Here is a 57671-nt window from a genome sequence, read left to right as displayed (position 1 = left end):
ATTTCTCAGCACCGAGGTCTGCACCAAAACCAGCTTCAGTAACCGTATAATCAGCCAAGCGTAGGGCTGTGCTTGTCGCCAAAACAGAGTTACAACCGTGAGCGATATTGGCAAATGGACCACCATGTACAAAGGCAGGTGTACCGTAAATTGTCTGAACAAGGTTTGGTTTAATGGCATCCTTCAAGATCAGAGCCAAAGCACCTTCAACCTGCAAATCACCTACAGAAACAGGAGTACGGTCATAGCGGTATCCAATAACGATATTGGCCAAACGACGTTTCAAGTCCTCGATATCCGTTGCCAAGCAAAGAATAGCCATGATTTCAGAAGCAACTGTGATATCAAATCCATCCTCACGTGGAATACCATTTAGAGGACCACCAAGACCAACGGTTACATGGCGCAGCGCACGGTCGTTCAAGTCCACGACACGCTTCCAGAGAATACGACGTTGGTCAATTCCCAGCTCATTTCCTTGGTGCAAGTGGTTGTCAATCAAGGCAGAAAGGGCATTATTAGCAGTTGTAATGGCATGCATGTCTCCAGTAAAGTGGAGATTGATGTCCTCCATTGGCAACACTTGGGCATAACCACCACCGGCTGCACCACCCTTAATCCCCATTACTGGACCAAGTGACGGTTCGCGAATGGCAATCATGGTTTTCTTACCAATCTTGTTTAAGGAATCCGCAAGACCAATGGTAATAGTTGATTTTCCTTCACCTGCTGGTGTTGGGTTGATAGCTGTCACCAAAATCAACTTACCAACTGGATTGCTCTCAACTGCACGAATTTTATCAAAGGTGAGCTTAGCCTTGTACTTTCCATACAACTCCAAATCATCGTAAGAAATACCAAGTTTCTCCACAACATCAACGATTGGCTTCAACTCAATACTCTGTGCGATCTCAATATCTGTTTTCATTCAAAACTCCTCTAACCTCTTATATGATAATTCATTATAACACAAAAAAAGGTTTTTCACATACAAAAAGCTTAGTAAAGTTTATAAACATCAAGTTTTAAGGCCGATTTTAGTCATCTTTTTTACTTTTTATAAGTTTTTATAGCCAAAAACTATAATCTTTCTGGAAAATTAGATGAAAAAAACAAACGCTTTCTTTTGATTCTATTTTATTTTTTGGTACAATAGTCCTATGAAAATTTTAGTTACGTCAGGCGGTACCAGTGAAGCTATCGATAGCGTCCGCGCTATCACTAACCATTCTACAGGTCGCCTGGGGAAAATCATCACTGAAACTTTGCTTGCTGCAGGACATGAAGTTTGTTTGATAACGACAAAACGATCTCTGAAGCCAGAATCCCATCCCAACCTAAGTATTCGAGAAATTACCAATACCCACGAGCTTCTACTAGAAATGCAAGAACGTGTCAAGGATTATCAGGTCTTGATCCACTCAATGGCTGTGTCCGACTACACTCCTGTTTATATGACAGGGCTTGAGGAAGTTCAGGCTAGCTCCAATCTAGAAGAATTTTTAAGCAAGCAAAATCATCAAACTAAGATTTCTTCAACTGATGAGGTTCAGGTTTTATTCCTGAAAAAAACACCCAAAATCATCTCTCTAGTCAAGGAATGGAATCCTGCTATTCATCTGATTGGTTTCAAACTGCTAGTTGATGTTAACGAAGATCATCTGGTTGACATTGCTAGAAAAAGTCTTATCAAGAACCAAGCAGACTTAATCATTGCAAATGATCTGACTCAAATTTCAGCAAACCAACATCGTGCAATCTTTGTTGAGAAAGATCATCTTCAAACGGTTCATACTAAAGAAGAAATTGCAGAACTCCTCCTTGAAAAGATTCAATCCTATCATTCATAGAAAGGAAAGCTATGGCAAACATTCTCTTGGCTGTAACTGGGTCAATCGCCTCTTACAAGTCGGCAGATTTAGTCAGTTCTCTAAAAAAACAAGGCCATCAAGTCACTGTCTTAATGACTCAGGCTGCTACAGAGTTTATCCAACCTTTGACACTACAGGTCTTATCACAGAATCCTGTCCACTTGGATGTCATGAAGGAACCCTATCCTGATCAGGTCAATCATATCCAACTTGGTAAAGAAACGGATTTATTTATCGTGGCCCCTGCCACAGCTAACACCATTGCAAAACTAGCACATGGCTTTGCGGACAACATGGTGACTAGTACAGCGTTATCTTTACCCCAAAACATTCCTAAACTACTTGCTCCTGCTATGAATACAAAAATGTATGACCATCCGGCAACTCAAACAAACCTTAAAACTTTAGAAACATATGGTTACAAGCTTATCTCTCCAAAAGAATCCTTACTTGCTTGTGGAGACTACGGAAGGGGAGCTTTGGCAGACCTTGATATTATTTTAGAAAGAATAAAGGAAACTCTCAATGAAAAAACGATCTAATATTGCCCCAATTGCTATCTTTTTTGCGACCATGTTGGTCATTCACTTTCTAAGCTCTCTCTTATTTAATCTATTCCCATTCCCAATTAAACCAACTATCGTGCATGTTCCTGTTATTATTGCAAGTATTATTTACGGTCCACGCGTTGGGGTTACACTTGGATTTTTAATGGGACTACTTAGCTTGACGGTTAACACGATTACGATTCTACCGACAAGTTACCTCTTCTCCCCATTTGTACCAAACGGAAACATCTACTCAGCTATCATAGCTATCGTCCCACGTATTTTGATTGGTTTAACTCCTTATCTAGTTTATAAACTGATGAAAAATAAAACTGGTCTGATTCTAGCTGGTGCCCTTGGTTCCCTTACCAACACCGTCTTTGTCCTTGGTGGAATCTTCTTCCTTTTTGGAAATGTCTTCGATGGCAATATCCAAAAACTCCTAGCAACTGTTATCTCTACAAACTCAATCGCCGAATTGGTTATCTCAGCCATCTTGACTGTAATGATTGTCCCACGTCTCGAAACCTTGAAGAAATAAAAAAAACAACTCCACTTTCGTCCTGAAGGTGGAGTTTAGTAGTTAAAACATAAGAATTAAGTTCCCAGTATTCTTTCTTTACCACATTTAATCAAATATCCATTAAAAATCACTAATGCTTCTTGACTTAACTGATTATTTATTGTACCATACTTGTGTATATACAGATAAATGGAGGTTCTTATGGATATACGGAAAAAAACGCAGTTTATGACCATGACTGCACTGCTCACAGCAATCGCGATTTTGATTCCAATCATTATGCCTTTTAAAATCGTCATCCCACCAGCTTCTTACACTTTAGGAAGCCATATCGCCATCTTTATCGCCATGTTCCTATCACCTTTGATGGCTGCTTTTGTGATTATTGCTTCGAGTCTCGGTTTCCTGATGGCAGGCTACCCTATGGTTATCGTTCTGCGCGCCTTTTCTCACATCGTTTTTGGTATTTTGGGAGCATTTTACTTAAAAAAATTCCCTGAAACCTTGGATAAACCAAAGGCATCTTGGATTTTTAACTTTGTTTTGGGTGTTGTTCACGCTATCGCTGAAGTACTAGCTTGTATCATCTTTTATGCTACTTCAGGGACAAACGTTGAAAATATGTTTTATGTTCTCTTTGTCCTAGTTGGTTTTGGCACAATCGTTCATAGTATGGTAGACTATACATTAGCACTAGCTGTCTATAAAGTGCTTCGAAAACGTCGCTAAAAGGAAAAACTATGACAAAGGATCGCAAACAAGCTCTTCTCAAACTGTTAAAAGAGGCACCAAAAGCTCTCAATGGTCAAACCTTGGCTGAGCACTTTCATGTTACGCGCCAAGTCATTGTACAGGATATCGCTATTCTCCGAGCAGATGGGGCTCCTATCCTATCCACCAATCGTGGCTATATCTATAAAGAAAACAATGTCAGCCCCTACGTTCACAAACTCTTTAAAGTGAAACATGAACTGGAAGAAATCGGGCAGGAACTTCTAGCCATTGTAGATAATGGCGGACGCGTTCAAAATATCTTAATCGATCATCCCGTTTATGGCGAAATTGAAACCCATCTCAAACTCACCTGTCGCCGAGATGTCCAGCACTTTCTGGAACAAGTCGAGAATTCAGACTTTAGACCCCTTTCTGAATTGACAGACGGCATCCATTACCACCTTGTTGAAGCTGAGACACAACAAGACCTCCACTATATCGAGGAGGCCTTGGATCAGTTAGGTTATTTGGTAAAAGACTAGAAAATTTCTTTCTCCCAGCCGTCCTCTGTACGGTGACGATAGAAGAACTCAGACTTGTCAGGTGCTTCCATCATTTCCATCAAAGGCAACATATCATAGGCCAGATCCAAGTTTGGAATCTGGTCTTTTTGCACCCAAGATACTTCTCCTTCTTCTGAGGATTGGAGATTTCCACTAAACTCTGTCGCCTTATAGCAAACGACAATGTAGCGTCCACCTGTATCTAAGGGCCAATTTTTAATGCCGACCAGTTGGGGATTCTGAATGGTCAGGCCAGTTTCTTCGTATATTTCACGAATGACAGACTCGGCAAAGGCCTCGCCATTCTCAACATGACCTCCTGGAAAGGCATAGCCAGACCAGCGATTGTTTTCAGGAGAGCGGTATTGCATGACTACTCGCTTATTTTCTAAATCTTCGATTAGACAGATGTTGGTTAAAATGGTTGCTTGGGAACGGGACATAGGTTTGCTCGCTTTCTAAATTATTAAATTTTCAGACTTGGTACCAGAGCCATTAGCTTTTACTTTTTAAAATTATTTAGAATAGAATACCATCCGTTTTTCCTTTATAGGTTTTCCAAGGTCAAGCATCTTTTCTTGTCCATCAAAAGTAAAACCCATTTTTTGATAGAAAGCAATGGCACGCTTATTATCTTTCAATACCCATAAGAAAATTTCAGAAAAATGATCAAGAGCATTCAAAGCTGCTTTCACTAACTTTTGTGCGATACCTTTTCCATAATAGTCTTTTAAAATATATAAAGCCATAATTTCACCAGCTTGAATAGTCTCATCACGAAAGTTCCCATAACTGATAAAACCAACTACCTTCATGCCATCTATCGCAATCAATGTATTTTCTGGATACTTTTGACTAAAGAATCGACATCTTTCTAATGTTATTGTCTCCTGAAATTCTGCAGGCAAAAGGTCGTCATAAGCCTCTCTCCACGTTTGCCAGTGAACGAGGGATTTACCTTCTATCTCTTCAGGAGTTTTCATCTTTTTGATAGTAAGATTCATTTATTTTTCTCCTTTCTCTACCCCAACGCCTTCACTTCCTCAGCAACTTTTTGCAGATATTTTTGTCTTGTAGAATTTGTATTCACCTCACGCCCTAACTCACCCAAAATTGAAACTTTCTTTGTTTTAATACCGCAGTGATTTAGGACAGCATTCTTTAATACTGATATTCCATAACTGTCTGGGATATTGATAGGACCTGAAAATACTTTGTACCACCATGTTGGTGCCATTGATGTTGCGTAAATACTGGCCGTTTTTCCTTTTAGTAACTTTTTAAACTGCTGACTTCTTAAGTAGTTCCAAATAAAACTTCCTTTATTATTGGTAGAGTAAGCAATTCCTGGCGTGAAAACACGATCGATCCAACCCTTCAATAAACTAGGCATACTACTCCACCAAATTGGATAGACAAAAATGAAATGATCTGCCCACTGGATTAATTCCTGAGAGCGAAGTATGAAGCAGTCCTCTTCCATACGTTTTCGATAACCATAACGTAATACGGGATCAAAATCTATCTCATTTAGATTAATAGATTCAAGCTCATGATGATTTGAGTCAATATTTTCTACAATCGTTCGAAAAATTTCTTGACAGAAACTTCCCTTGTCAGGATGTCCATTGATGACTAAAATTTTCATTCGTTTTCTCCTATCTACCCCAACGCCTTCACTTCCAACATCATATCACGTATCTGAGCTGCCAGTTCAAAGTCAAGCACTTCGACGGCTTCTTGCATTTGTTTTTCTAGTTTCTTGACGAGTTCTTTACGCTCTTGTTTGTTGAGGCTGTTGATATCGACTTCCTTGTCCTCTTCTTTAGCAACTGCCTTGGTCACGGCAATCAAGTCACGAATTTCTTTCTTGATTGTCTGAGGTACAATGCCATGTTCTTCATTATAAGCCATCTGGATTTTCCGACGACGGGCCGTTTCATCTATGGCACGTTGCATAGACTGAGTCATGGTATCAGCGTACATGATAACATGTCCTTCGCTATTACGGGCAGCACGTCCAATGGTCTGGATGAGGCCACGTTCGTTACGAAGGAAGCCTTCCTTGTCAGCATCTAGAATAGCAACCAAACTTACTTCAGGTACGTCAATCCCTTCACGGAGCAGGTTGATTCCAACCAAAACATCAAAGACACCCAAGCGTAGGTCACGGATAATCTCCGTCCGCTCCAAGGTCTTGATGTCCGAGTGCATGTACTTGACTTTGATGCCCATTTCCTTGAAGTAGTCGGTCAAGTCTTCTGCCATTTTCTTAGTCAAGGTGGTAATAAAGGTTCGTTCGTTCTTTTCAACACGGGCATTGATTTCACCTAGGAGGTCATCAATCTGTCCCATAGTCGGACGAACTTCCACCTCTGGGTCTAGAAGCCCTGTCGGACGAATGATTTGCTCAATCACTGTCTCCGTCTGTTCATTTTCATAGTCACCTGGTGTCGCTGAAACGTAAACAATCTGATGGACATGGCTTTCAAACTCTTCACGACGGAGGGGACGATTGTCCAAGGCAGACGGCAAGCGGAAACCATAATTCACTAACATTTCCTTACGAGAACGGTCACCATTGTACATGCCCTTTATTTGCCCCATGGTCATGTGACTTTCATCAATCATAATCAAGAAATCATCTGGGAAGAAGTCAAGAAGCGTATAAGGAGGCTCTCCTTCGCTACGACCATCCATGTGGCGTGAGTAGTTTTCAACACCATTGGTATAGCCCATCTCACGTAACATCTCAATATCATACTCTGTTCGCTGTTTCAAACGCTGGGCTTCTAGCAGTTTGCCTTCCTTCTCAAAGACAGCTAACTGCTCTTCTAATTCTGCTTGAATTTTCGCAATCGCAACTTCCATGTGGTCATCATTGGTCACAAAGTGAGTGGCAGGGAAAATCGCCAAATGATCCACTTCTCCCAATACCTGACCTGTCAAAGCCTCAACTTCACGGATACGATCAATTTCATCCCCGAAAAACTCTACTCGAAAAGCGTGTTCATCTCGGGAAGCTGGGAAAATCTCCACCACATCCCCACGAACACGAAATCTTCCCCGTTGGAAATCAATATCGTTACGTTCAAACTGAATATCGACCAAGTCATTCAAAAGTTTATCACGAGAAATCTCAAGACCTGGACGCAGACTAACCACGCTATCAGCGTATTCCTTGGGCGAACCCAAACCATAGATACAAGAGACTGAAGCCACAACGATGACATCATTGCGCTCCAGAAGGGCTGAAGTCGCTGAGTGACGGAGCTTATCAATCTCGTCATTGACCGAGCTATCCTTCTCAATGTAGGTATCACTAGAAGGCACATAGGCCTCGGGTTGATAATAATCATAGTAGGATACGAAGTACTCAACAGCATTCTCAGGGAAAAATTCCTTAAACTCTCCGTAGAGCTGACCAGCTAGGGTTTTGTTATGGGCAATGACCAAAGTAGGTTTATTGACTTTGGAAATGACCTGACTCATGGTGTAGGTCTTCCCTGTACCCGTCGCCCCCATCAAAATCTGAGCCTTTTCTCCACCCTCGATATTGTCAACCAACTGCTCAATCGCTTGTGGTTGATCTCCTGAAGGTTGGTATTTTGATACTAGTTTAAATTTATTATCTGTAATTCGATTTATCATGATTGCCTCATCTGCTTTTTTCTATCCTTCTATTTTACCATAAATTTGCTTTTCAGACTCTTCTCCAAACTGATAAGAATGTGCAGTTCATGTTATATTTCCTTACATAAAATTCATAAAATTTGCCTTTTCACTTTTTTTCTGGTATAATGGAAAAATATTCGGAAAAGGAGACTAAAAATGAAGAAAAAAATACTAGCATGTTTGCTCATTTTATTTCCCATTTTCTCACTAGGTATGGCAAAAGCTGATACTGTTAAGATTGTGTCTGATACAGCTTACGCACCTTTTGAGTTTAAAGATTCAGATCAAACCTACAAAGGGATTGATGTTGATATTATCAATAAAGTCGCAGAAATCAAAGGATGGAACATCCAAATGTCTTATCCCGGCTTTGACGCAGCCGTAAATGCAGTACAGTCAGGTCAAGCAGATGCTATTATGGCAGGTATGACAAAAACAAAAGAACGTGAAAATGTCTTTACCATGTCTGATACCTATTATGATACAAAAGTTGTCATTGCTACGACAAAGGCAAATAAAATCACCAAATATGAGGAACTTAGCGGAAAAACAGTTGGAGTTAAGAACGGAACTGCCGCTCAACGTTTCCTAGAAAGTATCAAAGATAAATACGGTTTCTCTATTAAAACCTTTGATACAGGTGATTTGATGAATAACAGTCTAAGTGCTGGTGCTGTAAATGCCATCATGGATGACAAACCTGTTATTGAGTATGCGATTAACCAAGGACAAGATCTCAGCATCAATATGGATGGCGAGGCTGTTGGAAGCTTTGCTTTTGGTGTCAAGAAAGGGAGCAAGTATGAACACTTGGTTACCGAGTTTAACGAAGCCCTAGCCCAAATGAAGAAGGATGGTAGCTTGGAGCAAATCATCCAAAAATGGACAGCTTCTACAACTACGGCAAGCCCAACGACAACTACTGCTGCTGGACAAAAAGCTACTCCAGTGAAAAGCAAGTACATTATTGCTAGTGACTCATCTTTTGCCCCATTCGTCTTTCAAAATTCAAGCAATCAATACACCGGTATTGATATGGACCTCATCAAGGCCATTGCCAAAGACCAAGGTTTTGAAATTGAAATTACTAACCCAGGATTTGATGCAGCCATCAGTGCTGTTCAAGCAGGACAAGCAGATGGTATCATCGCTGGTATGTCTGTAACTGATGCCCGTAAGGAAACCTTTGACTTCTCAGAATCATACTACACAGCAAATACGATTCTCGGTGTGAAAGAATCAAGCACCATTACTTCTTATGAAGACCTCAAAGATAAAACTGTCGGTGTTAAAAACGGAACTGCTTCTCAGACGTTCCTTACTGAGAACCAAAGCAAATACGGCTATAAGATTAAAACCTTCGCAGATGGCGCATCAATGTATGACAGTCTGAATACTGGCTCTATTGATGCTGTGATGGATGATGAGCCAGTTCTCAAATATTCTATCAGCCAAGGACAAAAATTGAAAACTCCAATCCCTGGAACACCAATCGGTGAAACAGCCTTTGCCGTTAAAAAAGGTACAAATCCAGAATTGATCCAGATGTTTAATAATGGACTTGCGAACCTCAAAGCTAACGGAGAATTCCAAAAGATTCTTGACAAGTACCTAGCTAGCGAAACTTCAACTGACTCTACAAGTACGGTTGACGAAACAACTATTTGGGGCTTGCTTCAAAACAACTACAAACAACTTCTTAGTGGACTTGGAATCACTCTTGCCTTAGCACTTATTTCATTTGCAATCGCCATTGTCATTGGTATTATCTTTGGTATGTTTAGCGTTAGCCCATACAAATCTCTTCGTCTGATCTCTGAGATTTTCGTTGACGTTATCCGTGGTATTCCCTTGATGATTCTTGCAGCCTTCATTTTCTGGGGTATTCCAAACTTCATCGAGTCCATCACAGGCCATCAAAGTCCAATTAACGACTTTGTAGCTGGTACCATAGCCCTCTCACTCAATGCTGCTGCTTATATCGCTGAAATTGTTCGTGGTGGGATCCAAGCTGTTCCAGTTGGGCAAATGGAAGCCAGCCGCAGTCTTGGTATCTCTTATGGAAAGACCATGCGAAAGATTATCTTGCCACAAGCGACTAAATTGATGTTGCCAAACTTCGTCAACCAATTCGTTATCGCTCTTAAAGATACAACCATCGTATCTGCTATTGGTTTGGTGGAACTCTTCCAAACTGGTAAGATCATCATCGCCCGTAACTACCAAAGTTTCAAGATGTATACAATCCTTGCTATCTTCTATCTTGTAATTATCACACTTTTGACTAGACTAGCGAAACGCTTAGAAAAGAGGATTCGTTAATGGCAAAATTAAAAATTGATGTAAATGATTTGCATAAGTATTATGGAAAAAATGAAGTTTTAAAAGGCATTACGACTAAGTTCTATGAAGGAGATGTTGTTTGTATTATCGGTCCTTCGGGTTCTGGTAAATCCACTTTCCTCCGTAGCCTTAACCTTCTTGAAGAGGTAACGAGTGGTCACATCACTGTGAATGGTTATGATTTGACTGACAAATCAACCAATGTCGACCATGTTCGCGAGAACGTCGGAATGGTCTTCCAACATTTCAACCTCTTTCCTCACATGTCCGTCCTAGAAAATATCACTTTTGCTCCTATCGAACACAAACGGATGACCAAAGAAGAAGCTGAAAAATTGGGGATGGAGTTGCTTGAAAAAGTTGGACTAGCAGATAAAGCTAATGCCAATCCAGATAGCCTTTCAGGTGGTCAGAAACAGCGTGTAGCCATCGCTCGTGGACTTGCCATGAATCCTGATATCATGCTCTTTGACGAGCCAACTTCCGCTCTTGACCCTGAGATGGTCGGAGATGTACTGAATGTTATGAAGGAATTGGCGGAACAAGGCATGACCATGATTATCGTAACCCATGAGATGGGATTTGCTCGTCAGGTGGCCAACCGTGTTATCTTTACGGCTGATGGCGAATTCCTGGAAGATGGAACTCCAGATCAAATCTTCGATAACCCGCAACACCCTCGTCTAAAAGAGTTCTTGGATAAGGTCTTAAATGTATAAAACAAAACTGTAAGGTTCTCCTTACAGTTTTTTAATTGCGTATTGGATTTTTGATTTTTTTGAAAATTATGATAAAATATAGACTATGAAAATGAGAAAATCTCATCCCTAGTCCAACTAGGAAAAAATATAGAAATTAGGTAGCTAGATGTCATCAAAGGTTATTGTTACAATTTTCGGTGCGAGTGGAGATTTAGCTAAACGCAAACTCTACCCTTCCCTTTTCAGACTCTATAAATCAGGTAATTTGTCTGATCATTTTGCTGTTATCGGAACGGCTCGTAGACCTTGGAGTAAGGAATATTTTGAGTCTGTTGTAGTCGAATCCATTCTTGATTTGGCAGATAGCGTAGAAGAAGCTCAATCTTTTGCTAGTCATTTTTACTATCAAAGTCATGATGTCAATGATACCGAACACTACATCGAATTACGCAAACTTCAGGCTGAGTTAAACGAAAAATACCAAACCGAGCACAACAAGCTCTTCTTCCTCTCTATGGCTCCACAATTCTTTGGGACTATCGCCAAACACCTCAAGTCAGAGCAAATCGTAGACGGAAAAGGCTTTGAACGTTTGATTGTCGAGAAACCTTTCGGTACAGACTATGCTACTGCTAAACAACTCAATGAAGAACTTCTTGCTACCTTCGACGAGGAGCAAATTTACCGTATTGACCACTACCTAGGTAAAGAGATGATTCAGAGTATTTTTGCAGTCCGCTTTGCCAATATGATTTTTGAAAATGTTTGGAATCGCGATCATATTGATAATGTTCAGATTACATTTGCTGAGCGTCTAGGTGTTGAAGAACGTGGTGGCTACTATGATGAATCAGGTGCCCTTCGTGATATGGTGCAAAACCATACCCTCCAACTTCTGTCACTCCTAGCTATGGATAAACCTGCAAGCTTTACAAAAGATGATATTCGATCTGAAAAAATCAAGGTTTTTAAAAATCTCTATCAGCCTTCAGATGAAGAACTAAAAGAACACTTTATTCGAGGTCAATACCGTTCAGGTAAAATTGATGGAATGAAGTACATTTCTTATCGTAGCGAACCCAATGTCAACCCTGAATCTATGACAGAAACCTTTGCTTCAGGTGCCTTCTTTGTCAACAGTGACCGTTTCCGCGATGTACCTTTCTTCTTCCGTACAGGTAAACGCCTAACTGAAAAAGGAACTCACGTTAACATTGTCTTCAAACAAATGGATTCTATTTTTGGAGAACCTCTAGCACCTAATATTTTGACAATCTATATCCAACCAACAGAAGGATTCTCTCTCAGCCTCAATGGTAAGAAAGTGGGTGAAGAGTTTAGCCTTGCGCCAAATTCTCTTGACTATCGAACAGATGCGACTGCTACAGGTGCTTCACCAGATCCATATGAAAAACTCATCTACGATGTTTTGAATAACAACTCAACCAACTTTAGTCACTGGGAAGAGGTTAGTGCTTCTTGGGAGTTGATTGATCGCATTGAAAAACTTTGGGCTGAAAATGGTGCTCCACTCCATGACTACAAGGCTGGTAGCATGGGACCTCAAGCTAGCTTTGATTTGCTTGAAAAATACGGAGCTCAATGGACTTGGCAACCAGATATCGCCTATCGTAAGGATGGTCGTTTAGAATAATCAAAAACAATCCTGCAAGTATTCTTGCAGGATTTTCTTTTATATCAAACCTTCAAGAAGGCCCTTCATAAAGTTCTCAGAGTTAAACTCACCGATATCATCGATTTTTTCGCCAAAACCAATTAATTTAACAGGGATATTGAGTTCCTCACGGATAGCCAGAACAACACCACCACGAGCAGTTCCATCAATCTTGGTCAATACAATACCGGTAACTGGGGTAATTTTAGAAAATTCTTTAGCTTGCACCAAGGCATTCTGTCCAGTTGAGGCATCAAGGGCAAGGAAGGTTTCATGAGGTGCTTCAGGAACGACACGTTTGATAATACGACCAATCTTTTCCAACTCAGCCATAAGGTTGTCCTTGTTTTGCAAACGACCTGCTGTATCAATCATGAGAATATCAATCCCTTCGGCTACGGCGCGTTCCATACCATCAAAGACCACACTTGCTGGATCAGCCTTTTCTGGCCCTGTCACAACAGGAACATCCACACGACGACCCCATTCAGCTAGCTGTGCCACTGCACCCGCACGGAAGGTATCTGCCGCAACTAGCATGACTTTCTTGCCAGCTTGTTTGTAGCGATGAGCCAATTTCCCGATAGAAGTTGTTTTCCCAACACCATTGACTCCGACAAAGAGCATGACTGTCAAACCATCTTGGAAGTGGATACTTTCATCGTAGTTGCCATCCTTCTCATAGAGTTCAACCAATTTCTCGATAATGACACGACGAAGTGCGTCTGGCTTCTTAGCGTTTTCGAGTTTAGCTTCATAGCGTAGTTCTTCTGTTAAGTTGGAAGCGACTTGCACACCGACGTCACTCATGATGAGCAGTTCTTCCAATTCCTCGAAGAATTCTTCATCGACAGAACGGAAGTTGGCAAAGAAGGCATTCAAACGAGCACCAAATCCCGTACGCGTTTTCTTGAGACTGCGGTCATATTTTTCCTGAACGGTTTCTTCAACCTGAGGACTTTCTTCTTCTACAACTTCAGACGCTAGCTCTTCTTCTGTCTCTTGGTTCTCTTCTTCTAGAGCTTCTTCTGTCTCTTGGATTTGCTCCAATTCATCAGCTTCTAGCTCCGGCTCCTCTTGGTCTGTTTCCTCAACCAGTTCTGGTTCAATGACCTCATCTGTCGTGACCTGAGGAAGTTCTTCTCGAGCAAGAGTTTCTTCCACTTTGTCCGTTTCTGTCTCTTCTTGGCTTGTTTCCTCGACTGCCGTTTTGGTTTCTTCAACCTCTTCTGACAAATCAAGATTTTCCAGAGCTTCTTTTACAACATCTTCAATTTTCGGCTCTTCTTTTTTTCCGAATAGACGGTCAAATAATCCCATATTCTAGTTCTCCTTTAACACGTATTCTTCGATAGCCCAAGCAACGGCTTCCTCGTCGTTGGTCATCGGGGTAATCACATTTGCAACTGCCTTAACTGCTGGAACTGCATTTTGCATAGCAACTCCCAAACCAGCCCACTCAATCATGGAAAGGTCATTGGCCTCGTCCCCACAAGCCATGACTTGACTTTGATCGATTCCTAAGTGTTTAATTAATTTCGCTAAACCTGTTGCCTTGTGGACGTTTTTCGGTGACCATTCCAATAAGAGTTCACGCGATTTGAAGATTTCATATTGGTCAAACAATTCTGGAGAAATCTGTTGAATAGCTGCATCCAAAGGTTCTTGGGCAAAGGCAGTCACACATTTATTATACGTCATCTGACTAGATAGATCTTCAAAAGCGACAGGCACAAAAGTCAAGGCAGGGTTGAACTTGGCATAGAGACTTTCTTGATCCGACTGGATTTGATAGACTGTTCCTTCTGAAATGGCATCTAACGGTAATCCGAGTTTTTCAGTTTCCTCGTACAAGCGTGCCACATCGTCGATTGAAAAAACCGTTTTATCGAGAATCTCTCCTGTATTTTTCTGTACCAGACCACCATTAAAGGTGATGGTGTACTCATCCTCCTGACCGTCAGTCCCTAGCTCATGGAGAAAGAAATCCATAGCCTTCAGAGGACGCCCCGTTGTCAGTACGACCTTGATGCCACGGTCACGCGCAGCTTTGAGGACCGCCTTGGTACGATCTGTCAGCTTTTTATCCGTTGTCAGCAAAGTACCGTCCAAATCAAGTGCAATCAATTTAATATCTGCCATTATAAGCCCTCCATATAAGCCATCACTGACTGGTCCTTATGGTGGCCAATCACTGTCTCTGCTAATTCTAAAATCTCTGGTCGCGAATTTTCAGGAGCGATTGGGTGCCCGACGACCTGCATCATGTGAAGGTCATTGAGATTATCTCCAAACGCCATGACCTGATCCATGCTAAGCCCCAGTTTTTTGGCTAGCTCAACAATAGCCACACCCTTGTCAACGTAGTCCAAGACAATGTCGATAGATTCAAAACCAGTTGTCATGGCTTTCACACCAGGAACATTTTCGTTGACCCAGGCCTCACCAACTTCTATCGTATCTTCTGTGAAGTTCGTAGTGAATTTAAAAATCTCATCCGTAATATCTTCCAGACTCGTTACTTTTTGAATGTTTTCATTGTAGTGACGGCTAAACTTGAGATAGGTCTCATCGACTGTATCCAATACATAACAAGCTTTTTTCCCAGTCAAGAGCATTTTTCTTTCATCAAAATAGGGCGATTTCTTTAAAGCTTCAAAAGTGCTCAAGTAAAAGTCCCGAGACATAGTAGCCTCGTACATATCCTCACCATGAAACTCAACATAGCTCCCATTTTCAGCTATAAAAATCACTTCATCACGCACATCCGCAAACAACTTTTTCAGGGACAGAATACCACGACCTGAAGCCACTGCAAAATAAATCCCCTTTTCCTTGTAGGAAACAAGTACGTTTTTGAGGCGTTCCATATCAAACCGACCCTCTCCATCTAGAAAGGTTCCATCCATATCGGTTGCTACAAGTTTAATCATAAAATTCTTCATTCTCCAATTGATAAATCTATCTTCTATTATACCATAGATAAGTTTAAAAAGGTCCAGTACAGTAGGATAGCACTACTTTTTCGGAGAAACTTCAAAGGGCCTAAAAATTAGAATCGTAGAACTTTTTTCAGATAGTTTAAAAAGTTTGTATTCCCCTTCTCTTTTCTCTATAATGGAGAGAAAGGAGATGACTATGACAGAAATAAAACATGAAATTGATGCAAACTTTGCAGGCCGACTCAATATCCTGCGCGCGGGTGTTCTCGGTGCCAATGATGGAATTATTTCCATCGCTGGAGTCGTTATCGGGGTTGCCAGTGCGACAAGCAATATCTGGATTATCTTTTTATCTGGACTAGCCGCTATCCTCGCTGGTGCTTTTTCAATGGCCGGTGGTGAATATGTCTCTGTATCCACTCAGAAAGACACGGAAGAAGCCGCTGTTGCTAGAGAGCAATTACTCTTGGATAAAGACATCGAATCTGCAAAACAATCCCTCTATGCTGCCTACCTTCAAAATGGTGAGTGTGAAACGTCCGCCCAACTCTTGACCAATAAGGCCTTTTTAAAAAATCCACTCAAAGCCTTGGTAGAAGAAAAGTATGGAATTGAGTACGAAGAATTTACCAATCCTTGGCATGCTGCTATTTCTAGCTTTATCGCCTTTGTACTGGGAAGCCTTCCTCCTATGCTTTCAATCACCGTCTTTCCAAGCGATTATCGCATTCCTGCTACTGTTTTTATCGTGGCCCTTTCCCTTCTCGTCACTGGCTATACCAGTGCTAAACTAGGCAAGGCTCCTACGAAAACTGCTATGATCCGTAACCTCTGTATCGGACTTCTAACTATGGGAGTGACTTACCTATTTGGACAACTCTTCAGCATTTAAGATAAAAGAAATACCTCGATAAACATCGAGGTATCTTTTTTACATTTGCACAATCTTGCGATAGCTTCTTGAGGTAATCATAAAGATTAAAACATAGACTATGAGGAAGATAGCACAGATGGACAAAGTGACAGTCAACATCATGGTCGCATCTAGCACCCCAATGACTTTTAGGATGAGACTAAGCATATGATAGGCAAAGGCAAGGTGTAGGAAGGCAAATAGCAAAGGAAGGAAGAATACAGTTAGCACCTGTTTGTTGATAGTTTGCTTGATTTGCTTTTGATCGAGACCGACTTTTTGCAAAATGATGAAGCGTTCACGATCTTCATAGCCTTCAGAGATTTGTTTGTAGTAGATGACAAGAACCGTTCCCACCATAAAGATGATAGAGAGGAAGATACCGATGAAGAAGACTCCACCAAAGAGAGCACTCATCTGCGCACTGCTATCAGCCAGATTACTTCCGTAAACATAGCTTCCTTCTTTGCTTAATTCTCTATTAAAATCATCAAGGAATTTTGAATAGTCGTTGGCAAGTTTGAGTTGCTCTTCCTCACTAGCTGTTACATTCATACCACCGTAGTATTGATTAAAGATGGAAGAATTAGGATGCTGGTCAAGAAAGACTTGTAGGTCAGGAACAACCAGATAGTTATAGTCCGAAGTTAGAATATTGTACTGATTTGGGACATGTTCAAGAATAAAATCTTTTTTGATTTCTTCTTTGATCGTGTAGGTCTGGTTATTTAGAGTCAGTTCTTTCTGTCCTTGAAGTTCTTTGTTTTTAGTAAACAATCCAACTTCCTTTCCTGAAAGTGCGAGTTTTTGCCCCGTCATATTCTCATAGTCTTTTTGGTCAAAGACCATAAAAACAGTTTTCGGTTGAACACGGTTTTGACCTTTGTCAAAGATTGTTAATTTCGTACCTTCTTGATTTGCTACACCAAAGCTACTGTATGTAAGAACTTCTTTCTTTGTAACAGTCAATCCCTTATCACTAGCATACTGGTCTAGGAGTTTATTTATGTCTTCTTTTTCAATATTCTGTCCTGTAATTCCAAAATCATGTGGATTCATGACTTTCTTGAAAGTTTCAGAGCCTTTAAAGATACTCGTTGCAGCAGACATAGTCACCAAGACCATGGTTGAGAGAATAGCAATCGTCGCTAGACCAACAGCATTTTTCTTCATACGAAAAATGAGATTGGATACGGAAATCATGTTGTTAGGTTGGTAATAGTAACGCTTGTTTTTCTTCAAGATTTGTAGGAAAACTGTGATTCCTGCATTGAAGAGAAGATAAGTTCCCAAAATTACCAACAAGACTGCTACAAAGAAAATCAGAATAGCAGAAAGTGGATTTTCAACTGTAACTGCTAGGTAATAACCAGCTCCCAAACTGATTAGACCTAGTATGGTTTGAAGGCCTAAGAAACGTCCTTTTTTCTCACCACTGGCTTTTTCACGAGAGAGCTGAAGGGCATTCATGCGGGCTATGCGAAAGGCATTGATAAAAATCAAACCCAGGAAGATAGCCCCAAAAACAATGAGAACTAGGATAAAGACTATTGGTTGGAAGGTTGAAACGAGCTCCACCTTCATTTTCATCAACTTCAGAAGAAGGGCAAAGATTAGCTTATCAAAGAGAGCTCCTAGGCTGAGACCAGCTGTCAGCGTTAAGGAACCAAAAATAAGAAGCTCCTTAAAAACCATACTGATCAAATGACGCTTTTCAAGACCCAGCATACCATATATACCCAGCTCTTTGGAGCGGTTCTTCATGACGAAACTATTGGCATAAAGGACAATAATCCCTGAAGCGATGGTAACAACCACCATACCGAGAGCGAGGGTCATAGAGATAGTTTCTCCCCCTCGAATCTTGCCAATGTTAGGATTAAGTGACAATGAGTAAAAAAGATAGGTGATGGTCACTGCTAAGAGAACAGCAAGGGCAAAGGGATAGTAGAGTTTGCGGTTTTTAATCAAGTTAGATACCGCTAACTTATTGGTTAATCGGAACATACTAATTCACCTCGCTTGCCATAACAGTCAAAGTATCAGATATTTCTTGGAACATCTGACGCTCTGTCTTGTCTCCACGGTAGATTTGGTTGTAAAGAATGCCGTCCTTGATAAAGAGAACGCGCTTGGCCCTGCTGGCTGCTGCGGTTGAGTGAGTTACCATGAGAATGGTTTGCCCGCGCTCATTGATTTCATCAAAAACATCCAGAAGAGCTGCAGATGATTTAGAATCAAGGGCTCCTGTTGGCTCATCGGCAAGAAGAATTTCAGGTTCTGTGATGATGGCGCGCGCTACTGCTACCCGCTGTTTTTGACCACCAGAGATCTCGTAAGGATACTTCTCTTGCAATTGGTTGATGCCTAAATTTTCAGCTGTTACCACCAATTTCTTCATCATCTCTGTGATGGGTTTTCGTGATAACACTAACGGAAGCAAGATATTATCCTTAACAGACAAGGTATCTAGCAAGTTAAAGTCTTGGAAGACAAATCCCAACTTCTCACGACGGAAGCTGGAAGCCCGTGAGTTTTTAATAGTTGCTGTATCTACTCCGTTCAAGTAAACTTGACCACGAGTTGGTTTATCCAGCATAGCTAGGATGTTGAGCAGGGTTGATTTCCCAGAACCAGACTCACCCATGATGGCAACATAGTCACCCTTTTCTACGGTAAAGTGAATATCTTTGAGGGCTTCTACTTGGTTGCCCTGAAAACGTGTTTTATAGATTTTTTGAACGTGTTTTACATCTAAAAGTGTCATGATTTTCTCCTTCTTAATATCCCATCAATTGAAACTGTGCTTGCATCATAGCGCATCCCAGTTGAACACGCTCGATATCTTTTTGACTTGGTTTTCTTGTTTTCTTTTGTAAAATTCTTTTCATGGTTTTGCTCCTTTGTTCTTTATGAGTCTAGTTTATCGCAAAAAAAGACGGCCTGCCATAACCTAACCTTACAAAAGAGACTTTAATCTTACATTTTTGTAAGATAGAAAAAAATTTAGAAATTTCACTAAAAGTATTGTACCATAAATGGAAAACAAGAAGAAAACCCTTGCGGATGCAAGGGTTAAAAGTTAATCATCTTTTTGATCTCGTCTAGAAATGATGAATTTATAAATGAAGAGAAAATGAAAAAGAAACAAAGGAATTGCTAAAATACAACCTTCTTCTGAAAAATCTTGTTTCGTTAAGTGGTATAAGTAATTATTGGTTGATAGAAAACTAGTAATCAAAATAAATAGAATCCAGAACATGTCCGTCCATTTATAGTTTTTAAAGTATTTCCTAAGCATGCTAATACCTTCTTTTCTCTTGTAGTAATGTAGCAAAACTTTTTTTCCGTAGATTTACTCACCAAAATCAACCATCATTGTCTTCAATGGCTTGAGCTTTCTTACGTTTCTATTTTATCATTTAATAGTTATTGACTGATCTAACTTAAAAAAATAATTTCGGATAGAAATAAATTGTCTTATATAATTATAAATATACTCGTACTTATAAAAGACATCCAATCCAAGTATTATAAATATCCTACACAATTTATACCTATAACTCCTCTTCTTAGGAATATCGTATGAAGTTTCTCATACTCAAATTGTTCATATTCAAATCGCTCGTATTCAAACTTCTCAAATTCAAACGGTTCGTATTCAAACTTTTCATATTCAAAAACTTCAATTCCTACTTCTTTTAATACTTCTTCTGGCAACTCGTAATTTTGGTCTACTAAACTAAATAGAGTAAATCCTGAATCAACACAAAACGATAGTACTGGATTATATATTGAAGAGTAAATTACAGAACCAGCTACCGACCCCACAAAACTACCGATCATGTATCCTAGCACAGGTATTTCAATTAGAGATTGACTCACAGAACCCATAGATAAAGCACATGTTGTTACAAACATTTCTTTGATTAATTCATTAATCATCTCAGACCTGCTCATGTTTCCGGTAGTTACTTGATATGAATTTTTCATGGAATTCATCACTAATACAGTCACTGCACCAACTACCGACGGATCAATAGATTTCATCGCACTACCACATAATCCTGCCTTACAACTTGCTGTAATTGCTGCTGAAACTGTACCTCTTACAAATCCTTCGCCTGCACCTGTAATCGCTGCAAATCCTATCTTTTTAAATTGACCTTCTTCAATTTCTCCATTTTTAATTAGATAAGCTATGGCATTCAATATTTCAGGAGCAACTCTTAACGCCATTGATATTGTTGCTGCAGTTAAGCCAGCTTTGTACGCATGCCTTAAGATATTGGTATACTTTATTAATTCTTCGGTTGTTAAATGTAAGTCCTCAGGATTTACTCCACCCTCTTTAGACAATCTTGCAAGTTCACGTGCTTCCTGTTCCGACAAAGCAATCGATTCATTCCCCTTATTATCTTTAACTTTATCACTGAGTAATTTTAGAGTTTCTTCATAGCGATGAACTTGCTCCGGTCGCTTTACAGCTTCTTCTCTTATTTTTCGCTCTAAAAACATAGTCGTTTCTTTTAGCTGATCTGATGGAATTACTCTATACTGCCCTGTATAAACTGGATCACTCAAAATTGTGTCTGCTGAGTATCCTCTCTTCTCCAAATATAAATCTAAACTTTCTTTCCCACCTTGTGATTTATATTCGCTAAAACGTTGAAAAATACTCTTAGCTTGTTGTTCTGCACTGGATGCTCCGTTTTTATAATATTTTAAACCAAATTCAGCATCGAAGTTTACTCCCGTAATATCAGGAGACCCAAAATCATGGCTACGATCAACTTGTACTCTGTTTTTTGAAGAATTAATAGCTGCATTAATATTAAAAGTCCCAGCATGCCAAAACTCAGCAACATCTCCCTTTAGTGTATCTATACGTGCACCACTTGTTTCAAAGTCATTTAGATTATTCACCAGCTTCTTTATCTCTGATTCTACAGCGTCTACATAATGTACTCCGGTAGCATGTCCTGAAAAATTACCTGTGTCCTTCTCAAAGAATTCATATCCCTCTTTAAAGCCATCCATTCTTTATCCCTCCAAGAATTCAGATAATCCATCCATATATAATATTGCTGTCAATCCTCTGTACTGCTGATCCATGACTTTTTCTTTATCCGTTCCAGTAAGAAATTGAGTAACACCTAACACTGCACCTGTAGCCAATGTAATCCCAGGTGCCAAAAATCCTAAAAGGGCGCCACCAGCGATTAAAGCCGCTTTATTTCCACCTACGGCATCGTTTACTGCATCAAAAGCTTGCTCTGGAATTGACTTTGAAAACTCTATTTTTTCAAAGTCAGACTTATATCCACGACAGTACTCAACAAATTCATCATACATTTCTGGTTGACTAATAACCTCTGAGACTAGCATCATTCCACGTTTACCTAACCAGCCATATTTCATTCCGAATTTATCGAATTTTACATTCATACTGGATATTTCATTCTTACTTGTTTGATTTTCACCGATAAAAAGTACATGTTCGCTAGAAGAAATTGTAGACATATTATCTAGATAATGTTTTTCCAACCAAACACTTACTTTTATTGAACCATCTTTAGTTCCTACAATTTCATCACCTTCATCATCATTAGTACTTACAAGTTGTCGTAGATAATTCCCATATCTAACTGTTTTATCATCACAAACAATAATTAATTTTGTTGTATTTTGTTCAAACATAAAGTTCCCCCATATTATACTTGAATTTATTATTATGATTTCTTATTGCTATGTATTGTTTTCAATGCTTTGGCATGTTTCACAATAATAATCAAAATCATTTTATGCGCTTATTATACCATTTCAGAATTTGATTTGACAAGTTTAAAAAACTTCGTCCTATTGGACGAAGTTCATGCTTCTACTATTATCACCAAAACCAACCATCATTGTCATCAATGGCCTCGGCTTCCTTGCGTTTGCGTGGTCCTGTTCCGTACATTTCTGCTTCGATTTCTTCCTTAGTTGGCAGGATAGAGGCAAGAATGATGTAAATAATCACACCAATCCCAAAATTTGATATGGTAAAAATGGCGAAGAGAAAGCGGACTAGGGTTACATCAAAATTCCACTTGTCTGATAGGCCAGCTAAAACTCCTGACACCATACGATTTCGTCTCATTTTATAAAATTTTGTATTCATGATTTGTTCCTCTTTCGGTATTCTTACAAAAAGTATAGCATAAAACGGAATCAAGAACATCAGTCCTTAGGCCGATTTAAGATGACGAGTTTACCACGGCAGACGCCACAACGATAGCGTTTGGTATCAATCCTACGCTTGCGCTGATAAGTTTGCTGACAGGATTGACACTGATAAACTAGGTAGGTACTTTGGTCTTTCAGAGGTGGGACAAAGCGCAGTCCATCCACTTCTTTCAAAAGTTCCTTGAAATCTCGGTCCTTATGTCGATAACCCTTTTGCTGAAAATAAAGATGGTAGTGACAGAGTTCATGGCGTACGATTTTGCGAAAGACTTCCAAACCTAGTTCATTATAAACCTTGGGATTAAAATCCAAATGCCCATCCTTGGGGAAAAATCGCCCACCTGTCGTTCGCAGACGAGAATTCCACTGGGCTTGGTGGGTAAAAGGTCTACCAAAGTCTTCGAGGGAAACAGACTGGACGTACTCAGTTAGTTTCATCTGGAGCTAAGAGCGACAGATTAACTTTTTCACGTTCAGTATCGATTTTCTTGACCCAAACCGTTACCAAATCTCCAACAGACACCACTTGGCTGGGATGTTTGATAAATTTACGACTCATATGGGAAATATGAATCAAGCCGTCTTCGTGAATCCCGATATCAACGAAGGCACCGAAGTCAACGACATTACGCACCTCACCTTCCAGCTTCTGGCCGACTTTTAAATCCTTGATATCCAAGACATCTTGACGAAGCACAGGTGCATCAAATGAGTCACGGAAATCTCGACCTGGTTTGAGAAGGTCGGAAATGATATCTTTAAGGGTTTCTGGACCAAGTTCTAGTTCTTGCGCCATCTCCTTGACTGATAGGGACTTAAGCTTATTTTGTGCTTCTTCATTCAAGTCCTTGATATCCAAGCGTTTGAAGAGCTCCTTGACGGCAGCATAGTTTTCTGGGTGAACTCCTGTATTATCAAGGATATTGCTACTTTCAGGAATACGGAGGAAACCAGCAGCTTGCTCAAAGGCTTTGGCACCTAGACGAGGAACCTTCTTGATTTGAGAACGTGAAGTGATTTTTCCTTCTTCCTCACGGTATTTGACGATATTTTCAGAGATAGTTTTATTGAGTCCAGCTACATGGGAGAGAAGTGCTGGGCTGGCTGTATTGACATTGACACCGACTTGGTTGACCACCGTATCGACGACAAAGTCCAGACTTTCAGACAGTTTCTTCTGACTGACATCGTGCTGGTATTGACCAACACCGATTGACTTGGGATCGATTTTTACCAATTCAGCAAGGGGATCTTGCAAACGACGGGCGATAGAGATAGCCGATCGTTTTTCAACGGTTAATTCTGGAAATTCCTTACGGGCAAGTTCGCTGGCAGAATAGACAGAAGCGCCACTTTCATTGACAATGACATAGCTCACTTCTGGAAAATCTTTCAGAACTTCCGCCACAAAGGTTTCACTTTCACGACTGGCCGTTCCATTTCCAATGGCAATAATTTCCACGCCGTATTGACCGATCAGGTCGGCTAAGTCTCGCTTAGCTTCTTCAATCTGACGAGCAGAGGCTGGTTTAACAGGATAGATGACCTGTGTTGTCAGCATTTTCCCCGTCGCATCAACTACCGCCAGCTTGGCACCTGTACGAAATGCAGGGTCAAAGCCTAAAACCACGCGCCCTTTTAGCGGAGCAACCAAGAGGAGATTGCGCAGATTATCCGAAAAGAGTTGGATAGCCCCTTCTTCTGCCTTCTCGGTTAATTCTGTCCGAATACGGCGCTCGATAGCAGGCAAGACCTTTTTCTTAACTGACTGTTGAACCACTTCATCAATATAGGCATTTTTCACCTTGAAACGAGCAGCAAAGAAAGCCAGGATACGATCCGTCGCATGTTCAAAGCCAACTTTCAAGATGCCTAATTTTTCCCCACGATTGAGGGCTAAGGTTCGATATCCTTGCATGTTGCCAACTGTCTCTGAAAAATCGTAATAAATCTGAAAAACTTGTTTTTCATCAAGATTTTCATCTTTGACTTGCGAAGTGATTTTAGAGTGTCTCAACACTTCCTGATAGGCCAGTGAACGCAAAGTCACATCTTCGGCTAGGGCTTCGACCAAGATATCAACCGCACCTGCCAAGGCTTCTTGACCAGTCGCAAATCCTTCACAGACAAACTTCTCAGCTTCTTTCTCTAAACCATCTACATTTTGCAAGATCAAACGAGCAAGAGGAAAGAGTCCTGCTTCTCGGGCAATAGTTGCCTTGGTCCGACGCTTTTCCTTATAAGGAAGGTAGAGTTCTTCTACGTCTGCTAATTTTTCAGCTGCCAGGATAGCTGCTTCCAATTCCTTGGTCAGCTTGTCTTGTTCTTGAATCTTAGCCAAGACAGCTTCCTTACGGTCATTGAGATTTGTCAGACTTTTATCCAAGTCGATAATGGCCTTAATCGCCACCTCATCCAGACTACCAGTCATGTCCTTGCGATAACGCGCGATGAAGGGAATTGTCGCCCCCTCAGCCGTCAAACTTAGAACAGTATCGATTTGCTTTAAGGTTACACCCAAATCTTGGGAGATTTTTTCATATTTTTTATCCATATACCTATTATACCATAAGGAACAGCTCTTGTTTTGCCTTACCTGTTTTTGCATCTTTGATTATCAAAATAATCCCATTTCCACAAAATAATAGTATAATAGAGGTAGAATGTAGAAAAGAGGTAGGCCCATGGCTGTTAAATTTACAAAAACCGACGACTTGGATAAGATGTTTGAAGAATTCGCCAAACTTCCTGACTTAACACAAATCACTTTCCCAGATGACAAAGACAAAAAAGAAAAAGTTGAGAAGAAAAAATAGATGACTGTTTTCCAATCTCTTCCTCCTAGTGTATTACAAGCGGGGGCAATCTTTCTCTCCATCATGATTGAAGCCCTTCCTTTTGTTCTAATTGGGAGTCTCATTTCAGGCTGGATTGAGGTCTATATCACACCTGATAAAGTTTATGAGTTTCTTCCTCGCAATCGTTGGGGGAGGATCTTTTTTGGTACCTTCATTGGCTTTCTCTTTCCTTCTTGCGAATGTGGAATCGTTCCGATTATCAATCGTTTTCTGGAAAAGAAAGTGCCCAGCTACACAGCGGTTCCTTTTCTGGTGACTGCTCCCATCATCAATCCTATCGTTCTTTTCGCTACATATTCTGCCTTTGGCAATTCAATAAAACTTGCCTTCTTGCGAGCTCTGGGAGCTATTGTGATTGCTTTGATTCTGGGGATTTTCCTAGGATTTTTCTGGAAGGAACCCATTCAAAAAGAGAATCCTATCACTTGTCATGAACATGACTTTTCACACTTGAGTCTCTCTAGAAAAGTGTTTCAGGTCTTTATACAAGCTATTGATGAGTTTTTCGATATGGGGCGTTACTTGGTCTTTGGCTGTCTCTTTGCGGCTATCGTGCAGGTCTATGTCCCGACTCGGATCTTGACCTCTATCAGCGCAAGTCCAGTCCTTGCGATTCTCTTGCTCATGTTTCTAGCCTTTCTCCTCTCTCTTTGTAGCGAGGCGGACGCCTTTATCGGTGCTTCTCTCCTCTCGAGCTTCGGCCTAGCGCCAGTCCTTGCTTTTCTGGTCATTGGCCCCATGCTTGATATCAAAAATCTCCTCATGATGAAACACTATCTAAAAGCACGCTTCATCTGGCAATTCATGGGCATCGTGACAGTGCTTGTTTTGCTTTATTCTTACATGATGGGGGTGATGCTATGATCCGATTTATCATTCTACTAGGTTATTTTGCTCTGACCCTTTATCTGCAGCTATCTGGCAAGCTCAGTCACTACATCAACCTCCACTATTCCTATCTAGTCTATATCTCTATGGTCCTTTCTCTTCTGTTGGCTCTGGTCCAATTCTATATCTGGATAAAGAAAATCAACTCTCACAGCCATTTGGAAAGTCGTCGGGCTAGACGAATCAGCATCCTTTTACTGTCACTACCTCTCTTGATTGGAGTTGCCTTTCCGACAGTAAGTTTGGACTCGAGAACCGTATCTGCCAAAGGATATCATTTCCCACTTGCTGAGGGAATCAACACAGCCATTCAGGCAAGCGAAGGAACATCCAGTCAATACCTCAAACCCGATACCAGCACCTATTTTTCCAAATCTGCTTATGAAAAGGAAATGAGGGCTACAGCTGATAAATACCTCGCCCAGCCAACCATTCAGGTTACAGATGAAAACTATATGGAGGTCATGGAAGTTCTCTATGACTATCCTCAAGAGTTTGAAGGAAAGAAAATCGAGTTTACAGGCTTTGTTTATAACGATCCTAGCCATCCAGATAGCCAATTCCTCTTTCGCTTTGGGATCATCCACTGTATCGCAGACTCTGGTGTATATGGACTCCTAACTAAGGGAAACTCACGCCAGTATCCTGATAATGCTTGGATCACCGCTAGAGGAACCCTGACCCTCCAATACCATAAAGAACTCAAACAAAAACTCCCAACACTGGAAGTTGAGAGTTTCACAAAAGTAGACAAACCAGAAAATCCTTATGTCTATCGCGTATTTTAATAAAAAGTAGCCTGACAAGGCTACTTTTTTTGTCCATTATATGAATTTCATTCTATCTACTCTTTCGAATTGATAGCAAACTCTCACTCTCCATCCTTCCAGTTCCGAGCAATTTCTTCGTCTTTCTGGAGTTGGTCTACGAGCTCGTCGATGGAGTCAAATTTAACCATATCGCGGACACGGTCTAGCCAGTAGACCATGACTGTCTCACCATAAATATCATCTGAAAAATCAAAAATATTGACTTCAAAACGCGGCTCTTCTCCATCGAAAGTAACATTTTTTCCAACACTTGCCATGCCACGATATCTCTGACGTTGTACTTCTACATCGACTACGTAAACACCGTCTGCTGGCATATAAGTTCGATCTCTTAGGACCAGATTGGCTGTTGGATAACCGATAGTACGCCCACGAGCATTTCCATGAACGACCATTCCACGGGTTGGGAGCGGTGTGCCGAGCAGATGCTTGACTTCCTTGACATCTCCATCAAGAATAGCTTGACGAATTCGTGTGGAACTAATCTTGCCCTTCTCATCCTCAACTGGAGGAACAATAATGATTTCTCCATCAAAATAGTCCTTCAGGTCATCCGCAGTTTTCTTATCTGAGCCAAAGGTGTAATCAAATCCTGCTACGATAATCGCTGGTTTTAAAGCTCTAACATAAGTATCAAAGAATTCTTGACCCGTTAAACTAGCAAATTTGCTACTGAAGTCAAGTAAGAAAAGAGCCTCTACTCCGTGCCACTTCATCTTGTGCTCTCGTTCCTCGTGATTAACGATGTGAAGCATGAGCTCAGGTTGGTAAGGTTGTAAGGCAAGTTTTGGCGACTCTGTAAAGGTCATCACGACAACTGGCAGATAGTCCTTCATAGAAGCCTTACTGGCCACTTCAAAAAGTTTCTGATGTCCCTTGTGGATGCCATCAAAATAACCTAGTACAAGGACTGTATTACCTGGTACTGCAATATCTTTTTCGTTCTTAATAGGTACTGTTGTAATCATGAAACTATTATATCATAGAGAAAGTCTTTTCGCTAAGAGGAAATCCCAAATGTCGTTTTTTGCGTCTGAACTGACCTTGATAGACAATTCAAGCTATGAGTTTTAAAAAATAGCACCTCCTAAGAGATGCTATCATTTAGTAACTAGTCTACTGTTTCTTCTAAATCTTTTAACTTAACCGAAACAATCTTAGACACACCTGATTCTTGCATGGTAACTCCATAGATAGAGTCCGCTGCCGCCATCGTTCCCTTACGGTGGGTTACGACGATAAACTGGCTATCCTTGTCAAAGCGGTTGAGATAATCCCCAAAACGTTTGACATTGGCTTCGTCCAGCGCCGCCTCTACCTCGTCCAAGATAACAAAAGGAATGGTCTTAACTCGAATGATAGAGAACAACAAGGCCAGAGCCGATAGGGCTTTTTCCCCACCACTCATGAGGTTGAGAGATTGGATTTTCTTACCTGGAGGTTGAACAGAAATCTCCACACCAGCTGTTAAAAGATCGCCCTCAGTTAATATCAAGTCTGCCTGACCTCCACCAAACATCTGTCTAAAGGTCACTTTAAAGGACTCACGAATCGCCTCAAAGGTTGATTTAAAGCGTTCCTTAACCTCATCATTCATCTCTGTGATGGTCTCAAGGAGCAGGTTTTTCGCAGACAAAATATCATCTCGTTGGCTATTTAGGAAATCCAAACGATTGTGGACTTCTTCGTACTGTTCAATAGCATCCAAATTGACTGGACCGAGTGAGCGAATAGCCTTCTCAAGATCTTTAACCTCTTGCTCCGCCAGAGTGAGATTTTCCAGTTCATGAGCCTTTTCTAGCGCCTCTGTGTAACTGATCTGGTACTGGTCTGTTAATTGAGCTTGTAGATAGCGCAAGCGTTCGCTGACCTTTTCCTTCTTGGCTTCAGCACGTGTTTGCTTACGAATCCACTCTTCATTCTGCTGACGAGCTTGATCCAAATGGCTGGCAATGTCATCCAGCTGGCCTTCGATATCATCCAACTCAAACTGCTTGCGTATCAAACCTTGTTGGAGGTTTGTTTTCTGAGTTTTGGCCTCTTCCACCTGCTGGCTGAGCAAATCCGTATCCACTTTCTCAAGATTATCAACCTTTTCTTGGAGAAGGCGCTGGATTTCCTCTTGTTCGAGATTGAGGTTATCCAATTCCTTATCTAAGCGTTCAATATCAGTCACTTCGTACCGCTTCTGTCCTTGCAGTTCGGACTTAAGCAAGCGCGCTTGAGAAATCTGTTCCTGCAAGTTTTGATAACGTTCTTGAATAGCGTTTTTGTTAGACTTAATCTCTTCAATCTCAGCTTCCAGATTTTGTTTTTCACCGGCAATGGTGGCAAGGCGCTCTTGGCATTTTTCCTTATCCGCTTGCCAATCTCCTTCAGATAGGCGATTTAATTCCTCTTCTTGAAGTTTCCAAAGCGTTTCCAGTTCTTCGACCTGCTGATTGGTTTGTTGATAAGCAAGATACAAGCCTTGCTCCTGAATACGAGCTTGCTCACCCTGAGATTTGATAGCTTCTAATCTTTCAGTCAATACCGCCATCTCATCTTGCAAGGTCTTCAAACTCGCTTCTTCTGACCGCAAGTTAGCTTCTTCCTCAGCAATTTCTTTTTGTAATTGCTCCAGCTCTGGCTTGATGAAAATACTGTTGTTTTGACGATTGGCACCCCCCGCGTAGGAACCACCTGTACGCAACTCTGTCCCATCAAGCGTCACCACACGAACCTGATAGCGAACTTGACGAGCTGCCGTACGCGCGTGTTCTACTGTGTCAAAGATAGCCGTCGTAGCAAGCAAGTTCTTAAAAATGGCTTCTAGTCTCTTATCAAACGACACCAACTCATCTGCCATTCCCAGAAATCCTGGACTTGCAGCGATAGCATCTTGGTTCTGACTAGAAATCGTACGCGCCTTGATAGTCGTCAATGGAAGAAAGGTTGCACGACCAGCTCTGTTACGTTTTAGGAAATCAATCGCCTTTGTTGCCGCGTTTTCATCTTCTACAATGATATGCTGACTGCTAGCTCCAAGCGCAATCTCCAAAGCAGTTTGATAATGCACTTCAAAGGTCAAATGTTCACTGACTGCACCAATGATCCCACCAAGACGGTCTTTTTCTTGGAGAACACTCTTAACACCCGCATAAAAATTACTATGATTTCTAAGGATATTCTCTAAGCTCTGGGCTCGAGCCTGCTTATTTTTGAGACTGTCCAGACGGTCAAAGAGTTGGCTCTGCTGGGCTTGGAAAGAAACTTTCTGCTCCTCTTGCTCCTTGGCACTAGCTTGGTAGTCAGCCAATAATTTCTGAACCTGCTCCTTGGCAGTTTCAAGCTCAGCCTGCTGTTGACTGGCCTTTTCTTTAGCTGTAGCCAGTTGTTCTTTCAGTTTCTCAAGTTGATCAGCTTGTTTTTGAGACAGCTGACGGCTGTTTTCCAACTCATTCTCGATGCGGGTCAGTTGGTTGGAGACATCCGCTTCTTCTTGTAAAAGCGCCACAAAACGTTCACGCAAGAGTTCAATCATTTGGTCAGGATCATCTGAAAATGCCAACAACTCTGCTTCTAGGCGATTGAGTTCCTTGTTGTTTTCAGCTAGACTTTTCTCTAACTGTTCCAAGTTCGCTTCTTTTTCAGCCTTTTCCTTACTTAAAACCTTTCTCTTATCTTCCAAAGTCGCCAAACGGGTTTGTGCCTCTTGTTGATTGAGGGCTACTTGCTCAGATTCCAGTTTGGATAGGGCTAGTTTTCGCTCTAAGTCACTGATCAAACTAGTCAAATCCATCAAACTTCCTTGGTCTTTAGCCATTTCAGCTTGGAGATCTTGGCGTTTCTTTTTAAGAGTTTGATTTTCCTCTTCTAACTCTTCACGCTTTTGGTAATAGCTAGTCAAAAGTTCCTGAACCTGCGTTAGCTCTTCTTCTGTTAGCTCTAGTTCAGCCTTGTTTTCCTTGATTTGAGCAACCAGTACATCCAAGTAAATCGCCTTGCGTTGACCATCCAAGTTAAGAAACTTACGAGCATTTTCAGCTTGTTTTGCAAGGGGCTTGATTTGATTATCCAACTCGAAGATAATGTCTTCTAAGCGGTCGAGATTGTCTTGAGTTTGTTGCAGTTTGCTTTCTGTTTCTTTTCGACGAGTCTTGTATTTTAAAACCCCAGCAGCTTCTTCAAAAATAGCTCGGCGTTCTTCGGGCTTGGAGTTAAAAATTTCCTCAACCTTCCCTTGAGAAATGATAGAGAATGAATCCCGTCCCAAACCTGTATCCAAGAAAAGGTCGTGCACATCACGCAAGCGAACTTTTTTGCCATCAATCCGATACTCGCTATCACCACTACGATAGATATGGCGTTCTACCTTAATAACTTGCCCCGCATCCTTGATAAAGCCATCTTCATTGTCCAAGGTCACGATAACAGAGGCATAATTGAGCGGTTTACGACTTTCAGTCCCAGCAAAGATAACGTCTGGCATCTTGCCACCACGAAGACTCTTGACACTGGACTCTCCCAAGGCCCATCGCAGACTTTCTGTGATGTTTGATTTCCCAGAACCATTGGGCCCAACGACAGCTGTCACACCTTGGTCAAAGACGACCTTGGTCTTGTCAGCAAAGGACTTGAATCCCTGAATCTCAATCTCCTTTAAATACATGAATCCAGCCCTTTCTCAACTGCATTTTTGGCGGCCTCTTGTTCTGCCAATTTTTTAGAACGGCCTTGACCTTTTCCGATACTCTTGCCTTCAACCAGAACTTCTACATTAAAAACCTTATCATGAGCAGGCCCTGTCTCAGAGATAACCTGGTAGCGAATATCTACATCTCCATTGACCTGGAGCAACTCTTGCAGATGTGTCTTGTAATCCTTAATCATTTCAAAGTCACCTGCTTCAACCTTGGGAATCATGACCTGATAGATAAACTCTTTTACTCTAGCAACATCCTTGTCTAAAAGCAAAGCACCCAGAAAGGCTTCAAAAGCATCTCCAAGAATAGTGTCACGATTGCGACCACCAGACTTTTCTTCCCCTTTTCCTAGCTTGATAAACTGATCAAACTGGCAATCACGCGCAAAACCAGCCAAACTCTCCTCACGGACAATCATAGCACGGAGTTTAGACAAATCTCCCTCTGGTTTCTTAGGATATTTTTTATAAAGATATTCTGAAATCAATAATTGCAGAACAGCGTCTCCTAAAAATTCCAAGCGCTCATTGTGTGAAATTTTTAAGAGGCGGTGCTCATTGGCATAACTCGTATGAGTAAAGGCCGTTTCCAGTAAGTTTTTGTCTGCAAATTCGATTGCAAAACGCTTCTTTAGTACAGTTTGTAATTCTTTCATACCAACCTCTTTCTAACTGATAACAGTCTCTTTTATTATAACAAAAAAAGCCCCCTGAGTCACTTTAAAACGGGAGTGAAGGGGATTTGAACATTTTTTAGAACAAACTTTTTATTTTTAGGGGAAAACTTGGGGCGTGATAAAGAAAAAAGCCTTATGTAAGGCTTTCTTAGACTTTTTACATCCACCCTGAGGGAATCGAACCCCCATCTCAAGAACCGGAATCTTACGTGATATCCATTACACTAAGGGTGGAAACTTGTCTTATTATAACAGAAATTTGCTCTAATAACAAGTTTTTTATGGGTGGACTAAGCGTCCATTAGTGGGATGCATCCCCGTTCCAGATAGAGTTTTTCACGATCACATAATCAACGTGTTTGAGGTCCGCAACCTTGCGTCCACCTGCGTAGGAAATAGCACTTTGCAAGTCCTGCTCCATCTCAGTAAGGGTGTCTTGCAAATGCCCTTTAGCAGGCAGTAAGATGCGCTTACCTTCCACATTTTTATAGGCTCCTTTTTGATATTGAGAAGCTGAACCATAGTATTCTTTGAACTGTTCGCCATCGACTTCAATCGTCTTTCCTGGGCTTTCGATATGTCCTGCAAAAAGGGAACCAATCATGACCATGCTAGCACCGAAACGGATAGACTTAGCAATATCACCATGAGTACGAATCCCACCATCAGCGATGATCGGTTTACGCGCAGCCTTGGCACACCAACGTAGGGCAGCCAACTGCCAGCCACCTGTACCAAAACCTGTCTTGACCTTGGTAATACAAACCTTACCAGGACCGATTCCAACCTTTGTTGCATCCGCACCAGCATTTTCCAATTCACGAACAGCTTCTGGTGTTCCAACATTCCCAGCAATGACAAAAGTATCTGGCAATTCTTTCTTGATGTGTTGAATCATAGAAATCACGCTATCTGCATGACCATGAGCAATGTCAATCGTGATATACTCAGGAGCATCAGCCTTGAGTTGGCTAACAAAGTCATACTCGTAATCCTTGACACCGACAGAGATGGATGCAATAAGGCCTTGATCGTGAATGCGTTTGATAAAAGGAATGCGCCCAGCCTCATCAAAACGATGCATAATGTAGAAGTAGCCACCTTTAGCCAGTTGCTCTGCTACGTTCTCATCCAAAATCGTCTGCATATTTGCTGGCACAACAGGTAGTTTGAAAGTGTGATTTCCAAGTGTGACACTCGTGTCTGCTTCTGCACGGCTTTTAATGACACATTTATTTGGGATCAACTGAATATCTTCGTAATCAAAAATTGGAAATTCATTTAACATATCGATGTCTCGTTTCTTTTGTAATGACCTACCTATGCTTGCGCATCTCTACGCCTTTTCCGACGTTTCCTTAATTAATTATAAACCAAAGTACAGTTTTTGTCAAATATTTTTAATAATCAAATTATATTGTTCGGTTTTTGCTTGTAAAATTGAGAGAGAAAGAGGAGAGATTAAATTCTCTCCTCTTCTTCAATCTTAATAATACTCACCTTGACGGTAGTCCCATGAGTTAAAGGTATCTGACAAATGCATCATGATTTTATCAATGTCAAGCCCTTTGCGGATAACAACTGGAGCTGGTGAGATTGAACGGTCTCCTCCTTGTTCTGGGATGAGTTTTCCGTCTTTATCGACCATAGATACCATCACACCTTGCTCGTAGCGCGTTTCAATCGTTTTATCGGGTTGGATGGATGCCACATAGTCGTCTGCTTCGATGACAAGGTCCACTGCTCCTTCGATACGTTCTCCGATACCTTCCACCTTACCGCGGTTTCCTTTACCAGATGGGTTAGCTGATGAGGCGTAGACCATTTTACCTTCTTCCCAAAGTTTGGCAGCCAACTGTTCACCAGCTTTACCAAACTTGATGACAAAACAGCTAGTACCACGAACGTCAGTCATAAGTTCTTCACGACCATCACCGTATGCTTTAAGTTTTTCAAAAGCTTCTGGTTTCCATGGAAGGATACAACCTAGAAGAATGTCTTCGTCCCAATGTTTTTGGTAGAAGACTTCAATTTCTGGGTTGAGTTGTGCTAAAGCGCGTAGCTCGTCCATGCTACCACAAAGTACAACACCTGGTTTGTTACGGTTACGCTCTTTAGCTTCAAATTTGCGTTCAAGACCTGCCTTATCGCTCGTCATGATGATGTAACCAACTTTTGTGGGGCAAACGATGCAACCTCCCTCACCTTTTAAAATGTCATAGCCTTCTTGTGAAAGTGTCCCGTTCCATTGAATGTGTTTTGTCATAGTTCTATAGTTCCTTTTCTATTTTTCTATTCCTGCCAGTAGGCTGGTCGTTGTTTTTCATAGGCAGCAATCAAATCTTCATACTGCAAAGTAATTCCGATATCATCCAAACCATTTAAAAGCTTGTGTTTCCATTCTCTATCAATTTCGAAAGTGAATTCTCCGACTGGTGAGATGATTTTTTGTTGTTCCAAGTCCACAGTTACCTGGTCGGTCGGTTTGAGTTGGGCTAGTTTCTCTCTAACCTCCCTAGGTTGGACAATAGGCAGCATGCCATTATTGAGTTCATTATTGTAATGAATATCCCCAAAAGAACCTGCAATCACGACCTTAAAACCATAGTCGGCTAGAGCCCAAGCTGCGTGTTCTCTCGAAGAACCTGCCCCAAAGTTATCCCCTGAGATGAGAATACTGGCTTTACGATATTCAGGTCGGTTAAAAACAAAGTCTGGATCCTCGGTGTAGTTATCGTCTAGATAACGCCAAGCATACATAAGGTACTTACCAAAGCCTTTTTTATCAATTAACTTGAGAAACTGCTTGGGGAGTATTTGGTCAGTGTCGATGTTATCATTCATGAGAGGAACGGTCGTTCCTGTATAAACTGTAAATTTCTCCATATCCTCTCCTTACTGGGCCTCTGGCATTTGCCGAACATCTACGAAGCGCCCTGCGATAGCCGCCGCAGCTGCCATAGCTGGACTGCAAAGATGGGTCTTAGCGCCAAATCCCTGTCTGTCTTCAAAGTTACGGTTGCTGGTTGAGGCACAGTGAACCCCATCAGGAACCTTGTCCGGATTCATCCCTAAGCACATAGAGCAACCTGGGTCTCTCCACTCAAAGCCAGCGTCTAAGAATACTTTATCCAAGCCCAACTTCTCCGCAGCTCGTTTGACAGGACGCGATCCTGGCACTACAATTGCTGTTAGATTGGGAGCAATTTTCTTCCCTTTGACAAATCGCGCAGCCAGCTGTAAGTCACTGAGTCGAGCATTGGTACAAGACCCGATAAAGATATAACCTAGTTCAATATCCGCTGGCTTTTGACCAGGCTCCAAGTCCATGTAATGATAAGCACGTTCATCGTTCATATCCTTAATTTCTGGGAAGCTACTGTCAAAGTCAACGCCCATAGCAGGATTGGTTCCCCAGGTCACCATAGGAGCCAAGTCTGAGACATCCATCCGGATAACCTTATCATAAACAGCATCGTCATCGCTGACAAGCGTCTTCCAGTCAGCAACAGCCTCCTCGAAAGCTTCGGGAACACATTCCCGTCCCTTGAGATAGTCATAGGTAGTCTGGTCTGGATTCATGATTCCCATCTTGGAGCCAAACTCGATGGACATATTGCAGATGGTCATTCTCTCTTCCATGCTCAGTGCATCAATGGCTTCTCCACGATATTCAACCACATAGCCAACACCACAGGCAACGCCGTACTTGGCAATTAAGGCGAGAATGTAATCCTTAGAATAAACTCCTTTTTGAGGAACACCAGTGAATTCTACCAGCATTTTCTTGGGTTTAACTTGCCAGAGTGTCTGGGTAGCAAAGACATGCTCGACCTCACTGGTCCCAATCCCAAAGGCGATAGCTCCGAAAGCTCCGTGGGTAGCTGTGTGGCTGTCTCCACAGACGATGAATTTTCCTGGTTGTGTCCGTCCTGTCTCTGGACCTACCATGTGAACGATTCCCTGCTTTTCAGAACCGTGGGCAGCATGTTCAATCCCAAACTCCTCAACATTTTCAGCAAGCTTATCAATTTGAGCCTTGGAAATGACATCTCGAATATCATAGATGTTGACCGTTGGTACATTGTGGTCAAAGGTTCCAAATGTCAAGTCTGGTCGTCTCAATCTGCGGCCTGCATCTCGTAATCCTTGAAAAGCTTGGGGACTAGTCACTTCATGAATATAGTGCTGGTCCACATACATGAGTTGGGGCTGCCCTTCTTCTCCTGTGATGACATGACGGTCCCATAATTTATCAAAAATCGATTTTCCTGCCATCCATTACCTCCAAATAAAATATAAGGCTACTAGTGTGGTCACCATCCCGAGAAACCAAACTGTTTTAAAATACCATTTTCTAGTCTTGTGGTGAAAGGTGATTCCTGCCAACCAGGCACCAAAACCACCACAAGTAAGGGCTAAAATGAGTAAGATTTTCTCTGGTACGCGCCAAGCACCTCTTCTTGCCTTGGATTTGTCAATGCCATAAATCAAGAAAATCAGCAAATTCCAAATCAAGAGAGCAAGCGTGATTCCTTCATTTATCTTCATAATCTTTCAATGATGGCTTCTGTCATTTCCTTGGTTGAAGCCTGTCCTCCTATATCTCTTGTTAAAATACCAGCCGCTAAACTAGCTTCAACAGCATATTCGATACGCTCTGCATCCTCATAAAGTCCAAAACTATCTCTCAACATCATGGCAACAGATAATATCATGGAAATAGGATTAGCGATTCCTTGACCTGCAATATCGGGTGCCGAACCGTGAATAGGCTCATAAAGACTTGGCCCCTTTTCAGAATGACTGGCTGATGGCATAACACCAAGAGTGCCTGATAGAACGCTTGATTCATCAGATAGAATATCTCCAAAAAGATTTTCCGTCACGATGACATCAAACTTGCCAGGATTGGTAATCATAAGCATGGCAGCTGAGTCCACCAACTGGTCTTCCAAGGTCACATCTGGGAAATCCTGCGCGACTTCCTCAGCTACTCTGCGCCAGAGTTTTGATGTTGCTAGAACATTTTGCTTATCGATACTAGTAACGAGTTTTCTCCGATTTCTTGCAATTTCAAATGCCTTGCGAATAATCCGCTCTACTTCTTCGTAGCTGTAGTCGTTGATATCACGCGCTTTTCGCTCTTCAAGGATATGATCCCCAAAGTAAATCCCACCTGTCAACTCACGCACCACGACAAAGTCTACACCAGCAATTCGTTCTGGTTTAAGTGGTGATAAATGCTTGAGACTATCAAAGATTTTTACAGGCCGAATATTGGCATAGAGATTGAGTTCCTTACGAAGAGCTAGCAAGCCTTGTTCAGGGCGAATTGCCGCCCCATCATACTGGGGACTACCGATAGCCGCAAGGAGAATAGCATCTGCTTCTCTACATGCCTTGAGGGTTTCATCAGGTAAGGGATGCCCCGCAGCATCAATACCTGCACCTCCAAAGGGGCATCTATCTATCTCATAGTCAGAGCCCGTTTTTGAAGCTAGAGCTTCCAGAACCGCTAAACCAGCTTCCATAATTTCTGGACCGATTCCATCCCCTGCTAGAGCTACTATTTTCTTTGTCATAGCCATCTCCTTTACACACTAGGCATGTCTCGGTAGGAAACGCTATGCCCCATCTCACCTGCATTCTCTTTTTGAACAAAGGTATTAGCATTGATATAAGCAATAGCCGAAGCCTTCAATACATCGAAATCGAGGCCTGCTGCGTTAAAGATGGTTTCTGTATCTCTGTTTTCAACAGTAACCAAGACACGAGCTTGAGCATCAATTCCATCTGTCACAGCATCAATGGTATAGGACACCAAGCGAACAGATTGGTTAAAGAACTTATCGATAGCGTTAAAGATTGCTTCAACGGAACCTTGTCCTGTCGCATTAAATTCGACTTTTTCACCATCCATATTAGCCAGACTAACAAGCGCTTCAATGTCATTGTCTGCATGAGTTTGAAGTTGTAAATCATCAAAATGGAATCCTTCTGGATTTTCAACCATGGTTCCAGCTACCAGAGCTCGAATATCTGCATCTGTGATTTCTTGTTTCTTATCTGCCAGTGCCTTGAACTTAGCGAAGAGTGGTTTGATATCCTCTTCTGTAAAATCTAGGGCCAGTTCTCTTAGTTTTTCAACAAAGGCATGGCGACCTGACAATTTACCAAGTGGAAGACTATTGCTCTTGACACCGACCAATTCAGGTGTGATGATTTCATAAGTGAGAGGATTTTTAAGGACTCCATCTTGGTGAATACCAGACTCGTGAGAGAAGGCATTACCACCAACCACAGCCTTGTTTTTAGGAACTGGAATACCAGAGAAGCGAGAAACCATTTCAGACGTATTCATTGTTTCATCCAAAACAATATCACTAGTTGCTTGGAAGAAATCCTCACGAATCTTCAAAGCAACAGCTACTTCTTCAAGAGCAACATTACCTGCGCGTTCACCGATACCATTAATAGTTCCCTGGACACGTCCAGCACCATGTTTAATTGCTGTCAAAGTATTTGCAGTTGCCATACCGAGATCATCGTGACAGTGGACACCAAAGACAACTTTATGATCTGATTTAATATTTTCAGTCAAGTGATCAAAGATACGTGCAAACTCTTCTGGAGTCGTAAAGCCAACTGTGTCAGGGATATTGATATAAGATGCTCCTGCATCGACCGCTGTTTGAACGACTTGTAATAGGAAATCCAACTCTGTTCTAGTCGCATCTTCAGGAGAGAATTCGACGATTTCAAACTTAGAACGAGCATAAGAAACATGTTCCTTGATAGCTTCTAAAATCTCTTCCTTGCTCTTATTGAGCTTATACTTGCGGTGAATCGGACTGGTAGCGATAAAGACATGAATTTGAGGATACTTGGCATCCTTAAGCGCCTCATAACAAGCATCAATATCAGATTTTACAGAACGAGCTAATCCTGTCACTGCAGTTTTTTTCATGGCTCTAGCAATTTTTTGAACGGCTATAAATGAATCTGGACTAGCAGCCGGAAAACCAGCTTCAATTACAGAAATTCCCCATTTCTCCAGCTGTCTTGCAATGGAAACTTTTTCCTTTATTGAGAAGTTAACACCAGGTGTTTGTTCCCCATCACGAAGGCTTGTATCAAAAAATTCAACTTTACGCATAAGATTTCCCCTTTTCCAAATGTGGTTTTAAAAAAACATCTCGCTTAGAAGCCCAAGCGAGATGTTGATTTACTCCCGCTTGGTAAGCCAAACAGGACTAATGCTTTTGCACTAGCCCGAGTACCTCAACAACAAAGCAAATTGATTAAACTTAGCTGTTTTCATGTTTGACTTTCTCCTTCGTTTGATATCTTGTTTAGTATTTTAGCATAGCTAAAAACACTTGTCAAGAAAAAATCCAATATTTTCTGAAAATTTCTTCAGTAAAGAATATTTTGCTAATTGAAAGTATTTGAAAACTCAAGTAACTTTCCTTATTTTTTCACAGTCAAGTTCCAACTTCTTTCGATGAGTTCTATCACTTCTTCATCTTGCAAACTATCATCAAGCGCCAGACTAAGCCAGTAGCGTTTATTCATATGAAAAGCTGGATAAATACCCTTTTGTGAAAGCAGGTCAGCTACTTGGTCGTGTTTGAGGTTGATTGCTTCGACTAGCCCTTCTCTGCCCTTTTCCAGCTTATCCCATGGGATTCTCATTAAAACAGCATACCACTTTTGATTGCCTCCATGGCGCAATACAGCTGTATCAGGTGACTTTTCCCACAAATACTCCAACTGATTACCATACTTTTCCTGAATCTGATCCATGATACGCTTAGTCTGAGGGCAGATAAAATCCTGCACATCAAAACAAGCCTTCCGAATTTGATAGAGAATCTCCAGACAAGCTTGACGAACAGTTCCTACAAAAGTCCCTCTCATGCTTTCCATATGGACTTGAGGATAAAGGTCACCAGTCTCCTGATCAAAAACTTGAAAGCTCACTTTATCCGTAGAGGTGGATACTTTCATGACAAAGGCTCCATCCAAGATCTGTAAACTGTAGGTCCAGACTCCCTCGTTTTCTATAAAACCGTAGGCACTGGCTTTTTCTTGATTAAACTGATAGGATTTAAAAATTTCAAACATAAGTGAAAACTGCTACCCAAAGCTAGCAGTTCCTTTCTATTTTTTAAAAGACAACCTTGGTACCGTGAAGTTGCGTCACGCCCAGTTGGTCGATAAAGGTTTGACGGTTGTCCAAGTCAATCCCCCCACCTGGTAAGATTTCAATTTTACCAGCAGCATGTTCCAAAATTCTGTGATAGTGAGCAAAACGTTTTTCTAGCGCATCACTAGACACACCCGCACGAGTCAAGATACGAGTGACACCAGCTTGGCTGAGCCAGTCAATAGCTTCCAACTGGTCTTCTTCGCTCAATTCATCAAAAGCCATGTGGAAGACAATTTCCATTCCTTTTGATGCGGCAATTAACTTTTCAAGATTAGGCTTATCCAACTTCTTATCAGCAGTTAAGGCACCAAAGACGACCCCTTGGCTACCTGCTTGAGCAGTTAAACGAATGTCTTCTAGCATGATGGCAATTTCCAAATCTTGATAAACAAAGTCGCCACCACGTGGACGAATCATGGTCATGATGTTCGTATCGTAGTTAGCTGCCAATTCAACAGCTGCCTTGGTTACTCCATAGCTTGGTGTTGTTCCTCCTACTGCTAGATTGTCACAAAGTTCGATTCGACGAGCTCCAGCCTGCATCGCTTTTTCAAGCAAGGTCACATTTTCAGCACAAAATTCGTAAATCATTTGATTCTCCTTGATGTTTTCTTTGAATTTATTATATCATATTATTTTAAATATGCTTTCATTTTTATCAAGGCAAATAACTACTATTTTTATCTATTCTTTGTCAGGAATGACTTTAAAGAGATAGTAGGTGATAAAGATAGTCAAGGCTCCCAGACCAATTTTAACAGGTAAGAGAGGAGCAAAATAGATAGAGATTCCCATCAAGATATAGATAGATACGATGATTTTTTTCTTTCGTTCTCGCGCTATTGACTTGGTTTCCCGAAAGTCCGCTACATAAGTCTGATAAAGCTTTGTATGATAAAGCCAGTCTTCAAAACGCTTAGAAGATTTTGAAAAGCAAGCAATAGCTAACAAAAGAAAGGGGGTTGTTGGTAAAAGTGGTAGGACAACTCCAATAACAGCTAAAGCCAGTGAAATAAAGCCAATACAGAGATAAATGATACGCATGATTTCTCCTAGATAAATTACTCTTCCTCTAGTTTCGCACACAAGGGGGAAATTTGTCAAGCTCCAACCAAAAAGAGCCTGAAAATCATTTTCAGGACTCTTCATTTTACTTAATTTTTTCCTCTTCGTAGTCGCCATTACTACATACAACCTGCTTGCCACCACCACGGACTTTTTTCTCCACAAGGAAGTGTCCGCATTTTGGACAGTCACGGCCAATTGGTTTATCCCAGGAAGTAAACTCACATTCTGGGTAACGATTGCAACCATAGAAGATACGATTGCGCTTGGTTTTGCGTTCGATGATTTGTCCTTGATGACAGCTCGGACACTCGACTCCAATCTCTTTGACAATGGCTTGTGTGTGACGACAGTCTGGGAAATTACTACAAGCATAGAATTTACCAAAACGACCGAGCTTAATCACCATCGGACTGCCACAAACTTCACAGTCAAATCCAGCAGGCTCATCCTTGATCTGGATTTTTTCCATTTCAGATTCAGCCTTGGCTACTTCTTTAGAGAATGGTTTGTAAAAGGTGTCAATGACACGTTGCCACTGCTCTTTACCAACTTCGACATCATCCAGTTTTCCTTCCATCTCAGCTGTGAAGGTCACATTGACAATATCTGGGAAGTATTCAACGATGAGTTTATTGACAATTTCTCCCAGTTCTGTCGGTTCAAAACGTTTAGCTGCCAGACGAACGTAGTAACGTTTTTGGATGGTTTCAATGGTCGGAGCATAGGTTGACGGACGTCCAACTCCATTTTCTTCCAAGGTCTTGATAAGAGTCGCTTCTGAATAGCGAGCTGGCGGTTGGGTGAAATGTTGCTCTGGCTTGCTATTCACCTGCTTGACCACATCTCCTACTACCATATCTGGCAACATTTTGTTCTTGTCAGAGTCATTGTAGATAGCAAGATACCCATCAAACTTAACTTGGCTTCCATTTGCCGCAAACTGAACCCCATTTTGAGAGAGCTTAACAGCCATGGTATCAAAGATAGCGCCTGTCATCTGGCTAGCCACAAAACGGTTCCAGATAAGAGTATAGAGCTTGAGCTGGTCTTTGTCCAAGTACTTAGCGATGCTTTCTGGTGTGTTAAAGACACTAGATGGGCGAATGGCTTCGTGGGCATCTTGAGCACCTGAGGCATTCTTGACCTTGCTACCATGCTTGGAATACTTGCTACCAAAACGGTCGTTAATGTAGCTTGCCGCTTCATTCTGAGCCACAGGACTGATACGAGTCGAGTCTGTACGCATATAGGTAATCAAACCTTGCACACCTGATCCGATATTGATCCCTTCATAGAGCTGTTGAGCCACCATCATGGTCTTTCGAGTACGGAAATTGATTTTGTTAGCAGCATCCATCTGCATGGTTGAAGTTGTATACGGTAGGGGCGCATTGCGTTTGCGTTCTTTCTTATCTACCTGATCTACTGTGAAATCTTTACTAGTCAAATGGGACAAGACTTCTTTGACTTCTTCATTAGTGGTCAATTTCATCTTTTTGCCATTCATACCATAGAAAGAAGCCTGAAATTGTTTGGTTCCCTTCTTAAAGACACCATCAATTGTCCAGTATTCTTCCGGTTGGAAGGCATTGATTTCATTTTCGCGGTCAATAATGAGCTTAAGGGCAACAGACTGCACGCGTCCTGCTGATAAGCCCTTCTTGACCTTTTTCCACAAAATAGGCGAAATCGAATACCCTACCAAGCGGTCTAAGACTCGACGAGCTTGTTGGGCGTCGACCAAGTCCATATCAATCTTGCGTGGTTCTTTAAAGGCATTTTTTACCGCGTCTTTGGTGATTTCATTAAAGACTACACGGTTGGCATCATTCTCGTCCAAGTTGAGAATGTGAGCCAAATGCCAGGAAATTGCTTCTCCTTCACGGTCCGGGTCACTCGCCAGAAAGACTTTATTGGCCTTTTTAGCTTCTTTTTTTAAGTCATTGATGAGAGGACCTTTTCCTCGGATATTGATATACTGTGGTTCATAGTTATTTTCAATGTCGACTGACATACTGGATTTCTTCAAATCACGGATATGCCCGACACTGGCTAAAACCTTATAATTTCTGCCTAGATATTTCTCAATCGTTTTCGCCTTGGCAGGCGACTCCACGATGACTAGATTTTTTTTAACTGTTGATTTTTTCTTCTTTGTTGCCGTAGCCACACTATCACACCTTTTCAAAGTAATAAACTTTATAAAGTGTAAACCATTTTTCTATAGCTGTCAAGACCTAAGTCCTATATATAGAAGAAAAGTTTATCTGTGTGAACAAATTTCTCCTTAAAATTCAAACTCAGCCAACACATCTTGACCACTGCTAATCAGCTTTGCCCCCTCTTGGATCAAGTGGTGACAGCCATCTGAATGGCCATCTAAAATGTTTCCTGGAATGGCAAAAACATCACGCCCTTCCTCCATAGCTCGCTCACAAGTAATAAGACTACCCGAACGCATCCTTGCCTCTGCTACAATCACACCACGGCAAAGGCCAGCAATGATACGATTACGAGCTGGAAAGTGAAATTTCAAGGGTTCCTCACCAGGTCCGTACTCGCTAAGTACCAAATGGTGATTGCCAATGTGTTCCTGCAAACGTTTATTGGCTCGGGGATAAAAAACATCCAATCCTGTTCCAATGACAGCAATCGTTCTTCCTCCATTCTGGAGTGCAGCCATATGGGCAGCCGTATCAATCCCTTTGGCTAAACCACTGACCACGATTAACTCGTTTTCCAAACCTTGAATGACTTTCTGAACCGATTTTGCTCCCTGACTAGAACATGAACGACTCCCTACAACAGCAACCTTTGGAAACTTTAACAAGTCCAGATTTCCTTTATAAAACAAGAGCACTGGAGCATCATAAATCTCACTCAGATCCCAAGGATAACAGTCATCAAGAATAGAAAAGGATGGAAATTTCTGAAACTCCTTCTCCAACTGTGCATCATCTATCTGGAAATAGCGTTCCATAAAGACAGCAGGATTACGACACCCCGATAGTTCCGCAATATCACCTAGCAAGAGCTCCTGATCTACAGTCTCATCGTATTCAAGAACTGTTAAAATTTGTTGATTGCTCAGCCCAGCTTTTCTCAATTTGTAAATCTCATAGTTTGTGATCTTCATATACAACTCCATTTCTTTTTCTACTCATCTATCTATTCGTAAAAAAAATAAAAAGAAGACCAAGGATCTTCTTTTTTCATTTATTCAGATTTAGTAGTTGACCAGCTACTTTCAACCATCGGTAAGATTGTTTTTAAAGTTTCCCCATCCCCTTCAAGTGAAACATAGCGGATTTTACCATCATTTGATCGGAAAACCCAGGTAACGAGGTATTTCCCTGATTTAGCAATTGCATTGACAACATAGGCTTCATAGCCTCCAATTGTCGATTTGGAGCCCCAAACCTTACTGAAATCAGAGCTTTGTTCTTTGGAAGTTAAAATACTAGATGAGACAGTCACAACATCCAGTTTAACATATTCTTCTTCGCTGATATTAAACTGCTCAGCCTTGAAGGTATTCAACGTAACAATGTTGATATCTGTTCCATCACTATACTGTATATCATTTCCTCCTTCTACTTCATGGAATCGAACCCATGATTTGGGTACCTTGACAAAGCCATACTCATTCGATCCGATGATTTGCGTCTCTTCCTTTTTCGCTTCAGAAACGGCAGAGCTAGAGCTACTCGTTTCCTGACTGCTAGAAGAACTAACAACTGCAGACGAACTTTCTTCGGTTGCTGTTTGCGATTTATTAGAGCATGAAGCTAAAAAAGCACTAATAGTAACAACAGTACCTAAAATTAATAATTTTTTCATCCTACCACCTTTCCATCTGCATTATAAGAAAAATCAGGACTCCTGTCAAATTTTAACTTGATCAATTCTGTCAGTTGACGATTTTTCTCATTCTCTTTTAAAGCAAAAACTCTTGAAAATTTCTCAAGAGTTTTGTTTTCTATTCTTCATCCATGCTTAAGACGCTAAGGAAGGCTTCTTGTGGGACTTCTACTGATCCGATAGCTTTCATCCGTTTCTTACCTGCCTTTTGTTTTTCAAGGAGTTTGCGTTTACGAGAAACGTCACCACCGTAACACTTGGCAAGTACGTTCTTACGAAGGGCCTTGATATCAGTACGGGCCACAATCTTGTGCCCAATTGCTGCTTGAATTGGAACCTCAAATTGTTGACGAGGGATGATTTTCTTGAGCTTATCAACGATGAGTTTCCCACGTTCGTAGGCAAAATCCTTGTGAACGATAAAGCTGAGGGCGTCCACCTTATCACCATTGAGAAGGATATCCATTTTGACCAGCTTAGATGGGCGATACTCTGACAATTCGTAGTCAAAGCTTGCATAACCACGCGTCGAAGACTTAAGCTTATCAAAGAAGTCAAAGACGATTTCAGCAAGTGGGATTTGGTAGATAACATTGACACGATTGTCATCAATATAGTCCATGGTCACAAAGTCCCCACGTTTGCGTTGAGCCAATTCCATTACTGCCCCAACAAACTCCTGTGGTACCATGATTTGCGCCTTAACATGCGGTTCTTCAATAGTCGCAATCTTGGTTGGATCTGGAAACTCTGATGGGTTAGAGACATCCATAGACTCACCGTCAGTTTGGTTAACCTTATAGATAACAGACGGAGCTGTCATGATGAGGTCAATATTGAACTCACGCTCCAAACGCTCTTGGATAACATCCATATGGAGAAGTCCAAGGAATCCACAACGGAAACCAAATCCCAGCGCCTGAGATGTTTCTGGTTCAAACTGCAAGCTGGCATCGTTGAGCTGCAATTTTTCTAGGGCTTCACGAAGGTCATTGTATTTATTTGACTCGATTGGGTAAAGTCCTGCAAAGACCATAGGATTCATCTGCTTGTAGCCATGTAATGGCTCTGCCGCAGGATTGGTTGCCAAGGTAACTGTATCACCCACACGAGTGTCTTGAACTGTCTTGATAGAAGCCGCAATATAACCAACGTCACCTGTCGCAAGGAAATCACGCCCTACTGCTTTCGGCGTGAAAATACCAACTTCCGTCACATCAAAGGTCTTGCCATTGCTCATGAGTTGAATCTTATCGCCAGGTTTGACAACTCCGTCCATGACACGAACTTGGAGGATAACCCCACGATAGGCATCATAAACTGAGTCAAAAATCAAGGCCTTAAGTGGTGCCGTCACATCACCCGTTGGTGCTGGTACTTTTTCTACGATTTGTTCGAGAATTTCTTCGATCCCAATACCAGCCTTAGCAGAAGCTAAGACCGCTTCGCTGGCATCCAGTCCAATGACATCCTCAATCTCTGTACGAACACGCTCTGGATCAGCTGCTGGTAGGTCAATCTTGTTAATGACGGGCAGAATTTCCAAATCATTATCCAATGCTAGATAAACGTTGGCAAGTGTTTGAGCCTCAATCCCTTGGGCCGCATCAACCACCAAGATCGCTCCTTCACAGGCAGCTAGCGAACGCGACACTTCATAGGTAAAGTCCACGTGCCCTGGCGTGTCAATCAAGTGGAAAATATAGGTCTCGCCATCTTTTGCAGTGTAATTGAGCTCGATAGCATTGAGTTTAATGGTAATCCCACGTTCCCGTTCTAGATCCATGCTATCCAGAAGTTGGGCTTGCATTTCACGACTAGAAACCGTCTCCGTCTTTTCCAAAATGCGGTCTGCCAGCGTTGACTTCCCGTGGTCAATATGGGCGATGATAGAAAAGTTCCGGATCTTCTCCTGTCGTTTTTTTAATTCTTCTAAATTCATGATTCTCTTCCTTTCAGGGTATCTATTTATTATAAATTGTTTTTAACATTTTGACAAGACCATACCCTGTAAGGAGTACTAATCTTCGGCGATAAAGCCATCATTTTCGATAAAGTGGTGTTCTGTCATTCCATGGTCTGTAAAGACGATTCCATGAAGGACACCTCCATAAACGGCTCCTCCATCCATCCCAATCTTGCCATCTTCTGTCACCCAAAGGTCAGCAGTACCTGGTTTCTGATCTAGTAGACCATAGACTGGTGTATGACCAAAGACAATAGTTTTCCCGGTATGATTTTCGGCTTCGTGGAATGGTTTTCTGAGCCAGACTTTCTTGTAATCGGTCGTTTCATGCCAATCATCCAAAGTCAAATCAATACCAGCATGAACAAAGATATACTTGTCTGTCTCTACTACAAATGGCATTTGACGAATAAATTCGACCAAGTCTGCTGCTTCAGTCGCAACCCGTTTGGCATCTTCTACGCCATCAACTGGTGCATCCAAGGGGCGACCTAGGATAGAGTTGATGGTTGTATCTCCACCATTTCGACGATAGTGGTCATAGCTTTCCTCCGGATTGTCCAACCAAGTCAGGAACATATACTCATGATTACCTGATAAACAGATAGCTCCTTGATTGTCAACCAAGTCTTTGACCATTTCTAGAACACGGCGACTGTCTTCACCACGGTCAATCAAATCCCCCAGAAAAAGCAACTGAGTTTGACCATCCCAGGTTTTGAGCAGATCTTCTAGCATACCTGCTTTCCCGTGAACATCTCCAATTACATAATAGTCTGTCATTTATTTCTCCCTCGTTTGCAATAATTCTCTAGCTTGGGTAAGGGCCGCCTCAGTTACATTTTCCCCAGCTAACATCTTAGCTACTTCCTCTACTCGCTCTTCTAAAGTCAAGAGGCGAACCGTCGACACCGTTGAGTGCTCATCGCTAATCTTTTCAATAAAGAATTGATAATCCGCGATCGCAATTACTTGAGGTAAGTGAGAGATAGCAAGAACCTGACCATGCTGGCCAATCTTATGAATCTTTTGAGCAATTGCTTGGGCCACACGACCTGAAACTCCAGTATCCACCTCATCAAAGACAATACTGGTCTTGCCTTCCTTACGAGAAAAAGCTGACTTGATAGCTAACATGAGACGGGATAATTCCCCACCAGACGCAACTTTGACCAAGGGTTTAAAGTCCTCACCCGGGTTAGTAGAAATGTAAAACTCGACCGTTTCATTCCCCTCACGACTAAATTTGCCCTTGCTAAAGCGAACCTGGAATTGTGCCTTCTCCATATAGAGGTCTTGCAATTCTTGCTTAATCTCTGCCTCAAGCTGCTGGGCCAAATCATGACGAGCTGATGCAAGTTGTCCTGCCAAGTCGACAAGATTAACTTCCAATTTCTTGAGCTCTGCTTCCATATCTTCGGAAGAAAGGTTATTTCCAGTCAAGAGATTGTACTCATCCGTAATCTTGGCGAAGTAAAGCAAGACATCGTCTACAGTCCCACCGTACTTGCGAGTAATAGTATTCAGAAGGTCTAAGCGATTTTCAACCTGCATGAGACGATTGCCATCAAAATCCAAGTCATCAATAATATCTTCCAAACGCTTGGTAATATCTTCTAAAACATAGTAGGTTTCTGATAGAGAACTTGAAATTTCACGGTATTCAGGGTCATATTCTTCGACACTTTCCATGTCATTCATGGCTGAACGGACATTAGCAAGACTGGAGAATTCCTCATTGTCTAACATGCTATAGGCATTGGTCAGCGTATCCGCAATATTTTTATGATTGAGGAGTTTATCTCGTTCTTGGTTGAGAGCCAAGTCTTCACCAGCCTGTAAGTTTGCTGCCTCAATCTCTGCCATTTGAAATTCCAACATTTCGATACGTGCCTTGTGTTCCTGCTGGTTTTTCTTGACTTCCAGAACTTGCTTGCGCATTTTGCGATAGGCATCAAAGCTCGTTTGATAGGTCTCCTTCAAGTCCAAGAAAGCAGCATCACCAAACTCATCCAACATCTGGATGTGCAGTTGAGGACGCATTAACTCCTCTTGGTCATGCTGACCATGGATATCCACAAGGTGTTGCCCAATAGCACGCAAGACAGAAAGATTGACCATCTGACCATTCACGCGACTAACACTACGACCATTTTGCAAAATTTCCCGGCGGATGATAATCTCATCACCCATTTCCAAACCTTGCTCTTCAAAAAGTTCCTGTAAAAGGCGACTATTTTCAACCGAAAAAAGTCCCTCAATCTCTGCCTTTGGCGCACCGTGACGAATAACGTCTGTCGTTGCACGAGCCCCCAACATGAGATTCATAGCGTCGATAATAATAGACTTTCCAGCACCCGTTTCCCCGGTTAAAACAGTCATACCCTTTTCAAAATTGAGGGAAATCGCCTCAATAATGGCAAAGTTTTTTATCGAAATTTCAAGTAACATACTGACCTACCATTTTTTGACTTGTTCAACAATTTCCTCAGCTGCCTCTGCTGTTCTAGCTACAATTAAGATAGAATCATCATCAGCTAGACAGCTAAAAATCTGTTCAGAAAATGCTTCAACCAACTGACTCTTCACAAAAATAGTATTTCCAGGAATGACAGCAAGGTTGATCATATTTCCCATTAACTCAGAACTCACAATGTTGTCCTCAGCCAACTGCAAACTTTTGACGATTGATTTTGGCAACTCATAGATATAGGTGTTGTTCTTCAAAGGAATTTTAACAATCCCAAGCTCTTTGATGTCTCTTGAGACAGTGGCTTGCGTAGCAGAAATACCTGCTTCCTTCAAATGCTCAACGATTTCTTCCTGAGTCCCGATCTGATAATCCGTAACAAATCTTCTAATTTTTTCAAGTCTCTCTTTTTTATTCATCTTTAAATTCTCTATGTGCTCTCTCTACAACTTTTTCTATTTCAGGGACAACTTGATTACTTGCTCCCTCTTCCTTTTTCAAATATGCCAGAAATTCGATGTTTCCATGTCCACCTTGGATTGGTGAATAGTCTAATCCAAGGACTGAAAAACCTTGTTCAACTGCCATAGCAGTGACAGATTCAAGGACATGTTGATGAACCTTGGCATCGCGAATGATTCCATTCTTCCCGATTTGCTCACGACCTGCTTCAAACTGGGGCTTAACCAGAGCCACCACCTGCCCTTGATCAGCCAAGACACGGTGCAAGGCAGGCAAAATCAGACTAAGGGAAATGAAACTCACATCAATACTGGCAAAACTTGGTTCCTGCTCAAAATCAGTCTTTTCAGCATAGCGGAAATTGAACTGCTCCATGCTGACAACCCGCGGGTCTTGGCGTAATTTCCAAGCCAACTGATTGGTGCCAACATCGACTGCAAAGATCAACTCAGCACCATTTTGCAACATGACGTCAGTAAATCCTCCAGTGGAAGCCCCAATATCAATCGTGGTTGCTCCCTCCACTGACAAATCAAAGACCTGCAAGGCCTTCTCTAGTTTTAGACCACCTCGACTGACATACTTGAGTTTTTCACCCTTGAGTTTTAGCTCAGTGTCATCTGGGATTTTCTCCCCTGGTTTGTCAAAGCGCTCCCCATTGAGGACAGCCACAACCAGACCTGCCATGACGCCGCGCTTGGCCTGTTCTCGCGTTTCAAACAAGCCCTGTTTATAAGCTAGTACGTCCACTCTTTCCTTAGCCATTGATTCTCAAACTTTCTACTACTTTCACAATCGATTCTGTTTCAAAGCTGACTTGCTGGGCGATTTCTTCTAATTTAGCCTCGGCTTGATCCAGAGTTTGGTTACAAAAGGCAATGGCCTCTTCCAAGCCCAACAAGGCTGGATAGGTTGATTTTTCAGCTTGTAAATCCTTTTGCGGAGTCTTGCCGATTTCCTCAAAACTAGCGGTCACATCCAGCACATCATCTCTGACTTGAAAGGCCAGTCCAATCAATTCACCAACCGTTTTCAGTTTTACTTGGATTTCTGGTGCTAATTCAGCTATGATAGCAGCTGCTTGAAAGGGATAAGCTAGCAATTTTCCAGTCTTATTAGCATGAATGGTCTGAAGTTTTTCCAAGGACAAGTGCTGGTGTTCGCCTTCCATATCTAAAACCTGCCCTGCAACCATTCCCAGACTTCCTGAAGCAAGGGATAAGTTGGCAATCAAGTCCACCTTGATTTGACTTGGCAAATCTGCCTGCGCTATCAAGGCATAGGGATCTAGGAACAAGGCATCTCCTGCCAATATTGCCATAGCTTCGCCAAATTTCTTATGATTGGTCAACCGCCCTCGACGGTAATCGTCATCATCCATGGCAGGAAGATCATCGTGAATCAAACTCCCTGTATGAATCATTTCCAAGGCCGCAGCCACCTGCGCGTGTGCTGGTTGGATAGTGACTTGCAAGGCTTCCAGAACTTCTAACAAGAGAAAAGGTCGAATACGCTTGCCACCAGCATGAATGGAATAGAGAACAGATTCCCGTAAACTAGAAGCAAACTGCTGGTCTCCATAAAAGGCTTCCAAGACCGACTCAACAAGAGCTAATTTTTCTTGCTTCTTCATTCAAAATCACTTTCTGTTCCGTCTTCTTGCATGACCTTGACCAAGGTCTTTTCAGCCTTGTCTAACGTCGCTTGGAGCTCTTTTGACAAGAACATGCCCTTTTGAAAGGCCGCAATCGCATCTTCCAAAGCAATTTCACCATTTTCTAAACTTTGGACAATGGTCTCCAGTTCTGCTAGATTTTCCTCAAATTTCTTTTGTTTTGACATCTTTAACCTCTAATTCTACTTGACCATCTCGCATCAAAAGCGTCACTTGGTCTTTTTTCTTCAAATTTTCAACCGAATCGATAACGGACTCTTCTTTTTTGACAATAGCATAACCACGCGCCACGATTCGACTGGTATCCAACATCAACAAGGCTTCTGAAAGTCTTTTCACTTCAGCAACCTTAGCATCATAAACCAGCGCCATTTGGCTACGTAAGAGCTTGTCCAACTGACCAAGCCGGTCTTGATAACGCTGGATTTTGGTTATAGGTGATAATTGGACTAGTTGATGCGTCCTTGCTTGGACTAGCTGTTTATTATCAGAAATCCGTGTTTGAAAACTTTGTTTTAATCGCAGTTGCAGTTGATCTAACCGTTGCAAATAACCATCATACAAGCGCTCTGGCTGTCTAAAGATAACAGACTGACTGCATTTTTTCAAAGCCTCTTTTTTCTTTGACAAGACATTCTGAACTGCTGTTGCCATCCGTTTTTCTTGATTTTGCAAATGCGTCAATAGATCCAACTTGGTCACAGGCGTTGCCAATTCAGCTGCAGCTGTTGGCGTCGCAGCACGACGATCAGCCACAAAGTCTGCCAAGGTCACATCTGTCTCATGACCAACACTAGAAATGATGGGCAAACGGGATTCAAAAATAGCTCGTACCACAATCTCTTCGTTAAAGGCCCAGAGATCCTCGATGGAACCACCACCACGACCAATGATGAGAACATCTAGGTCCTCACGTTGATTGGCACGCGCAATATTTCGAGCAATTTCCTCCGCTGCTCCATCACCTTGTACCTTGGTCGGATAGAGAAGGATATCAACACCAGGAAAACGTCTGCTGACGGTCGTGATGATATCTCGAATAACGGCTCCACTACGACTGGTCACCACTCCAATTCGCTTAGCAAACTGGGGAAGAGGTTGCTTGAATCTCTCTTGAAATAGACCTTCTTCCGTCAATTTTTTCTTAAGTTGTTCAAACTGAATCGCTAGCGCCCCAACCCCATCAGGCTCAGCTTTTTCAATGATGATAGAGTAGCTCCCGCTGGGTTCATAGACCTGCACACGCCCAATCACATTGATTTTCATTCCCTCTTCGAGGTCGAAACCTAATTTTTGATAAATCCCAGACCAGATGGTCGCTTGAATAACTGCATGATCATCTTTTAAGGAGAAATATTGGTGAGTAGGTCGTTTACGAAAGTTGGAAACTTGACCAGTTAAATAGACCCGTTCCAAGTAAGGGTCTTTATCGAATTTCATTTTCAGATACTTGGTCAAAGTTGTTACCGATAAATACTTTTCCATCTCCACCTACTATTCATTTTCTTGCTTTTCCACGGGTATTATTATACCAAAAACATGCTTAAAAATCACCTTTTTCCTACTGAAACTAAAGGAAAAATAGAAAAAGGAGGCTAGGCCTCCTCATCTGATTATTTACTGTTTCGCGCTTCTTCCAAAATCTTTGCAATCTTAGTGGTCAAAAGGTCGATAGCAACTGTATTGCTGACTCCCTCAGGAATGACGATATCCGCATAGCGCTTGGTCGGCTCGATAAACTGGTGGTACATAGGTTTAACTACACCTAAGTACTGCTCAATGACACTGTCAAGGCTACGTCCACGCTCTTCCATATCACGCTTGATCCGACGAATAATACGCACATCATCATCTGTATCCACAAAAATCTTGATATCCATCAAATCGCGCAGGCGCTTATCCTCCAAGACCAGAATCCCCTCAACGATAAAGACATCTTGAGGCTCCTGACGATAGGTCTTGCTACTCCGTGTATGCGCTGTATAGTCATAAGTCGGGATGTCCACTGGGCGCCCTGCCAACAATTCTTTAATCTGCTCGATCATCAGATCTGTATCAAAGGCAAATGGATGGTCGTAGTTGGTTTTGACACGCTCTTCAAAAGTCAAGTGAGACTGATCCTTGTAGTATGAATCATGCTCAATCATGGAAATCTTTTCATCAGGAAAATGCGATAAAATGGCTCTTGAAACACTGGTTTTACCACCACCAGAACCACCTGTCACTCCGATAATGATTGGTCTATTTTGCATGCTATCCTCCGTTTTTTTATCCGTCGTCTATTCTATCATATTTTTTGCAAAATTTATAGTCTGATTTGGATAGCCTAGGGAAAACAAATCCTTCCCACACTCCAGTTAAACTAGCTAAAAACCTTCCTTGGCTTGTAGAGATTGCCCCTTTTTTCTAGAATGGCTAGCAATGTATCTCCTTCAAAGGCAGCCAATTCTTTGTCTGTTTGTTCTAACTCAATAAAACGACCAAAGCGCACTTCTGTGGCCTCTTCTGGAGTTAGGAAAACTTTGACAAGGTCACCTATTCCAATTTCAAGAGGATGGAGAAAGTCCAGTTGACCGGCCTCCACTTTTGTAGCAATTTCATTCAAAGTCAAGGCATCTTCTAACTGTAAACCTGCTGCACTCGTCCGAGTCAAATGGGACATATGGGCCGCATAACCCAGCTTCTCTCCCAAGTCAACAGACAAGGTACGGATATAAGTCCCCTTACTACATTTCACACGAAAGGTAAAACGTGCAAGTTCGCCTTCATAAGAAATCGGACTAGTCCGCTCAAAGTGATAAATAGTCACCTGACGTTCTGGACGTTCCACTTCCTGACCAGCACGCGCATACTCATAGAGCTTGCGACCATTAACCTTAACAGCCGAGTACATCGGTGGAATCTGAGTAATAGGCCCAGTCAGACTCGCAATCGCTTCATCGACAATGGTTTCATCCAAGGGCGACAAAACAGGAGTCTCTGCGACCACTTCCCCACTAGCATCCTCGGTCGTCGTTGAATAGCCCAGAGTAATCTCTCCCTCATAGACCTTGCCCTCGTCCTGCATAAATTCGACCATACGGGTTGCCTTGCCAACCGCGATTGGCAGAACTCCCACTACATCCGGATCCAAGGTCCCACCATGACCAATCTTCTTGGTTCCCAAAATCTTACGCAGTTTAAAAACCGCATCATGCGAAGTCATCCCCGCTTCTTTTTTTAAATTGATAATACCGTTCATGTGTTGCTTTCTTATTTCATTCATGAAATATCTTCTTCAAGAATTATAATGTAATTATCTTTTGTAACAAAAGATTTGCTGCTTTTCTTCTAGTGATGGATATACCTCGTTTATTTCCTTCTCCCGTTTTCATCAAAGTTTTTCTTCAATGCAATCTCTGTTGAAATCATCGCGCCAACTAAAGGGATTGTCTGAATCATCGTGATAATAAAGCCAACAGTACTCATTGTCTCCGTTCCCTTTTCAAAAACAATGGCCATGGCAATCACGGAGAGAGGTGCTGAAAGTAGTCCGCAAAGATACCATACTTTCCCAAAATATTGATTCGCAAACTTCCATGTTTCTTCATTCCTCATGGACCTTTTTGTTCGGTATCCGAATACATAATTGATTTCTTTCGGTGTTCTCCTAAAAAATAGCCAGCCAAATAAAAGCATAGTTAACGGAATAAGTAAAACTACGATTAGCATGAATATCCTAAATCCCATTTAAATTCCCTCCATTACTTTTACCTCTAAATGATAGATTCCGATCATGTCAGCAATCTGCTTGTCTTTTTGATCGATTTGATCCACTAGTTGAGTACGTTCACGCTCAAAATCATCGCGCAATTGCTCAATTTGACTTTGTAGCATTTTTTTACACGTGCGCTAGAACGTGCTATCCTATCAAATACATTTCTTGCAAATCGCCCATTTGCATTTTTATTTTCAGGATTGTTACTATGTAATTCTAAATATTTTTTTAATGTTTCTTTTGCAGAATCATGCAAAATGTATTTATCATTTAATCTTTTTTCGTTTATAGCGTTCAGATTTCGTTTTTCGAAATCTGAAATATCCTTCTTGTCAATTTTTTTATTAGCTCTTTCAACTTGTTCTTTTAGATTTTTTTCTCTTACTTCTCTATCCTTTATATACTCGCTATTAGATTCTGCACCTTTACTTTTATTAAGCGATTCATTAGTTGCTGCTAAATTTTCCTTTTTGTTTGCTAAATCTACAGTATCTATATCAGCAATCTTTCTCCAAGAATTTTCAAAAATTTGTTTACGTGCTACAACGTGATCCAAATTTGCGTTTTCATTTAATTTTAAAGTTTTTCCAGTATATTCATCCTTTAAATTTCCAGATTTTTGCTTTTCTTTCATAGCATTCTTTGCATCAGTATACCTTTTATCTTTCATTATTTTAGCACCCTCTTCTTTTGTATAACCATTAGGATGTTTATCGTTATACTGCTTAAGAAGCGTGTCACTTGTCATATCTAAACCAATTTGATTCGCAAATTGATCCCAGATTTCATCTAAAATAACATCTCCTAATTTATCTGGTGAACTAATCTCTTTACATTCTAGTTCTAATTTTTCGAGATTAGAAAACTCCATTGTAAATTGCTGTTCCAATAGTTCTTCTAATTCGTCATAGTTTATATTTTTAGACTCATCTACTTCTTCAGTACCCAATACTAATAATTCATTTTCCACTGCTTTCTCACTCCCCCTTCAGTGCTTCAAACTTCGCTTTCATAGTTGGATTTTTTCGGGTCAATTTTTTAACTGAAACATCTTCCAATTTGTTATTAGCGAGGCGGAGTTGGTTTTCGGATGTGGTTAGGAACTTCTTGACCTCTTCCATGCGTTTGATGGCCTTGTCGATTTCATCAATAGCTTTACCAAAATTGGTTGAAGCAGAGTTGTAGTTCTTTGCAAAGGCTAGCTTAAAGGCGTCCAAATCTTCCTCAAAATGTGTAATATCGATATTTTGCTCGCGAACCAAGGCCAACTCTTGCTTGTATTTAAGGGAATTAAGCGCTGCATTACGCAAGAGTCCAATCAACTGGATAAAGAACTGAGGACGGACCACATACATCTTTTCATACTCGTGGCTGACATCAACAATTCCTGTATTAAAGTAATCGTTATCTGCTTCTAACATGGTCACCAAAATAGCATACTCACAGTTCTTCTCCCGACGGTCCTTGTCCAATTCCTTGTAAAAATCTGCATTCTTATGCTTTTTCTCCGTCCCATCCGCTTCGTTTTTCATTTCAAACATGATGGAAATAATTTCCACTCCGT

At 41.5% G+C, this 57671-nt stretch carries 56 protein-coding genes and 1 tRNA gene (2 of these 57 running past the window's edge); 12 read left to right on the top strand and 45 right to left on the bottom strand.

Features of this window, described 5'->3' with window-relative positions; all coding sequences use genetic code 11:
- Window positions 1-928: the 5' portion of a formate--tetrahydrofolate ligase gene (locus DB729_RS05340; protein WP_084873157.1), read on the bottom strand. Its footprint begins 743 nt before the window's first position; 928 of the gene's 1671 nt are visible here — the first part of the coding sequence; the start codon lies at window positions 926-928; its stop codon lies beyond the left edge, outside the window.
- Window positions 929-1160: 232 nt separating this feature from the next.
- Here DB729_RS05340 and coaB point away from each other — a divergent pair, with 232 nt between their 5' ends.
- The 5 genes from coaB (at window position 1161) to DB729_RS05315 (ending at window position 4198) form a co-directional block, all read left to right on the top strand.
- Window positions 1161-1850, top strand: a complete 690-nt coding sequence (gene coaB, locus DB729_RS05335) for a phosphopantothenate--cysteine ligase (protein ID WP_007522039.1) — start codon at window positions 1161-1163, stop codon at window positions 1848-1850.
- A gap of 11 nt (window positions 1851-1861) precedes the next feature.
- Window positions 1862-2413 (top strand): phosphopantothenoylcysteine decarboxylase, encoded by a 552-nt coding sequence (gene coaC, locus DB729_RS05330; RefSeq protein WP_033606394.1) that lies wholly within the window; start codon window positions 1862-1864, stop codon window positions 2411-2413.
- Window positions 2397-2960 carry an ECF transporter S component gene (locus tag DB729_RS05325; protein WP_109290063.1) on the top strand — a complete coding sequence of 188 codons (564 nt, stop codon included), beginning with the start codon at window positions 2397-2399 and terminating at the stop codon, window positions 2958-2960. The genes coaC and DB729_RS05325 overlap by 17 nt, the downstream gene beginning before the upstream one ends.
- Window positions 2961-3143: 183 nt before the next feature.
- Window positions 3144-3671, top strand: coding sequence for an ECF transporter S component (locus DB729_RS05320; RefSeq protein WP_000354636.1), 528 nt, complete (start codon window positions 3144-3146; stop codon window positions 3669-3671).
- Window positions 3672-3682: 11 nt separating this feature from the next.
- The gene (locus DB729_RS05315; RefSeq protein WP_109290064.1) at window positions 3683-4198 is read left to right on the top strand and encodes a transcription repressor NadR; all 516 of its coding nucleotides are present in this window, start codon (window positions 3683-3685) and stop codon (window positions 4196-4198) included.
- Here DB729_RS05315 and DB729_RS05310 read toward each other — a convergent pair.
- From DB729_RS05310 to uvrB, 4 genes are all read right to left on the bottom strand, one after another.
- On the bottom strand, window positions 4195-4662 hold the full coding sequence (locus DB729_RS05310; protein ID WP_109290065.1) for an 8-oxo-dGTP diphosphatase: 468 nt from the start codon (window positions 4660-4662) through the stop codon (window positions 4195-4197). The genes DB729_RS05315 and DB729_RS05310 overlap by 4 nt on opposite strands.
- 72 nt (window positions 4663-4734) lie before the next feature.
- Window positions 4735-5223: a GNAT family N-acetyltransferase gene (locus tag DB729_RS05305; RefSeq protein WP_084873163.1), complete on the bottom strand. Its 489-nt coding sequence runs from the start codon at window positions 5221-5223 to the stop codon at window positions 4735-4737.
- Window positions 5224-5240: 17 nt separating this feature from the next.
- Entirely contained in the window at window positions 5241-5867 is a 627-nt protein-coding gene (locus DB729_RS05300; protein ID WP_109290066.1) for an NAD(P)H-dependent oxidoreductase, read from the bottom strand.
- Between the two features lie 14 nt (window positions 5868-5881).
- Window positions 5882-7870, bottom strand: a complete 1989-nt coding sequence (uvrB, locus tag DB729_RS05295) for an excinuclease ABC subunit UvrB (protein WP_084873165.1) — start codon at window positions 7868-7870, stop codon at window positions 5882-5884.
- Between the two features lie 180 nt (window positions 7871-8050).
- On the opposite strand from uvrB, the gene DB729_RS05290 reads away from it, so the two are divergent.
- The 3 genes from DB729_RS05290 to zwf all read left to right on the top strand — a co-directional run bounded on the left by DB729_RS05290 (window position 8051) and on the right by zwf (window position 12592).
- Complete coding sequence (locus DB729_RS05290; protein ID WP_109290067.1) at window positions 8051-10216, top strand: ABC transporter substrate-binding protein/permease; 2166 nt, start codon at window positions 8051-8053, stop codon at window positions 10214-10216.
- The gene (locus DB729_RS05285) at window positions 10216-10956 is read left to right on the top strand and encodes an amino acid ABC transporter ATP-binding protein (RefSeq protein WP_007516801.1); all 741 of its coding nucleotides are present in this window, start codon (window positions 10216-10218) and stop codon (window positions 10954-10956) included. Before DB729_RS05290 ends, DB729_RS05285 begins: the two co-directional genes overlap by 1 nt.
- Before the next feature lie 148 nt (window positions 10957-11104).
- Window positions 11105-12592, top strand: coding sequence for a glucose-6-phosphate dehydrogenase (gene zwf / locus DB729_RS05280; protein WP_109290068.1), 1488 nt, complete (start codon window positions 11105-11107; stop codon window positions 12590-12592).
- 39 nt (window positions 12593-12631) lie between these two features.
- Here the strand turns inward: zwf and ftsY are convergent, their stop codons facing one another.
- From ftsY to DB729_RS05265, 3 genes are read right to left on the bottom strand one after another with little or no spacing between them, the layout of a single operon-like run.
- Window positions 12632-13933, bottom strand: coding sequence for a signal recognition particle-docking protein FtsY (ftsY, locus tag DB729_RS05275; protein WP_109290069.1), 1302 nt, complete (start codon window positions 13931-13933; stop codon window positions 12632-12634).
- Window positions 13934-13936: 3 nt separating this feature from the next.
- Window positions 13937-14755 carry a Cof-type HAD-IIB family hydrolase gene (locus tag DB729_RS05270; RefSeq protein WP_000763419.1) on the bottom strand — a complete coding sequence of 273 codons (819 nt, stop codon included), beginning with the start codon at window positions 14753-14755 and terminating at the stop codon, window positions 13937-13939.
- Window positions 14755-15546, bottom strand: coding sequence for a Cof-type HAD-IIB family hydrolase (locus DB729_RS05265; protein WP_109290070.1), 792 nt, complete (start codon window positions 15544-15546; stop codon window positions 14755-14757). The genes DB729_RS05270 and DB729_RS05265 overlap by 1 nt, the downstream gene beginning before the upstream one ends.
- Window positions 15547-15751: 205 nt before the next feature.
- On the opposite strand from DB729_RS05265, the gene DB729_RS05260 reads away from it, so the two are divergent.
- Window positions 15752-16447, top strand: a complete 696-nt coding sequence (locus DB729_RS05260; RefSeq protein WP_096406997.1) for a VIT1/CCC1 transporter family protein — start codon at window positions 15752-15754, stop codon at window positions 16445-16447.
- Between the two features lie 39 nt (window positions 16448-16486).
- On the opposite strand, the gene DB729_RS05255 is transcribed toward DB729_RS05260, so the two are convergent.
- The 7 genes from DB729_RS05255 to DB729_RS05220 form a co-directional block, all read right to left on the bottom strand.
- On the bottom strand, window positions 16487-18475 hold the full coding sequence (locus DB729_RS05255; RefSeq protein WP_109290071.1) for an FtsX-like permease family protein: 1989 nt from the start codon (window positions 18473-18475) through the stop codon (window positions 16487-16489).
- Between the two features lies 1 nt (window position 18476).
- Window positions 18477-19235, bottom strand: coding sequence for an ABC transporter ATP-binding protein (locus DB729_RS05250; protein ID WP_000173376.1), 759 nt, complete (start codon window positions 19233-19235; stop codon window positions 18477-18479).
- Window positions 19236-19999: 764 nt separating this feature from the next.
- Complete coding sequence (locus DB729_RS05240) at window positions 20000-21508, bottom strand: hypothetical protein (protein WP_109290073.1); 1509 nt, start codon at window positions 21506-21508, stop codon at window positions 20000-20002.
- A 3-nt stretch (window positions 21509-21511) separates the two neighbouring features.
- Window positions 21512-22168 carry a hypothetical protein gene (locus DB729_RS05235; RefSeq protein ID WP_109290074.1) on the bottom strand — a complete coding sequence of 219 codons (657 nt, stop codon included), beginning with the start codon at window positions 22166-22168 and terminating at the stop codon, window positions 21512-21514.
- Window positions 22169-22358: 190 nt separating this feature from the next.
- Window positions 22359-22631, bottom strand: a complete 273-nt coding sequence (locus tag DB729_RS05230) for a PspC domain-containing protein (RefSeq protein WP_109290075.1) — start codon at window positions 22629-22631, stop codon at window positions 22359-22361.
- Window positions 22632-22690: 59 nt separating this feature from the next.
- Window positions 22691-23134: a SprT family protein gene (locus DB729_RS05225; protein WP_109290076.1), complete on the bottom strand. Its 444-nt coding sequence runs from the start codon at window positions 23132-23134 to the stop codon at window positions 22691-22693.
- The gene (locus tag DB729_RS05220; protein WP_109290077.1) at window positions 23121-25250 is read right to left on the bottom strand and encodes a Tex family protein; all 2130 of its coding nucleotides are present in this window, start codon (window positions 25248-25250) and stop codon (window positions 23121-23123) included. Before DB729_RS05220 ends, DB729_RS05225 begins: the two co-directional genes overlap by 14 nt.
- A 130-nt stretch (window positions 25251-25380) precedes the next feature.
- On the opposite strand from DB729_RS05220, the gene DB729_RS09535 reads away from it, so the two are divergent.
- Genes DB729_RS09535 through DB729_RS05205 form a run of 3 tightly spaced genes read left to right on the top strand, consistent with a single transcriptional unit; the run spans window position 25381 to window position 27230 of the window.
- Window positions 25381-25512 (top strand): SPJ_0845 family protein, encoded by a 132-nt coding sequence (locus DB729_RS09535; RefSeq protein ID WP_109290078.1) that lies wholly within the window; start codon window positions 25381-25383, stop codon window positions 25510-25512.
- Window positions 25513-26418 carry a permease gene (locus DB729_RS05210; RefSeq protein ID WP_109290079.1) on the top strand — a complete coding sequence of 302 codons (906 nt, stop codon included), beginning with the start codon at window positions 25513-25515 and terminating at the stop codon, window positions 26416-26418. It abuts the gene before it with no gap.
- A complete protein-coding gene (locus tag DB729_RS05205) occupies window positions 26415-27230 on the top strand; it encodes a TIGR03943 family putative permease subunit (protein WP_109290080.1) in 816 nt (271 codons plus the stop codon). The genes DB729_RS05210 and DB729_RS05205 overlap by 4 nt, the downstream gene beginning before the upstream one ends.
- An 83-nt stretch (window positions 27231-27313) precedes the next feature.
- Here DB729_RS05205 and DB729_RS05200 read toward each other — a convergent pair whose 3' ends face one another.
- The 30 genes from DB729_RS05200 to DB729_RS05055 form a co-directional block, all read right to left on the bottom strand.
- On the bottom strand, window positions 27314-28240 hold the full coding sequence (locus DB729_RS05200; RefSeq protein WP_109290081.1) for a bifunctional riboflavin kinase/FAD synthetase: 927 nt from the start codon (window positions 28238-28240) through the stop codon (window positions 27314-27316).
- Between the two features lie 143 nt (window positions 28241-28383).
- Window positions 28384-31923, bottom strand: coding sequence for a chromosome segregation protein SMC (gene smc / locus DB729_RS05195; RefSeq protein WP_109290082.1), 3540 nt, complete (start codon window positions 31921-31923; stop codon window positions 28384-28386).
- Window positions 31914-32612, bottom strand: a complete 699-nt coding sequence (rnc, locus tag DB729_RS05190) for a ribonuclease III (protein ID WP_000661471.1) — start codon at window positions 32610-32612, stop codon at window positions 31914-31916. The genes smc and rnc overlap by 10 nt, the downstream gene beginning before the upstream one ends.
- Before the next feature lie 183 nt (window positions 32613-32795).
- Window positions 32796-32867, bottom strand: a tRNA-Arg gene (locus tag DB729_RS05185).
- Between the two features lie 67 nt (window positions 32868-32934).
- Window positions 32935-33921: a GMP reductase gene (locus tag DB729_RS05180; RefSeq protein WP_109290083.1), complete on the bottom strand. Its 987-nt coding sequence runs from the start codon at window positions 33919-33921 to the stop codon at window positions 32935-32937.
- A 198-nt stretch (window positions 33922-34119) separates the two neighbouring features.
- The gene (locus DB729_RS05175) at window positions 34120-34899 is read right to left on the bottom strand and encodes an L-threonylcarbamoyladenylate synthase (protein ID WP_049500019.1); all 780 of its coding nucleotides are present in this window, start codon (window positions 34897-34899) and stop codon (window positions 34120-34122) included.
- Between the two features lie 26 nt (window positions 34900-34925).
- A complete protein-coding gene (gene leuD / locus DB729_RS05170) occupies window positions 34926-35519 on the bottom strand; it encodes a 3-isopropylmalate dehydratase small subunit (protein WP_000410638.1) in 594 nt (197 codons plus the stop codon).
- 9 nt (window positions 35520-35528) lie between these two features.
- Window positions 35529-36911 (bottom strand): 3-isopropylmalate dehydratase large subunit, encoded by a 1383-nt coding sequence (gene leuC / locus DB729_RS05165; RefSeq protein ID WP_000907564.1) that lies wholly within the window; start codon window positions 36909-36911, stop codon window positions 35529-35531.
- A 3-nt stretch (window positions 36912-36914) separates the two neighbouring features.
- Window positions 36915-37184, bottom strand: a complete 270-nt coding sequence (locus tag DB729_RS05160) for a DUF1294 domain-containing protein (protein WP_000700091.1) — start codon at window positions 37182-37184, stop codon at window positions 36915-36917.
- Entirely contained in the window at window positions 37181-38218 is a 1038-nt protein-coding gene (gene leuB / locus DB729_RS05155; RefSeq protein ID WP_000162515.1) for a 3-isopropylmalate dehydrogenase, read from the bottom strand. The genes DB729_RS05160 and leuB overlap by 4 nt, the downstream gene beginning before the upstream one ends.
- A gap of 11 nt (window positions 38219-38229) precedes the next feature.
- Window positions 38230-39792, bottom strand: a complete 1563-nt coding sequence (locus tag DB729_RS05150) for a 2-isopropylmalate synthase (RefSeq protein WP_001233217.1) — start codon at window positions 39790-39792, stop codon at window positions 38230-38232.
- Window positions 39793-40106: 314 nt separating this feature from the next.
- Window positions 40107-40763: an MmcQ/YjbR family DNA-binding protein gene (locus tag DB729_RS05145; protein WP_000461598.1), complete on the bottom strand. Its 657-nt coding sequence runs from the start codon at window positions 40761-40763 to the stop codon at window positions 40107-40109.
- Between the two features lie 43 nt (window positions 40764-40806).
- Window positions 40807-41439, bottom strand: a complete 633-nt coding sequence (locus DB729_RS05140; protein ID WP_049478166.1) for a copper homeostasis protein CutC — start codon at window positions 41437-41439, stop codon at window positions 40807-40809.
- 93 nt (window positions 41440-41532) lie between these two features.
- Complete coding sequence (locus DB729_RS05135; RefSeq protein ID WP_001220350.1) at window positions 41533-41892, bottom strand: YbaN family protein; 360 nt, start codon at window positions 41890-41892, stop codon at window positions 41533-41535.
- Window positions 41893-41998: 106 nt separating this feature from the next.
- The gene (topA, locus tag DB729_RS05130) at window positions 41999-44086 is read right to left on the bottom strand and encodes a type I DNA topoisomerase (protein ID WP_109290084.1); all 2088 of its coding nucleotides are present in this window, start codon (window positions 44084-44086) and stop codon (window positions 41999-42001) included.
- Between the two features lie 117 nt (window positions 44087-44203).
- Window positions 44204-45052, bottom strand: a complete 849-nt coding sequence (gene dprA, locus DB729_RS05125) for a DNA-processing protein DprA (protein WP_049478164.1) — start codon at window positions 45050-45052, stop codon at window positions 44204-44206.
- An 80-nt stretch (window positions 45053-45132) separates the two neighbouring features.
- Window positions 45133-45756 carry a hypothetical protein gene (locus tag DB729_RS05120; protein WP_109290085.1) on the bottom strand — a complete coding sequence of 208 codons (624 nt, stop codon included), beginning with the start codon at window positions 45754-45756 and terminating at the stop codon, window positions 45133-45135.
- Between the two features lie 139 nt (window positions 45757-45895).
- On the bottom strand, window positions 45896-47719 hold the full coding sequence (lepA, locus tag DB729_RS05115) for a translation elongation factor 4 (RefSeq protein ID WP_084873213.1): 1824 nt from the start codon (window positions 47717-47719) through the stop codon (window positions 45896-45898).
- 78 nt (window positions 47720-47797) lie between these two features.
- Complete coding sequence (locus DB729_RS05110) at window positions 47798-48526, bottom strand: metallophosphoesterase family protein (RefSeq protein WP_084873214.1); 729 nt, start codon at window positions 48524-48526, stop codon at window positions 47798-47800.
- Window positions 48527-50194 carry a DNA repair protein RecN gene (gene recN, locus DB729_RS05105; protein WP_084873216.1) on the bottom strand — a complete coding sequence of 556 codons (1668 nt, stop codon included), beginning with the start codon at window positions 50192-50194 and terminating at the stop codon, window positions 48527-48529. It lies immediately after the preceding gene.
- Between the two features lie 6 nt (window positions 50195-50200).
- A complete protein-coding gene (locus tag DB729_RS05100) occupies window positions 50201-50632 on the bottom strand; it encodes an arginine repressor (RefSeq protein ID WP_001034390.1) in 432 nt (143 codons plus the stop codon).
- A complete protein-coding gene (locus DB729_RS05095) occupies window positions 50625-51440 on the bottom strand; it encodes a TlyA family RNA methyltransferase (protein WP_109290086.1) in 816 nt (271 codons plus the stop codon). The genes DB729_RS05100 and DB729_RS05095 overlap by 8 nt, the downstream gene beginning before the upstream one ends.
- Window positions 51433-52308 carry a polyprenyl synthetase family protein gene (locus tag DB729_RS05090; RefSeq protein ID WP_109290087.1) on the bottom strand — a complete coding sequence of 292 codons (876 nt, stop codon included), beginning with the start codon at window positions 52306-52308 and terminating at the stop codon, window positions 51433-51435. The genes DB729_RS05095 and DB729_RS05090 overlap by 8 nt, the downstream gene beginning before the upstream one ends.
- A complete protein-coding gene (locus DB729_RS05085; protein WP_033585378.1) occupies window positions 52305-52517 on the bottom strand; it encodes an exodeoxyribonuclease VII small subunit in 213 nt (70 codons plus the stop codon). Before DB729_RS05085 ends, DB729_RS05090 begins: the two co-directional genes overlap by 4 nt.
- Window positions 52495-53835: an exodeoxyribonuclease VII large subunit gene (gene xseA / locus DB729_RS05080; RefSeq protein ID WP_109290088.1), complete on the bottom strand. Its 1341-nt coding sequence runs from the start codon at window positions 53833-53835 to the stop codon at window positions 52495-52497. Before xseA ends, DB729_RS05085 begins: the two co-directional genes overlap by 23 nt.
- Window positions 53836-53963: 128 nt before the next feature.
- On the bottom strand, window positions 53964-54602 hold the full coding sequence (gene udk / locus DB729_RS05075) for a uridine kinase (RefSeq protein ID WP_001181372.1): 639 nt from the start codon (window positions 54600-54602) through the stop codon (window positions 53964-53966).
- Between the two features lie 110 nt (window positions 54603-54712).
- On the bottom strand, window positions 54713-55591 hold the full coding sequence (truB, locus tag DB729_RS05070) for a tRNA pseudouridine(55) synthase TruB (RefSeq protein WP_109290089.1): 879 nt from the start codon (window positions 55589-55591) through the stop codon (window positions 54713-54715).
- A 110-nt stretch (window positions 55592-55701) separates the two neighbouring features.
- Entirely contained in the window at window positions 55702-56079 is a 378-nt protein-coding gene (locus DB729_RS05065; RefSeq protein ID WP_000506904.1) for an SdpI family protein, read from the bottom strand.
- 86 nt (window positions 56080-56165) lie between these two features.
- A complete protein-coding gene (locus DB729_RS05060; RefSeq protein ID WP_109290090.1) occupies window positions 56166-57077 on the bottom strand; it encodes a hypothetical protein in 912 nt (303 codons plus the stop codon).
- Between the two features lie 7 nt (window positions 57078-57084).
- Window positions 57085-57671 carry the final stretch of a DUF2130 domain-containing protein gene (locus tag DB729_RS05055; protein ID WP_109290091.1) on the bottom strand. 688 nt of this gene lie beyond the right edge of the window, so 587 of the gene's 1275 nt are visible here — the last part of the coding sequence; its start codon lies off the right edge, out of view; it ends in the stop codon at window positions 57085-57087.

This window comes from Streptococcus halitosis, assembly GCF_003143695.2.
In the GTDB taxonomy this organism is placed as follows: Bacteria; Bacillota; Bacilli; order Lactobacillales; family Streptococcaceae; genus Streptococcus; species Streptococcus halitosis.
The sequence above is the reverse complement of the archived record's forward strand: the minus strand, read 5'-3'. Positions and strand labels throughout refer to the sequence as shown.

Bases quoted from the DNA above. Each gene is read 5' to 3' on its own strand.
- leuC (WP_000907564.1), bottom strand. From the start codon at position 36,911: ATGGCAGGAAAATCGATTTTTGATAAATTATGGGACCGTCATGTCATC.
- ftsY (WP_109290069.1), bottom strand. From the start codon at position 13,933: ATGGGATTATTTGACCGTCTATTCGGAAAAAAAGAAGAGCCGAAAATT.
- DB729_RS05150 (WP_001233217.1), bottom strand. From the start codon at position 39,792: ATGCGTAAAGTTGAATTTTTTGATACAAGCCTTCGTGATGGGGAACAA.
- leuB (WP_000162515.1), bottom strand. From the start codon at position 38,218: ATGACAAAGAAAATAGTAGCTCTAGCAGGGGATGGAATCGGTCCAGAA.
- DB729_RS05135 (WP_001220350.1), bottom strand. From the start codon at position 41,892: ATGCGTATCATTTATCTCTGTATTGGCTTTATTTCACTGGCTTTAGCT.
- DB729_RS05255 (WP_109290071.1), bottom strand. From the start codon at position 18,475: ATGTTCCGATTAACCAATAAGTTAGCGGTATCTAACTTGATTAAAAAC.
- DB729_RS05120 (WP_109290085.1), bottom strand. From the start codon at position 45,756: ATGAAAAAATTATTAATTTTAGGTACTGTTGTTACTATTAGTGCTTTT.
- DB729_RS05200 (WP_109290081.1), bottom strand. From the start codon at position 28,240: ATGATTACAACAGTACCTATTAAGAACGAAAAAGATATTGCAGTACCA.
- DB729_RS05085 (WP_033585378.1), bottom strand. From the start codon at position 52,517: ATGTCAAAACAAAAGAAATTTGAGGAAAATCTAGCAGAACTGGAGACC.
- DB729_RS05270 (WP_000763419.1), bottom strand. From the start codon at position 14,755: ATGGCAGATATTAAATTGATTGCACTTGATTTGGACGGTACTTTGCTG.
- rnc (WP_000661471.1), bottom strand. From the start codon at position 32,612: ATGAAAGAATTACAAACTGTACTAAAGAAGCGTTTTGCAATCGAATTT.
- truB (WP_109290089.1), bottom strand. From the start codon at position 55,591: ATGAACGGTATTATCAATTTAAAAAAAGAAGCGGGGATGACTTCGCAT.
- DB729_RS05250 (WP_000173376.1), bottom strand. From the start codon at position 19,235: ATGACACTTTTAGATGTAAAACACGTTCAAAAAATCTATAAAACACGT.
- DB729_RS05145 (WP_000461598.1), bottom strand. From the start codon at position 40,763: ATGTTTGAAATTTTTAAATCCTATCAGTTTAATCAAGAAAAAGCCAGT.
- DB729_RS05240 (WP_109290073.1), bottom strand. From the start codon at position 21,508: ATGGATGGCTTTAAAGAGGGATATGAATTCTTTGAGAAGGACACAGGT.
- DB729_RS05110 (WP_084873214.1), bottom strand. From the start codon at position 48,526: ATGACAGACTATTATGTAATTGGAGATGTTCACGGGAAAGCAGGTATG.
- udk (WP_001181372.1), bottom strand. From the start codon at position 54,602: ATGCAAAATAGACCAATCATTATCGGAGTGACAGGTGGTTCTGGTGGT.
- DB729_RS05265 (WP_109290070.1), bottom strand. From the start codon at position 15,546: ATGATTAAACTTGTAGCAACCGATATGGATGGAACCTTTCTAGATGGA.
- DB729_RS05095 (WP_109290086.1), bottom strand. From the start codon at position 51,440: ATGGCTAAGGAAAGAGTGGACGTACTAGCTTATAAACAGGGCTTGTTT.
- zwf (WP_109290068.1), top strand. From the start codon at position 11,105: ATGTCATCAAAGGTTATTGTTACAATTTTCGGTGCGAGTGGAGATTTA.
- recN (WP_084873216.1), bottom strand. From the start codon at position 50,194: ATGTTACTTGAAATTTCGATAAAAAACTTTGCCATTATTGAGGCGATT.
- DB729_RS05230 (WP_109290075.1), bottom strand. From the start codon at position 22,631: ATGAATACAAAATTTTATAAAATGAGACGAAATCGTATGGTGTCAGGA.
- uvrB (WP_084873165.1), bottom strand. From the start codon at position 7,870: ATGATAAATCGAATTACAGATAATAAATTTAAACTAGTATCAAAATAC.
- leuD (WP_000410638.1), bottom strand. From the start codon at position 35,519: ATGGAGAAATTTACAGTTTATACAGGAACGACCGTTCCTCTCATGAAT.
- coaB (WP_007522039.1), top strand. From the start codon at position 1,161: ATGAAAATTTTAGTTACGTCAGGCGGTACCAGTGAAGCTATCGATAGC.
- xseA (WP_109290088.1), bottom strand. From the start codon at position 53,835: ATGGAAAAGTATTTATCGGTAACAACTTTGACCAAGTATCTGAAAATG.
- DB729_RS05290 (WP_109290067.1), top strand. From the start codon at position 8,051: ATGAAGAAAAAAATACTAGCATGTTTGCTCATTTTATTTCCCATTTTC.
- DB729_RS05220 (WP_109290077.1), bottom strand. From the start codon at position 25,250: ATGGATAAAAAATATGAAAAAATCTCCCAAGATTTGGGTGTAACCTTA.
- DB729_RS05225 (WP_109290076.1), bottom strand. From the start codon at position 23,134: ATGAAACTAACTGAGTACGTCCAGTCTGTTTCCCTCGAAGACTTTGGT.
- DB729_RS05315 (WP_109290064.1), top strand. From the start codon at position 3,683: ATGACAAAGGATCGCAAACAAGCTCTTCTCAAACTGTTAAAAGAGGCA.
- DB729_RS05210 (WP_109290079.1), top strand. From the start codon at position 25,513: ATGACTGTTTTCCAATCTCTTCCTCCTAGTGTATTACAAGCGGGGGCA.
- DB729_RS05285 (WP_007516801.1), top strand. From the start codon at position 10,216: ATGGCAAAATTAAAAATTGATGTAAATGATTTGCATAAGTATTATGGA.
- DB729_RS05175 (WP_049500019.1), bottom strand. From the start codon at position 34,899: ATGACAAAACACATTCAATGGAACGGGACACTTTCACAAGAAGGCTAT.
- DB729_RS05320 (WP_000354636.1), top strand. From the start codon at position 3,144: ATGGATATACGGAAAAAAACGCAGTTTATGACCATGACTGCACTGCTC.
- DB729_RS05305 (WP_084873163.1), bottom strand. From the start codon at position 5,223: ATGAATCTTACTATCAAAAAGATGAAAACTCCTGAAGAGATAGAAGGT.
- lepA (WP_084873213.1), bottom strand. From the start codon at position 47,719: ATGAATTTAGAAGAATTAAAAAAACGACAGGAGAAGATCCGGAACTTT.
- DB729_RS05260 (WP_096406997.1), top strand. From the start codon at position 15,752: ATGACAGAAATAAAACATGAAATTGATGCAAACTTTGCAGGCCGACTC.
- DB729_RS05065 (WP_000506904.1), bottom strand. From the start codon at position 56,079: ATGGGATTTAGGATATTCATGCTAATCGTAGTTTTACTTATTCCGTTA.
- smc (WP_109290082.1), bottom strand. From the start codon at position 31,923: ATGTATTTAAAGGAGATTGAGATTCAGGGATTCAAGTCCTTTGCTGAC.
- DB729_RS05300 (WP_109290066.1), bottom strand. From the start codon at position 5,867: ATGAAAATTTTAGTCATCAATGGACATCCTGACAAGGGAAGTTTCTGT.
- DB729_RS05090 (WP_109290087.1), bottom strand. From the start codon at position 52,308: ATGAAGAAGCAAGAAAAATTAGCTCTTGTTGAGTCGGTCTTGGAAGCC.
- DB729_RS05235 (WP_109290074.1), bottom strand. From the start codon at position 22,168: ATGTTTGAACAAAATACAACAAAATTAATTATTGTTTGTGATGATAAA.
- dprA (WP_049478164.1), bottom strand. From the start codon at position 45,052: ATGAAGATCACAAACTATGAGATTTACAAATTGAGAAAAGCTGGGCTG.
- DB729_RS05180 (WP_109290083.1), bottom strand. From the start codon at position 33,921: ATGTTAAATGAATTTCCAATTTTTGATTACGAAGATATTCAGTTGATC.
- coaC (WP_033606394.1), top strand. From the start codon at position 1,862: ATGGCAAACATTCTCTTGGCTGTAACTGGGTCAATCGCCTCTTACAAG.
- DB729_RS05160 (WP_000700091.1), bottom strand. From the start codon at position 37,184: ATGAAGATAAATGAAGGAATCACGCTTGCTCTCTTGATTTGGAATTTG.
- DB729_RS05325 (WP_109290063.1), top strand. From the start codon at position 2,397: ATGAAAAAACGATCTAATATTGCCCCAATTGCTATCTTTTTTGCGACC.
- DB729_RS05140 (WP_049478166.1), bottom strand. From the start codon at position 41,439: ATGATTTACGAATTTTGTGCTGAAAATGTGACCTTGCTTGAAAAAGCG.
- DB729_RS05100 (WP_001034390.1), bottom strand. From the start codon at position 50,632: ATGAATAAAAAAGAGAGACTTGAAAAAATTAGAAGATTTGTTACGGAT.
- DB729_RS05310 (WP_109290065.1), bottom strand. From the start codon at position 4,662: ATGTCCCGTTCCCAAGCAACCATTTTAACCAACATCTGTCTAATCGAA.
- DB729_RS05205 (WP_109290080.1), top strand. From the start codon at position 26,415: ATGATCCGATTTATCATTCTACTAGGTTATTTTGCTCTGACCCTTTAT.
- DB729_RS09535 (WP_109290078.1), top strand. From the start codon at position 25,381: ATGGCTGTTAAATTTACAAAAACCGACGACTTGGATAAGATGTTTGAA.